This is a genomic window from Komagataeibacter xylinus (genome assembly GCF_009834365.1).
Lineage (GTDB): Bacteria > Pseudomonadota > Alphaproteobacteria > Acetobacterales > Acetobacteraceae > Komagataeibacter > Komagataeibacter xylinus_D.
Window position 1 is genome coordinate 913,767 of sequence record NZ_CP041348.1, and the last position, 57,671, is coordinate 971,437.

The window sequence follows — 57,671 nt, forward strand, 5'->3', positions numbered from 1 at the left end:
ACTCGACCTCGAAACCGAGGTTCTCGCCATGCCACAGCGCCTGCTCGGGGCGATAGGCCATGGAATTGTACTGATCGAAATTCAGGTTGCGCAGGGGCGCGGGCAAAGACTGGGAAGGCGGCTGGTAAGCCTGCTGCGACAACTGATGGGCCAGCGTGCGAACCGTGTTGGAGTCAAAATTGCTGCTCTGGGTCGCCCGCGCTGCGCGTGGCGCGGCAATCCCCACGACTGACAGGGCGGACAGGGCCGTGCCCGCTTTCATGAAATTACGTCGTAACACCTAATTCAACTCCAGTCCGTTCTTCTTTTCAGAAGTGCTGACACAATTATTCTTAATTTTTTACCACTGTGCAAAGGCACTTATGCCACAACCGTGATCAGCAGTGCTGATGGCTTTTTCACGGCGTGGATGAACACATACCTGCCAATGTTTCAAGTGGACCCTGTACGGCCTCGCGCGCGGCCTGCTCGATTTCACGGTACAGACGCAGCACCGCCTCGCCCTCTGCCGAAAGGCCGGCCCCGCCACCACCGCCCGGTCGCGCGCTGACCAGCGGGCGGGCAAAAGTGGTATTCATCGCCTCGACCAGCAGCCACGCCCGCCGGTAGGACATGCCCATGGCCCGCGCTGCTGCCGAGATCGAACCTGTCTCGCCAATCTGTTCAAGCAGGCGGATCTTGCCATGCCCGAGCAGGGGCGTGCCATTCGCGTCGAGCCGCAAGGTCAGGCGCATCTGTGTCATGTTTTCCATACTCCCGGCAGCCGCTATGATAATGGCCTCTTCTACCTGAAATATCCTTGTCTGGAATGGATTTTTCCCATCATGCGCCAACCTGTCCTTCCATCGCGGTCACCTTTGGCTTCATGGACCCCGATGCAGCCGGACCATCTGCCCGCAGTCGTGGCGCTTGCTACCCGTATGCACCCCGGCTGCCCCGAACGGGCGGACGTGCTCGATGAACGCCGCAGGCTGTGCCCTGCGGGCTGCCTGGTGCTGACGGAGGCAGACGGACAGGTTGGCGGCTACATGTTGAGCCACCCGTGGCGCATGGCCTGCCCGCCCGCGCTCGATACCCATCTTGGCCACCTGCCGCACGGTCCTGATTGCTGGTACCTGCATGATATTGCTATCAATCCTGCCTTGCGCGGTCAGGGCCATGCCCATGCGGCGCTGCACCATCTTGGCGCGCAGGCGCGTCTTCATGGCGTGAAATGGCTGGCCCTGATGGCGGCGGAAGGTGCGCGCGCGCTCTGGGCACATCTGGGGTTTACGCCAACACCAGACGTGCCTGCCGCCATTACCGCAAGTTATGGGGCCGATGCCTGCCCCATGCGCCGGGCATTACCGGGTAGCTGACATATTTCAAAATAATAAAAGCTTCACCAGAACCTTTTTACAGGTCCTGCATGACCGCGCGCACACCGCGTTCACGGATGGCATGGCGTGTTTTGACCACGGCGGCATCGAGCGCTATCGCATCCATGTCGCGCCAGCCATCAAAGGCAGGCAGGGCAAGCGCCGCCGCAAGATTGGCCTCATTGACCAGTGCCATGTCATCGGCATCGAGCGTAGGCTCGAGCGGGGTGTAGCTTTCGCCTTTCTCGTCACGGCCGCGCAGCATTTCCAGATAGGCGGCAATGCCAAAGGCGATACGGCCCAGATCATGCCCGCTCTCCAGCGAGCGGCGCACCGTATCGGTCCAGAACACCCGCACCTTCGAGGCCCCGTCGCTGCAGATCCGCAAAAGCGTATCGGCCACCGCCTGGTTGGAAAAGCGGCTGAGCAGACGCCTGCGATAGACATCAAGGTCAAAATCGGCGGGCGCATCGATCTGGGGCATGGCATCATGCATCCAGTAGGCGTTGACCAGGTGCTCGAGGTCGGCATCGGCCACCGCTTCATGCGCGTAGCGGTAGCCCAGCAGCAACCCTGCCGCACCAAGCAGGATGTGCCCGGCATTGAGCATGCGCACCTTCACCTGCTCATAACCCGCCACGTCATCCACAAACTGCACGCCCGCCTTTTCCAGCGCGGGGCGGCCATTGCAGAAATTATCTTCCAGCACCCACTGGCTGAAGTCCTCCGCCAGCACGGGCAGTTCGTCGTCCAGCCCGCTGGCATCGTTCAGCGCCTGGCGCGTGGCCCGGTCCACGCCGGGCGTGATGCGGTCAACCATGGAGCACGGAAAGGTCACGTTGGCATCGATCCAGTCGGCCAGATCGGGGTCAACCGCGCGGGCATAGCCCACAAAGGCTGCCCGCGCGACATGACCATTGCTGCGCAGGTTATCGCATGAAAGCACGGTAAAGGGCGGCAGGCCCGCCTCGCGCCTGCGGCGCAGCCCCTCCACCACGTAACCGAACACGGTGGCCGGCCTGCGCGGATGGGCAAGATCCGCGCTCACGCCCGCCTCATCAAGGCAAAAGCAGCCGGTTTCCTCATCGATATTGTAGCCGCCTTCGGTAATCGTCATGCTGACGATGCGCGTCTCGGGGTCTGCCAGGCGGCCCAGCACCGCCTCGGGGTCGGCCGGGGCGAGCAGGTATTCGCGCAGTGCACCGATGATGGAGATGGTGCGCGCGCCATCCGCCGCCACCTCGGACAGGGAATACAGGCAGTCCTGCTGCTGGAACTGCCGCGCCTTGGCTTCCCCGCGCGGGCCACCATTGAGCCCTACGCCCACGATGCCCCATTGCGACTGACCGGGCAGGCCAAGGCACTGGTTGACGTACCACGCCTCATGCGCACGGAAGAAATTGCCCACGCCAAAATGAACGATCCCTCGCCCGACCGCCTCACGCCTGTATGGCAGCGCCTGCACGCCAGCGGGAAGGGTGTTGAGGGTTGTTTCGTTCAGCATGGTGTTCCTGTGCTCCTTCTAGGGTGAGGGGCGGCCACGACCCTCCGGCATGGGGACGGAGGCAGCCTTGCCCTCGGGCTCGAATCCGGCCTCGGCCACCAGCGGGTGGCCATCAAGCGGGAACGGGCCATCATCCGTGCGCCCGTCCGACCAGATATTCCGCACGGCCAGCCGCATGTCGGCATGCAGCAGCCCTAAAGCGAAACGCATGACAGGGGTCCAGTGTTCCCCGCCCTGCTGTTCCAGCCGGTCAAGCAGGGGGCGCATGTCATCATCGGGCAGGGTACGGCCCCGGCGGGTCTTGGCCAGCATGTCGCACCGCTCGGCCATCTGGCCCAGCACATCGACCAGCATGTCACGCTCATGGGCAAGGACATCGCCGGTATGGGCGGTCTCGCCCTCGGTGCCCGCGCGCGCGATAAAAATGGCATCCGAGCGGATCCGGCGCAAAAGCCCCGGCAGGCGCAGCACCAGCGGGTCGTGCTTCGCCAGTGAGGACGGATGCTCCACCTCCGCCTCCTGCACGCCGTCATTCATGTCCTGCAGCAGGGAGCGGCACATCGTATCGATGGTGGCCAGCGCGTCATGGTCGGGATGGTTCTGCAAGGCACCCGAAAGCAGGTCTGACAGGCGCCGCAGCAGGCTTGCGGCATTGCCCAGCACCTCGCGCCGCGCCTCGCCGCGCAGCACAAAGAACGACACCGCAAACGACACCACCACCCCGGTCATGATCGAGGCGATGCGCTGCAGGGGCCGCGAAAACGGCTCGCCCGTGGCGGGGAACAGCAGCACTACCATGAGGGTAACAATGGCCACCCGCATCTTGGGCCGCAGCGCCACGAGCACGGCAAGCGGCATGAGCATGACCCAGAACACCATGCCCACCGAGAGCGATGTATACTGCTCGAGTGCAATGGCGGACATGCCCGCCGCAGCGCCGATAAGCGTGCCCACGATCTGCTCGCGCCCGGTCGAGAGCGTCTGTGTCAGGCGGCTCTGGGTAATGACGATGACCGAGGTGATGAGCGCCCAGACCGGCTCATCAAGATGGATGAGGGTGGCGACAATGCCGGACAGGATGAGCGAAACATTCATCCGCACGACCTGCCGCCACGTGCCCCGCCCCATGATGGAATAAAGCAGGTTCTTCAGGCGTTCAGGCATGCGGCTCAGTGCCCGCTCCCCTCAGGCAGGGGGAAGGGCACCCAGCGCAGCCCATCGGCATTCTGCACCAGGAACAGCACGGTCTTGCGGTGCTGGGCGCGGGCGGCGTCGATCTGGCGGCGCAGGTCGGCGGGCGTGTTGACAGCCGACTGCTGCACCTCGGTCACCACATCACCGGGGCGCAGGCCGCGCTCGGCGGCGGGGCTGTCATCGGTCACACCGGTCACCAGCACGCCCTTCTGCCCTTCGGCCATGTTGTATTTCTGGCGCGCGATGTCATCGATCTCGCCCACGGTAAAGCCCATGCCCGCAATGGCCAGGCTGCCCTGGGCAGGGTTTTTGCTGGCGGGCCTGCTGTCGGCCTTGTCGGTCTTTTCCTCGGGCAGGGCGCCGATGGTAATGGCCACGTTCATCTGCTGGCCCTTACGCCAGATGCCCAGATGCGCCACACTGCCGCCGGCAAGCTCGGCCACGAGGCGCGGCAGGGCGCGGCCATCAATGTCCTTGCCGTTCAGGCTCTGGATCACGTCGCCGGTCTGCAGATGCGCCACCGCCGCGGGCCCCTTGGGCTCGACGCCCGCGATCAGCGCGCCGTGGGGGCTTTTCAGCCCCAGCCCATCGGCAATTTCCTGCGTCACGTCCTGAATGCGCACGCCAATCCACCCGCGCGTGACCCGGCCATGGTGGCGGAGCTGCTCGATGATGCCCTGCGCTTCCGCCGAGGGGATGGAAAAGCCGATGCCGATCGACCCGCCCGAAGGCGAGAAGATGGCGGTATTGATACCGATCACCTCGCCGCGCAGGTTGAACAGCGGGCCACCGGAATTGCCCTTGTTGATGGGCGCATCGGTCTGGATGAAATCATCATACGGCCCCTGCTCGATATTGCGCCCGCGTGAGGACACGATGCCCGCCGTAACCGTGCCTGACAGGCCAAAGGGGTTGCCAATCGCCAGCACCCAGTCGCCCACGCGGGCGTGGTCGCTATCACCAAACGGCACGGCGGGCAGGGGCTTGGGGCTGTCGACTTTCAGCACGGCAAGATCGGTGCGGTCATCATGGCCGAGCAGGCGGGCCTTGAGCACGGTGTTGTCCTGCAGCGTGATGGTGATCTGGTCTGCATGGCGCACGACGTGGTTGTTGGTCACGATCACGCCGGAAGGGTCGATGATGAAGCCCGAGCCAAGCGCCTGCATCTTGCGTGGCGGCGCGTTGGGGCTGCCCTGGCGGTTCATGAAGTCGTGGAAGAACTTCTCGAACGGCGAACCTTCAGGGAAGTTGGGCACCTGCGGCGCGCTGTCGCCATCATCGCCGTCGTCATCGTCCTCACCGGGGCGGACCATCTCGGTGGTGGACACGTTGACCACGGCGGGCAGCAGCCGGGCCGCGAGGTCGGCAAAGCTGTCGGGCATGTTGCGCCCCTCGCCGGGCAGGCGCAGCGGCGCTGCGGCGGCAGGCGGCGTGGCGGGGGCCGGAACGGGTGTTGACGCCGGGGCGGTATCGACCGCGCGGGCGGCGTGGCCCCCAAGGGCCGTGACCAGCCCCATGGCAAGGCAGGATCGGGAAAAGACTGCGGCGCGAAAGGACATGGGGCTCTTACATCCTGCTGAACGGGATCGATCGGACGGGCACCTATATCACGCCCTTTACGGGGGCGGAAACCACAGCTTCACCCCCGGCATAACGGGGCGCCTGCGGGCATGGGCGCGGCCCTGCGCTGCCTTGCCGCCACGCGCTGGCGCTCCTTCACCCTTGCTACGGCCAGCAGCACATAGAAACCCGCCACGTTCACCACCACCTGCATCATCCACCCGGTGCCAAAACTGGTCAGCACCAGCCGCCCGTACAGGTCGATCAGTGTGCCCGCGGTGAAGATTTCAAGCGAGTGGCGGCCAAACAGCGCCATGAGCTGGCCCGGCCGCGTACTGGCCCACACCGTCGCGCGCGGCGAAGACTGCACGAGGTAGAACAGGGCCAGCACGTCAACCAGCCGCCATGGCGAGAGGATCATCTTGTCAGGCAGCGCCATGACCACGGGCCGCAGGTCGACAAATCCCCAGTCCGTCCACGGAAAGGACTGCACGGCGGAAAACATCAGATAGAGCGCGCACAGGCCTGCAAACAGGCGCGAACGCGGCAGGCTGCCATCATGCCGGCCCGCAACCCGGGCCGCGCACACGCCCAGCACGAACAGGAACTGCCAGGCCAGCGGGTCGAAATACCAGCCATCGGGGTCGAGCCAGTTGGGAAAGTTCAGCCGCGGGTCGTAATTGACCCCCAGCCATACCGCCGCACTCAGCCCCAGCACCACCGGCGTGCCCACCCCGCGCAGCAGGGCGTAGAGCGGGGCGAACCCCAGCAGCAGCACGATATAGAGCGGCAGGATGTTGAGGTTGCCCGGCAGCGCCACGAGCGAGAGCACCCGCCAGACCGAATCCAGCCCGTGCGCCAGTTCCGGCTCCAGAAAATCAACCGGCACCGGCCAGAAATGCCGCCAGATGCGGATGGTCGCGATACACACCACCACCATCACGATCTGGAACACGTAAAGCTGCCAGCACCGCCGCCCGATGCGCCCCAGCACCTCGACCACCGGCTTTTTGGCAAAAGCCCGCCCATAGGCCAGCCATGAGGCATAGCCCGCCAGCAGCACGAACACCTCTGCCGCATCGGCAAAGCCGATATTGCGCATGGTAAAGCGGTTGAGCCAGTTCTGGGGAATATGGTCGATGCACATCATGAGGAGTGCCGCGCCCCGCAGGGCGTCGATACGGTGGTCGCGCCGGTGCGGGGCCTGCGCCCGCTCGCTGGAAATGCCCATGATGCTCCCTGCCTGCCTCAACACGATGCGCCCGGGCCATGCCCCGGTGCCGCCCGATGAGCGTAAAGCAGCAAATCGGATCGCAAACCATTCTCATCATGGCAGGGATGCCCCGCAACACTGTCATGGCGCGCCGGTGGCCCCTGCGCACTGTTTCATGACTCGACCACCCTGCCCCACCCCTTCTATACCCGCACGGGCGAGAAAGCAGGGAGCGCAACCATGACCAGTCCCGACCGGGCAACCATAGAAACCGTGCTGCGACAGGTGTGCACGGACGATAAGGCCGCAAGCGTTGCGGAACTGGGCAGCCTTGATGCCTTCATGATGCGTGACGGCGTGCTCCATGTTGCCCTGGCGACCGACCGGGCGCGGGCCGAGCGCCTGCAACCCCTGTTGCCCGCACTCGAACGCGCCCTTGTTGGTGCGGTTCCCGGCAGCACGGGGGCCAGTGTCATCCTGACCGCGCACCGCCCTGCCCCCGCACCTACCACGCCCGCACCCGCAGCGGGCGGCGGCCACCGTCCGCTCAACCTTGGCGGCGGCAAGGCGGGCAAGGCCCCCACCGGCCCGCTGCCCGCAGGGGTTGGCGTGGTCATTGCCGTGGCCTCGGGCAAAGGGGGGGTGGGCAAGTCCACCACGGCGGTCAACCTTGCCGTGGGGCTGGGGCTGGAAGGGCTGAAGGTGGGGCTGATGGATGCCGACGTGCATGGCCCCTCCCTGCCGCGCATGATGGGCGTGAACGGCCAGCCCGAAGTGCGCGATGGCCGCCTGATCCCGCCGCATAAATGGGGCATTTCCGCCATGTCGATCGGCATGCTGGTGGAAGAGGACAAGGCCATGATCTGGCGCGGGCCGATGGTGATGGGCGCCATAGGCCAGCTGCTGGGCGATGTGGAATGGGGCGCGCTTGACGTGCTGGTGGTGGACATGCCGCCCGGCACGGGTGATGCCCAGCTAACCTTGGCCCAGAAAACCGCCCTGGCCGGGGCCATTATCGTCTCGACCCCGCAGGATATCGCCCTGCTCGATGCCCGGCGCGGTGTGACCATGTTCGAGAAGATGAACGTGCCGGTTCTGGGTGTTGTGGAGAACATGTCCTATTTCTGCTGCCCCAACTGCAACCACCGCACCGAGTTGTTCGGCCATGGCGGGGCGCGGGCGGAAGCCGAAAAGATGGGCGTGCCCTTTCTGGGCGAGATCCCGCTGCTGGCCGATATCCGCGCCAGCGCCGATGAAGGTGCGCCCATCGTGATCGCGGCCCCTGACAGCCCGGCAGGGCAGGCCTATCGCGCGCTGGCCCATACGGTGGGCACGACGCTGCGCCGGGTGCTGGACAGGAAGAAGTCGGGTTCCTGAAAGCCTTGATACCGCCTTTTTTAAAGGCGGTATTTTTTGAAGCTTTTTGAAAAAAGCTTCACCAAAAACTTTGATTGGTTTTTAAAAAACAGAAATTTTCTGGTTCTTTTTTATAAAAAAGAACCGTTTAACTACACAAACTACAGCTTGCGATCCCGCTTGATCCGGTCCCACGCCGCATTGATCTGGGCAATCCGGGCCTCGCCCTGCGCGCGCATGGCCTCACTCGCCCCGCGCGCGGCCAGCACATCGGGGTGGTGCTCGCGCACGAGGCGGCGCCAGACCACGCGCACTTCGTCATTGCTCGCATCGCGTGAAATGCCCAGCACCTCATAGGCATCGATTTCGCTCACGCCGGGGCGGGCACCGCCTTCGCTCGCGCGGTCCCATGCACCGGGGCTGAGGTTGAAGGCCTTGTGCACGCCGCGCAGAAAGGCTTCCTCCTGCATGTTGACCGGCCCGTCAGCACGGGCAATGACGAACAGCGCGGCCAGCGCCTCCTCCAGCATGTCGGTCTTGTTGGCAAACGCGCGGCCCAACTCGGAGGCGAAAGCCCTGTAATCATCGGTGCGCTGGCGGGCGTTATCGAACAGGCGGCCCACTTCCTTCATGTTCTCGGGCGGGAGATGGAAGCGGCGCTTGAAGGCGTCGATCTCGGCGCGGTTCACCGACCCGTCGCATTTGGCCACCTTGGCGGACAGGATGATGATGACCAGCCCGTATAACTGGTCGCGCTTGCCCATGGCCGCAGCCATCTTGGCCGCCATGAAGGTGGCCGCCCCGTTGGGGTCGGCATTGAGCCGCGGGCCCCAGCGATCGGTCCAGCCGCCTGCGGGGGTTTCCAGCAGTGAGCCGTTATCCGCTGCGTGCCCGAGCGCCGTGCCCACGACCGCGCCCATGGGGCCGCCAACCGCGAACCCCGCAACGCCACCAAAAATCTTGCCCCAGATTGCCATGCCCCGACGCTAGCACGGTTTGCCCGGTCAACCCAACTGATCTTGCCCGTCCGCACCCGCCATTTCGGGCAGGGCTGGCATCCATTCGCGCAATGCCTCCACCCGCAGGGCAGACGCCAGAGGCCGGTCTGGCGGGCGGGCGGCATCGACCTGCCCCACAAGGGCGGCAAGTGCCAGACCGCGTGCCTGGGCAATAAGGTGCAGCGCGTGCCAGAACTCCGGCTCCAGCGCCACGCTGGTGCGGTGGCCCGACAGGTTGAGGCTGCGCTTGTGCAGCATCCGGGCAGCCCGCTGGGCGGGCAGCGGCATGGCGGGCGGCTCGCTCATGCAGGCAGCCGCAGCGTGGCCCATCGGGCGGCCTCTGCCACGACGGGATCAGGGTCATTGCACAGGCGGCTCACCACCGGGCGCAGGGCCGCCTGCCCGCTATTGCCAATGGCTACCGCCACATTGCGCACAAAGCGGTTGCGCCCGATGCGCTTGATGGGCGAGCCGGAAAAACGCGCCCGGAAGCCTGCATCATCCAGCCCGGCAAGTTCCACCAGCGCAGGGGCGTGCAGGTCATCACGCGCGGCGAGCTTCATGTGGCTGGTGGCCTGCGCGAATCGGTTCCACGGGCAGACGGCAAGGCAGTCATCGCAGCCATAGATGCGGTTGCCCATGGCGGGGCGCAGCTCAACGGGAATCGGGTCGCGGTTCTCGATGGTGAGATAGGAGATGCATCGCCGTGCATCCATTACGCCGGGTGCGGGAAAGGCATCGGTCGGGCAGGCCTCAAGGCAGCGGGTGCAACTGCCGCACCCGCCGCCCGAGGGGGCGGATTGCGGCAGGTCGAGCGTGGTGTAGACCTCGCCCAGAAACAGCCAGCTCCCGTGCTGCCGCGACACCAGCGAGGTATGCTTGCCCTGCCAGCCCAACCCCGCATTCTGCGCCAGCGGTTTTTCCATGACCGGGGCGGTATCGACAAACACCTTGACCTGCGTCTCGCTGCCTGCCCGCCTGCCCTCGTTCACCACAAACTGCGCCAGATGCTTGAGCATGCCCTTGACCACGTCATGGTAGTCGCGGTTGCGGGCATAGACCGAAATATTGCCCGCATCAGGCACCCGCGTGGTGGCCAGTGCATCGCCCTGTGGCGCGTAGTTCAGCCCCAGCGCGATCACGCTGCGCACCTCGGGCCACAGGGTGGCGGGGTCGCCGCGCTGGGCCATGCGCTCGGCCATCCAGCCCATGCTGCCCGCAAATCCATTCTCCACAAAGGCGGCAAGGCGCGCGCGCGTCGCCTCATCGAGCCGGGCGGGCGCAAACCCCACGGCATCAAAACCCAGCGCGCGCGCGTGATCTGCAATGCGGACCGCAAGGCGGGCCGGATCAGGCGACGCCTGTGCCATCAGGCCACGGGTGGGATGTCGGGAAAGGGCATTTCATCCCCACTCCAGTCATCCATTGCCCATTGCGCCCGCAGGTGGGCGGCATGGGCTTCGAACGTGCCATCGACAATGGCCGCCCGCATGCCGCGCATGAGCCGCTGGTAATAGGCGATGTTGTGCCATGTCAGCAGCATCGGGCCGAGCATCTCGTTGGCGCGGAACAGATGGTGCAGGTAGGCGCGGCTGTGGCGCGAACAGGCCAGGCAGTCGCAATGCGGCGAGATGGGCCGCGAATCGCTGGCATGCCGCGCGTTGCGGATATTGAGCGTGCCGCGCTCGGTGTAGGCGCGCGCCGTGCGCCCCGCCCGCGTGGGCATGACGCAGTCGAACATGTCCACCCCGCGCTCCACGGCACCAAGCAGGTCATCGGGTGTGCCAACGCCCATCAGGTAGCGCGGGCTGCCATCGGGGATGAGCGGCACGGTGGCCTCAAGGGTAGAGAACATCAGTTCCTGCCCCTCGCCCACCGCAAGGCCACCAATGGCGTAGCCCTCGAAGCCGATGCCGGTCAGCGCCTTTACGCTCTCGGCGCGCAGTTCCGGCTCGGTGCCGCCCTGGATGATGCCATACTGCGCGTAACCCGGCCGCTGCACGAACGCCTCGCGGCACCGCTGCGCCCAGCGCATCGACATGCGCATGGACTGGGCAATGACCTCCGGCGCTGCAGGCAGGGCGGGACATTCGTCAAAGCACATGCTGATGGTGGCATCGAGCGCATGCTGGATGTCGGTCGAACGCTCGGGCGTGAGGCGATGCTTGGAGCCATCGATATGCGAGCGGAAGGTTACGCCATCGGGGTCGAGCTTGCGCAGCGGGCCGAGCGACATGACCTGAAACCCACCCGAATCGGTCAGGATCGGCCCCGGCCAGTCCATGAACCGATGCAGTCCGCCAAGCTGGCGCACCCGCTCGGCGCCGGGGCGGAGCATGAGGTGATAGGTATTGCCCAGCACGATGCCTGCCCCCGTCGAGCGCACGCTGTCCATCGTCATGGCCTTGACCGTGCCCACCGTGCCCACGGGCATGAAGGTGGGGGTGGCAACCGTGCCATGCGCGGTATCGAGCCAGCCCGCCCGGGCGTGGCCGCAGCGCGCTTCGGGCCGCCAGTTGAAGGTGGTCATGGCAGGTCTCCCTCGGTGCGGTGCAGCAGGCAGGCATCGCCATAGGAATAGAAGCGGTAGCCGCTGGCAATGGCATGGGCATAGGCCGCCTGCATGCGATGGTAGCCGCCAAAGGCGCAGACCAGCATGAACAGGGTCGAGCGCGGCAGGTGAAAATTGGTCAGCAGCATGTCCACCGCGCGGAAGCGGTAGCCGGGTTTGATGAAGATGGCCGTCTCGCCATGAAAGGGGTGAACGATGCCGTTTTCATCCGTCGCACTTTCAAGCAGGCGCAGCGAGGTGGTGCCCACAGCCACGATCCGGCCGCCTGCCGCGCGCGCGGCATTGATGCGCCGGGCCGCATGCGGCGAGATGGTGCCACGCTCGGCATGCATGCGGTGGGCGGAAATCTGGTCACTGCGCATGGGCAGGAAGGTGCCCGCGCCCACATGCAGGGTCAGTGTCTGGCGGATGACGCCTGCCTTATCGAGGGCGGCCAGCAGCTCCGGCGTAAAGTGCAGCCCCGCCGTGGGGGCGGCCACCGCACCCCGGTGCTGGGCGAATATGGTGCTGTAGTCCTTGCGGTCTTCCTCGGTCGGGCCATCGGGGCGGGCGATATAGGGCGGCAGGGCCAGCTTTCCTGCATCATGCAGGAACTGGTCGAACGCTGCCCCTTCGGCGCTGAAGCGCAGGGTTACATCACCTGCATCGCCCCGGCTGATGACCTCCGCCGTGACAGGACTGCGCCCGAAGGTAAGCGTATCACCCGGCCGCAGGCGGCGGGCATTGCGGGCGAGCACATGCCATGAACCATCGGGCAGGATGCGGTCGAGTGTAATGCCGATCTTCGCCTCGCCGCGCATGGCGGCAAGCTGGGCGGGGATCACCGCCGTGTCATTGGCGACCAGAATGTCGCCCGCCCGCAGGCAGCCCGGCAGGTCGCGCACGTGGCGGTCAATGAAGGGGCCTTGCCCGGGCACATCGAGCAGGCGCGCGCTGTCACGCGGGCGGGCCGGGTGATCGGCAATGCTCGTGGGCGGGAGGGTGAAGTCGAAATCAGAAACCAGATCCGTCATGCGGCACCCTTTACGGAATCCGCACCCCGGTTGCCAGTACGAACTCTCATCGCCCGCGTAAAGAAGCTGCTGGAAAAGCCTGCCCACTGCATGTGCTGCAAATCATGCAAAAGTTTTTGGCGAAGCTTTTTTTCAAAAAGCTTCGAAGAACGCCGCCTTTCTGAAATAAAGGTGGCACCCAGAAACTTTTATTCCTTTTTCCACTAGGCTTCCTGCGCCTGCTGCATGGCGGCGTTGGACAGACGCAGCCGGGAAAGCCACAATGCGGCAGCGATTCCCATACGGGAATGTTCCCCGCCTGCACCCGGCGCGCCGGATGCCGCGCAATTTATGGAGTTAGCCCATGTCCTACGCCGCCCTTGATGCCGTCCGTATTGCCCGCGCCTGCAAGACTGCACTGCATGTGCTCGAAACGGTGGAAGAAAAGGACCGCAGCGAGGCCCACCAGCGCAAGACCATCATGATCCAGCGCATCGAGGCCCTGGCCCGCGCCGCCGCCGAGAGCAAGAACAACGACCAGGTCATTACCCTGACCTCGGAAGAATTCTGGCTGATCAGCCAGAACTGGTAATTCCAGGCGCCATTACCCTCCCCCTATTCGCGCCAACCCCGGCACGAAAAGCAGGAAACCCACATGACGTTTACACTGACCAGCCGCTCCTTCAACGATGGCGACCGCCTGCCTGAAGCGCAGGTGTTTGAAGGCATGGGCTATTGCGGCGGCAACATCTCGCCGCCGCTGGCATGGCAGGACCCGCCTGCGGGCACCAAGAGCTTTGCCATCACCATGTACGACCCCGATGCGCCCACCGGCTCGGGCTGGTGGCACTGGGTTGTCATCAACATCCCTGCCGAGGTCACCTCGCTGCCCGCAGGCGCTGGTTCGGGCGACAACAACCTGCCCGAACATGCCGAGATGACGCGCACCGACTTTGGTGGCAACGTATATGGCGGTGCAGCGCCCCCGCCCGGGCCGGAGCATCGCTACATCTTCACCATCCACGCGCTTGATATCGCGCAGATCGAACTGCCGAGCGATGCCTCGGGCGCCATGGTGGGGTTTGTGATCAACCAGCATAGCCTGGGCTCGGCCAAGCTTACGGCCGTGTATGGCAAGAAGCCGAAATAAGAGAAGTTTTTGGTGAAGCATTTTTCAAAAAGCTTCGAAAAATGCCGCCTTTTTGAAAAAAGGCGGCACTCAAAAACTTTTATCCGTTACTACCCCTGATATGAGGCAATCTCGATCAGGTTGCCATCAGGGTCATGGCAGTAGACCGAGGTCACCGGCCCGAGCGCGCCAAGGCGGGCTACCGGCCCCTCGGTCACGCGCACGCCGCATTTTTCCAGGTGTTCAATCACATCCACGCTGTTGAGCGCGGTGGTGAAGCACAGGTCATTGGTGCCGGGCAGCGCATCTTCCGCCGTGACCCACCCTTCGGCCCCGTGGGGGCGGAGGTTGATCTTCTGGCCGCCGAATTTCAGCGCCGTGCGGTTGTTGCGCCCATATTCCTCGCGCTCCATGCCCAGCACGCGCTGGTACCACGAGGCCGAGACCTCAAGGTCCCGCACACTCACCACAAGGTGGTCAAGACGATCGACGGTAAAACGCATGGCGCTCCCTAACCTTCGGTTGTCCGGCCCGACGGGCAGGCCGGACGCCCCATCGGGTGACGTTCAGCCGGTCAGGCCATCATAAAAATCATTACCCTTGTCGTCGATCACGATAAAGGCCGGAAAATTCTCGACCTCGATCTTCCACACCGCTTCCATGCCCAGCTCGGGGTATTCCAGCACCTCGACCTTGCGGATGCAGTCCTGCGCAAGGCGTGCGGCAGGGCCGCCGACGGAACCGAGATAGAAGCCGCCATATTCCTGGCACGCATTGCGCACGGCCTTGGAGCGGTTGCCCTTGGCCAGCATGACATAGGAGCCGCCCGCCTTCTGCAGCATGGCCACATAGCTGTCCATGCGGCCTGCCGTGGTGGGGCCGAACGCGCCGGTGGGCATGCCCTCGGGCGTCTTGGCCGGGCCGGCGTAATAAACGGGGTGATCCTTGAGGTATTGCGGCAGGCCCTCGCCCTTTTCCAGCCGCTCGCGGAACTTGGCGTGGGCGATGTCACGCGCCACCACCATCGTGCCGGTCAGCGACAGACGCGTGCGCACGGGGTACTGCGAGAGCCTGCGGCGGATCTCGTCCATCGGCTGGTTGAGGTCGATCTGCACCGCCTCGCCCTCGAGGTCGTCATCCGTGGTTTCGGGCAGGAAGCGGGCGGGATCGGTCTCGAGCTGTTCAAGGAACACGCCATCGCCCGTGATCCGCGCCTTGACCTGCCGGTCAGCCGAGCACGACACCCCGATTCCCACCGGCAGCGACGCGCCATGGCGCGGCAGGCGCACCACGCGCACATCGTGGCAGAAATACTTGCCGCCAAACTGCGCGCCAATGCCGAGGCGCTGGGTCAGCTTGTGGATTTCCTCTTCCATCTCAAGGTCACGGAAGGCATGGCCGTGCACGCTGCCCTCGGTGGGCAGGCTGTCGAGCCAGCGGGTGGAGGCAAGCTTGACGGTCTCGAGATTCTGCTCGGCGGACATGCCGCCAATCACCACCGCAAGGTGGTAAGGCGGGCAGGCCGAAGTGCCGAGCGTGCGGATCTTGCCATCCAGCCATTTCAGCAGGTTTTCCTTGTTGGACAGGAGCGCGCGCGTCTCCTGGAACAGGAAGGTCTTGTTGGCCGACCCGCCACCCTTGGCGATGAACATCAGATCCATCTGCTCGGCATGGTAGTCGCCTGGCGTGGCCGAGATATGGAACTGCACCGGCAGGTTGGTGCCGGTGTTCACTTCCTCGAACATGGAAACCGGGGCCATCTGCGAATAGCGCAGCGCCGTGCCGGTATAGGTGTCGTACACCCCGCGCGAGAAGGCTTCCTCCTCATTGCCATCCACCCACACGCGCTGGCCCTTCTTGCCATACACGATGGCGGTGCCGGTATCCTGGCACATGGGCAGCACGCCGCCTGCCGCGATACAGGCGTTCTTGAGCAGGTCCATCGCCACGAAGCGGTCGTTCTCCGATGCCTCGGGGTCTTTCAGGATCTTTGCAAGCTGCGCCAGATGGCCGGGACGCAGCAGGTGCGCCACGTCATTGAAGGCGCGGGCGGCGAGTGCCGTCAGCGCCTCGGGGCGGATATGGACCACCGTGCGGCCCGCGAGGACCGAGGTGGTGATGCCCTCGATCTCAAGCTTCTTCCACGGCGTATCATCATCGTGCAACGGAAAGAGCGGGCCATACATGAATGGCTTGCGCGCGGGTGCGGATACGTTCAACGGACACTCTCCTCTGCCTTTTCCCCCGGATTGGTTCCGGGTGGCGGCGTTATGGAATCAGGGCGCGTCCGGTGCATCCGGCGCACCCGGATGGTTGATGTGGCTCAGCCCGGCCCGCCCGGCCCACGCTTGCGGAAGGCGGCAAGACTTACGACCTGCGAGCCCTCGCCCCTGTCCTTCTCGGCCCCGCCTTCCTCCGCTACGGCCGCGGCAGGCTGTGCTGCGGCAGCGGCGGGCTGTACCGGCACCACGTTTTCGCCCTCGGGGGCGGCGGCCACGGGCGGCTGCTCTGGCACGCTGAAGCGCAGGGCAAGGCGGATATGCGGATCGGCAAAGGCGGAGATGGCCGCCACCGGAATCACCAGCGTGGAGGGAATTCCGCCAAATGACAGCCCGACCGAGACAATCTGGCGGGCGCGGTCCACCTTGAGATCCCAGAACTGGTGCTGGAGCACGATCGTGATCTCGTGGGGGTACTGCGCGCGCAGGCGATCAGGCATTTCAACGCCCGGCCAGTCGGTCCTGTATGTCAGATAGAAATGATGATCGCCGGGCAGGCCGTGGGCTGCGGCGTAATCAAGCGCGCGCAGCATGACATGGCGATATGAATCCTCGATCCAGGAATCATAAGGCATGAGGCTGTCGGGGATGGCGGCATCGAAACCGTTTTCCTCGTCGTGATCATCGGACATTTCGGACTTCTCCGTACATCCGCCCGGGCAATGCTGACCCGGAACGGATTTTTGCAGACATGCGGGTTCGGACCACGCCGTGCCACAGCACCAAGCTGTGCGTCAAACTTCATGGCATGGCAAGCCACGGGCGCGCGGCATCCCTTCACGAAGCGGATACCGCACCATCAACCTAACATGAGCAGAAGAAAAGGTGGGAGGGCTTCTGTTGCCCGGTGCCCTCCCGAACCGCGCTTATCGCTTATGCAGCGACAGCGAGCACCTCTGAGTTATCGTTGGCACTTGTAATTTAGCCCGATAACGGTGGTACAATGCCGGGCAAAAGGCGGGTCTTTACCATGCGTGTCGAGCCTGTTTCGTCCCCATATCCCCCACCTGGAGGGAAACTGGTGGAGACGCCGGGTACCGCCCCCGGGTCCACAACACTTATTCCACGCGCCGTTTATCGCCATAGCCAAGGGGCAAGCCCCTCCTGCACTTTGCAACATAGGCATTCGCCCTGCATCTGGCAAGGGTTACGTGAACGGGGGTGCGGTGCAGCAGCCACAATTTTATCCACCCGCGAGAGGTGGAATTTTCATGCCTGTCCGCAAGGAGGCCGCTCATGGCGGTTACAGGCCCTGTTGCAGCGTGGATATCATTGCCCCTACGCGCCTGCATGCGCCATGATGCCGCCGTAAAAGCGGGCCAGAGCCATACTGCCCGGACAGGCCATGCAGGCTGTTGGCCCGACGTGCCGCTTTATATGGTCTGGCCCATATGGTATGGCCCGCGTCCTTGTGGTGATGCATATGAACGAGGCGGTAGGACACATGTTTTCCAGCGAGCAGAAATCGGCCATCGAGACAGCCCGCGCCGGATGGGCCCAGACCCGTCGCCTGGTCGTGCCCGCGGTGGAAGACGTGCTGTATTCCCCCATTCCCGTGCTCGAGACCGGCTTCGTGCGCGCGGTGGACTATATGGGCGGTGATAGCGGCATCGTGCAGGGGGCGCGCGTCTCCTACGGCAAGGGCACGCGCAGCACGTCTGATGACCGGGGCCTGATCCGCTACCTCATGCGCCACCGCCACACCAGCCCGTTCGAGCTGGCCGTAATCAAGCTGCATGTGCGCGCGCCCATTTTCGTAACCCGGCAGTGGTTCCGCCACCGCACCGCCAGCATCAATGAATACTCGGCGCGCTACTCCGTGCTGGAGAAGGAATTCTACTTCCCCCGCCCCGAGGATATCGCCGCCCAGTCCACCAACAACAAGCAGGGCCGCGCCGATGCCCTGCCGCCCGAGCAGGCCCGGCAGGTGCTCGACATCCTGCGCGATGACGCCTCGCGCTGCTACGACCACTATCTCGACCTGCTTAACGAGGACGAAAACGGCGAGAAGCGCGACCCCTCACGCCCCGCCATCGCCCGCGAGCTTGCGCGCATGAACCTGCCGGTCAACATCATGACGCAGTTCTACTGGCAGATTAACCTGTGGAACCTGCTGCACTTCCTGCGGCTGCGCGCCGACAGCCACGCCCAGTACGAAATCCGCGCCTATGCCGATGCCATCCTGCAGATCGTGGAAAAATGGGCGCCGTTCACCTTCGAGGCGTTTACCGACTACATGCGCGATGCCGTTCTGCTGTCCGGCCCGGCGCTGCGCGTGCTGCGCGCGGCCATGAATGGCCAGGACGTTGATCCTGCAAGCCATGGGCTGAGCAAGCGCGAGGCGCGCGAACTTGCCGGAATGTTCCCCGAAATTGCGTCCCGGCTGGTCTGCCAGGGCTGACCGGCGCGTTCAACAAAGCGTGATCCCGTGCCACCGCTCCGTTGCGGTGGCGTTGAGGGGATGTGGATTTTACGTCACACCCAACGCGGCAATTCTGCCAGCATCACCCTTCCCGAGGCCCGTCCGGGCCGGGTTCGGCCCCATGTGCATCCTGCAGGGCAGCCACAATCTTCCCTCATCATCGGGCTAGCGGATTGCACAACAGCCATCCCATGCTAGAGAGTGACGCAAGAAAGGGGCGATATCGCCCGGTTCAGGATTCTTGCAAACACATTGGGCCACCCCGCCATGCCTGCATGACGGTGAAGCAAAGACAGAGGGAAGCGGAAACGAGTATGCGCGCAGAGACAGGATCGAATTCTTGGTCGTCCCGCCCGTTCCCGTCCCCGCGTCGTCCGGCGCTGCGCGTCGTGGGGGTGATGCTGGGCCTGCTGGGGCTTGCCTCATGCGCGGCCCCCCCGCCCACCGACCCGGACGCTTTGGCTGAATACAAGGAAGCCAACGACCGCTACGAAAAGCTGAACCGCAAGGCCTTCGGCCTGACCATGTGGGCCAACAAATACACCCTGCGCCCGGTGGCCAAGGCCTATATCTGGGCCGTGCCGCGCCCGCTGCGCAATGCGTTTGGCGGCCTGTACCAGACCATGAACGAGCCGGTGGTGTTCTTCAACGACGTGGGCGCAGGCAAGCCCCGCCGCGCGGGTGACGCCTTCGTGCGCTGGTGCATCAACATGACCGCAGGCATTGGCGGGCTGATCGATGTGGCGAACTACGCAGGCTACAAGCATCATGACAACGATGCCGGCCTGACCCTGGCCACATGGGGCGTGGCCTCCGGGCCATACCTGTTCCTGCCGGTGCTGGGGCCGTCCTCCTTCCGTGATGGCATCGGCTACGGCATCGACGTGGGCCTCTCGCCCTGGAACTACGTGCCACGTGGCTACGGGCTGCTGACCTTCAACTGGGCCTATAACATCATGGGCACCATCAACGGCATGGCCACCAATGTCGATGCGCTTGATCAGGTAATGAAGGATTCGCTCGATCCCTACGCCACCATCCGCAGCGCCTACCAGCAGCAGCGCAAGGCGATGGCCGAAGCCATAAAGAACGACCATCGGGCCACCGTGCCTGACTGGTACCACACGAAATAACCAAAAAGGGACACAGCGATGCAGAGATTCATCCCCCGTCGCCACGCACTGGCCCTGCTGGCAGCACTCGCCACCATGCCTGTTGCTTCAGCATGGGCGGTTGATGCCGGCGCGCAGGCCCGTTCCTTCGTCACCATGTTTGGCAGCAAGCTCGTTGGCGTGGTCAACAGCGACATCTCGCTGGAAAAGAAGAAGCAGGACATCCTGCCCCTGCTCGAACAGTATGTGGATGTTGATGCCATCGGTCGCTACTGCCTTGGCCGCTACTGGCGCACCGCCACCCCGGACCAGCAGGCCCGCTACATCAAGCTGTTCCATCAGGTGCTGGTCAACGCCATTACCGACAAGATTGGCGACTATCGCGGCGTGACCTTCGTGGTGGGCTCAAGCGCGCCCTCGGGCGATGACACGGCTGTCTCCACCGTCATCAACCGCCCCGGCCAGCCGGGCGCTGATACGCAGTGGATCATCAGCACCGCCAGCGGCAGCCCCAAGGTGGTGGACGTGGTGGGCGAAGGCGCAAGCCTGCGCCTGACCCAGCGGCAGGATTACGGCTCCTTCATCGCGCGTAATGGCGGCAATGTGGATGCCCTGCTGCGCGCGCTCGACAAGCAGATCGCCAACCACCACTAAAAACCTCTTCTCCATGCGCAGGCGCACAAAGACCATGAAAAAGCCGGTTTCATACCGGCTTTTTTAATGATGGTGGCCAGGGCGCATGCGCCGTTTGATACCCGGACGCCTGATATGCCATAAGGAGCGGCCACATGGCGCGATGCAAGAAGCTTTCTTTCTACGTCTTACGGGGTTCCCGCGCTGATGTTTTTGCGATAACGCAGAAAATATGCTCAAACCCCTCTCCGTAGGTTAACCTCAGGCCCATATTGTCTTCAGCTTCATGACATCCAAAGAGTCCTCACTGCTTCCGGAATACAGTGTCGTTGTTCCCTGTTATAATGAAGGGGAAAATCTGCGCGTGTTCCACGAACGTCTCTTCAATGTCATGCAGATGACAGGAAAGACGTGGGAAGTCGTCTACGTCAATGATGGCTCGCGCGATGATACGGCTGAAGTCATCACGGCCCTGGCGGATGGGGAGGCGAATGTCGCCTATCTCAACCTGTCGCGCAATTTTGGCAAGGAAATCTGCCTGACCGCGGGCCTCGATCACGCACAGGGCACGGAGGCGGTCATCATCATCGATGCCGACCTGCAGGACCCACCCGAAGTGATTACCGACCTGATCGCCGCCTATAAGGACGTGGATACGGTCTATGCCCAGCGCCGCTCCAGAAAGACGGATAGCTGGCTGAAACGGTTGACGGCCTTTGCTTTCTACCGGGTCATGGTCGGCCTGAGCAACCGCATCACCATTCCGCCCGATACGGGTGATTTCCGCCTGATCAGCCGCCGCGCGCTTGATGCCCTGCTTTCGCTGCGCGAGCGGCACCGCTTCATGAAAGGCCTGTTCGCCTGGGTTGGCTTTCCCAGCCGGGCCGTGCTGTACGACCGCGATGCGCGCCATAGCGGCTATAGCAGCTTCAATTACTGGAAATTGTGGAACTTCGCGCTTGAAGGCATTACCTCCTTCACCACCATTCCCCTCAAGCTGGCAACCTATATCGGTCTTCTCACATCAACCGTAGCACTTTTTTACGGTACGTTCCTCCTGATCAGGACCCTGATTTTTGGCAATAACGTGTCGGGCTACCCCAGCCTCATGACAGCAATACTGTTCCTGGGTGGCATACAGCTCATGGCTATGGGTATCATAGGTGAATATCTTGGTCGCGTATTCAATGAGACGAAGCAAAGACCGTTGTATATTGTAGAATGTTACGTAAAAAAAGGAATAAATCCATGAAAAAAGGATTAGAAGTTAATAAAATTATCCTTTTTTCATTCGTCATATCTGCTTTATCGCTTTTTATTTTTGACCTCGAGACCATTCCGTTTGGCGGTCTGACATATAGCACATGCAAATGGGACTGTTACTGGTACAGGGACATCATTCTGCATGGCTACACGCCCCAGACCTATCTTTCGCTTGCCCATATAGGGAAAGCCGCGTGGCCTTTCTTCCCGCTTTTTCCGGCACTGACTGCTGGCGTCAAAGCCCTGACTGGCCTGACAGCCGAAGGGGCGGCCCTCCTTGTCAATCAAACGCTGTTTTTCTTTATGGTGGCGCTTTCAGCGCTGTATTATAGAAAATTCATATGCAATCAAAAAACTTATGTATTTATAATAGCACTCTGCCTCTCTCCATTTTCATTATGGAGCAAGATTCAATACACAGAATGCATATATGGTATTATTACAGTTTTAACCTTTTATTTTGCGCGAGATCGGAAATATATACCATTAATCATCTGCTCTTTCCTTGCGGCACTTACTCGGCCGACAGGTGTCCTGCTGGTCAGTACATGTAGCGCCTACCTTATGCTTGATGCGTTGAAGACCCGGAATCTGAATGCTTTCCTGAACGGCGCATGGCCGATCGCGGTAGGAAGCCTGGGCCTATCGCTCTACATGCTTTATCTTTATTACCTGACCGGGGATGCGCTGGCATTTTCCCACATGCAGAGTAGCTGGGGGCGTCATTTCATGTTCCCCGGTGGCTGGATCATTGAAGCCATCACCCACGGCCACCGGATCAATGGGGTGATCTCGGCCATTATAGATATGTTTTTCCTGTATTACGGCTTCAAGAACCGCATGTATCTGGAAACATCGCTGCTGGCCCTCACCTTTTTTGTTGCCCTGAGCTCGGGTGTTGAATCCCTGCACAGATACATCATGGGCAATCCCTTATTTGTCATGATCTTTTGCCGCATGTTTGATCATAAAGAGAAAAAATTCACGAACAGTGCCCTAGTGTGTCTGTTTATCCTGAACCTGATCATTTCAGGCATGTGGTTCCATGATTCAAACTACTTTTATTAAAGAGGAGGGCTGGACAGAATGTCGAACAAATCGGTTATTTTCTTTTTCATATGCATTATGTCGTTTGATATGTTTGTTCTGTTCAAGGCCATGCATCCGACAGCAAGCCAGAATTACATCAATTATTTCATAAAAAATAATATATCGACCAAAGAATACAATACGAATGAACTATACGATTACAATGCACTGAAAGAAGCCAGTCCGGGCATGGAGGACTGGCGGTTCAGGCCCATATGCGAGGATATCAATCACCACTGCAACCTGCCGCGAAAGCACTGAGCCCACAAAGACTCTGCTGCCACGCTGTTGCCGCCCATCAGGCCCCGCTCATCAAGATAACAGGCCCGGACCCATGCACGGACAATCACGCCTTCTCGCCCTGCTTGCTGCGTTCATGCCTTGGGGACCAGTTCATGCCGGGAGCCCCCAGCCTCCCGCCAGCACCGTCACCCATACGCAGGCTAGCGTGGAATGGCAGGGCAATGGCCTGCTGCTTGAGGTTACAGCCTTGCGGGATGACATTGTCCGCATCCGTATCGCTCCGAATAGCGGCCATCTGCCGGAAGATGCCTCCTGGGCCGTTCTCCCGACCGCGCGGCAGGCACATGTTTGTGCCACCCCGACTGATGATGCGCATGCCGTAGGCTTTGCGACCAGATCCCTTAAAATCAGCATCAATCGCCTCACCAGCGCACTGAGCATAACGGATGACAAGGGCACCCCGCTCCTGACCGACAGGGGCGCGCCCGCGCTCCTGCCCTCTGACCGCCACGGCTTTACCCTGATCAAGACCCTGCCCGATGATGGTCACTTCTTTGGACTGGGCGACAAATTCGGCCCGCTGGACCGGCTGGGCAAAAGCTATGCCATGTGGAATACCGACAGTTACGGCTACCGGGAGGGACAGGACCCGCTTTACAAGGATATCCCCTTCTTCATCGGTTATACCCATCATGCCTATTATGGCGTTTTTGTTGATAACACCTGGCGGACATTCTTTGATTTCGGCCATGAAGACCCCTCTGCATTGCAGATCAAAGCAGAAGATGGCCCGATCGATTATTATGTCATGGCCGGGCCTGATGCCAAATCCGTTGAGCAGCAATATGCCTGGCTGACCGGGCCGCCCGCCATGCAGCCCGAATGGATGCTTGGCTTCCAGCAATCACGCTGGGGATATCCGACCGAGACCGCCCTGCGCGATATTGGAGCCCACCTGCGCGCCGACCATGTTCCCACCGATGCGGTCTGGATGGATATCGATTATCAGGATCGCTTCCGCCCCTTTACCGTCGATCCGGCCACATTTGCGCATTTTCACCAGATGATCGCCGATTTTGCCAAAACCGGCATCCATACGGTCGCCATTACGGACCTGCATATTGCCGATGCCCCGCATCAGGGCTACGCGCCCTATGACAGCGGCATGGCACAGGACCGTTTTGTCAAGGATGCCAGCGGCAGGCCCTATATCGCCCCCGTATGGCCCGGCCCCTCGCTGTTCCCTGATTTCACGCAGGCTGCGACCCGCGCCTGGTGGGGACAGCTATACCGCCACTTCGCCCTTGAAGACGGCATTGCCGGGTTCTGGAACGATATGGATGAACCCGCCGTTTTTGATACGCCCACCAAGACCATGCCGCTCAATACCGTGCACCGCATAGACGAACCGGGCTTTGTCCCCCGCACGGCGTCGCACCGCGAGATCCATAATATCTATGGCATGCAGAACCACCGTGCCACGTATGAAGGGCTGCTGGCACTCAAACCTGACGCGCGCCCTGTTGTCATGACCCGTGCCTCCTATGCCGGGGGCCAGCGCTATGGGGTGACCTGGACAGGGGATAACGCCTCCACCTGGAATCACCTGGCGCTAAGCGTGCCGATGCTCGAAAGCCTCGGTCTGGGCGGCTTTACCTTCTCTGGCGCTGATATTGGCGGGTTTGCAGGCGTGACCTCACCCGACCTGCTGACCCGCTGGTACGAAATCGCCATGTTCACCCCCATCGCCCGCTCGCATGCCGACAAGGATAGCGGCCCGCAGGAACCGTGGGCCGATGGCAGGATGCATGAAGACATCCGCCGCCACTTTATCGAGACCCGTTACCGCCTGCTGCCCTACAACTATACGCTGGCGGAAGAAGCATCGCGCACCGGTATCCCGATGATGCGCCCCCTCTTCATGGAATTTCCGGACACGCTCATCCACAAGGCCCCGATGGACCTTGCCAGTGGCAATGAGTTCATGTGGGGGGCGGCCCTGCTCGTGGCCCCCTCGCCCGCGCCGGAATCGCCCGCGCCCTACCGGGTCACGCTGCCGCCGGGCCAATGGTATGATTACTGGACCGGCCAACCGGTCACCACGGCTCAGGCGCTGGTTCTCAAGGGCGCGGCGGGCTCGATTGCCAGGGCAGAAGAGGGGGATACCAATACGGCACATGAGCTGAAAGTCGCACCCCGGCTGGATCAACTGCCGGTTTACGTGCGGGGCGGCAGCATCATTCCCCAGCAGCCGCTTGTACAAAGCACCATGCAAACACCGGGCGGCCCGCTCACGCTGCATGTCTATCCGGGCGGGAACTGCCAGGGCAGCGTGTATGCCGATGATGGACAATCCTTTGATTTTCGCAAGCAGGCCTACAACCGGGTCCGCTTTCGCTGCCAGATTGACCAAAAAGGCGGCCTGAGCCTGACGGTCGGCCCGACGGAAGGCACCTTCCAGCCATGGTGGCATGCCTATGCCGTTGTCATTCATGGCAGGAACGCACCCCACGCGCAGGCCACCTTCAATGGCACGACGCTACCCGTCAGCGTGGCTGATACACCCATAGGGCACGGGCTGATGGTGACCATTCCCGCTACGGAAGGTAGCCTGCAGGTAAACCAACCCATTCCTGAAAAATAAAAAGTTTTGGGGCGCCGCCTTTTTTCAAAAAGGCGGCATTCTTTGAAGCTTTTTGAAAAAAGCTTCACCAGAAATTTTTATACTGGTTCACCTGTCTTTCAGGATGGCGACATGGACCACGCCATCGTGCGTGACCCAGCCCCTGTACATCCCGTCGGTATTGAAGGGCATGGCGATATTGCCTTTATCATCCACCAAAATCGCGCCGCCATCGCCGCCAAGCGCCGGGATCTCGTGGTTGATCACCTCATCCGCCGCCTGCGCCAGCGGCTCGTGCATCATCGTCACCCGCATGCAGATCTCGTGGGCGGCGACCGTGCGGATGTAATATTCACCCCAGCCGGTGCCTGACATGGCGCAGCCTGCATTGGCGTATGTTCCAGCGCCAATGATGGGCGAATCGCCTACACGGCCCCACATCTTGTCCGTAAGCCCCCCCGTTGAGGTAGCGGCCGCCAGATGCCCGTTGCGGTCAAGGGCCACGGCGCCCACCGTTCCATGATGGGTGTCGGCTTCCTTTGCCTGCTTCTGCCGGTCTTTCTCCAGCGCCTCCTGCAACTGCGCCCAGCGCCGGTCGGTGCGGAAATAGGCGGGGTCAACCAGGGCCACGCCCTGCGTTCTGGCAAAGGCCTCCGCGCCATCGCCAATCAGGAACACATGGGGCGAATGCGCCATCACGGCGGCTGCCAGCGTTATGGGGTTGCGCACATGCGTCACCCCCGCAATGGCGCCAGCCTGCAGGGTCGCGCCATCCATGATCGCGGCATCCATCTCGTTATGCCCGTCATGCGTGAAAACCGCGCCCCTGCCTGCGTTGAATTCCGGGTCATCTTCAAGCACCTGCACGGCGGCTTCCACCGCCTCGACCGCGGGCCTGCCGGTTTTCAGCTTTTTGTAACCGGTGCGCAATGCGCGCTTAAGCGCGGCCCTGACCGCTTTTTCACGCGCAGGGGTCATATCCTTGCGGATCACGCCCGCCCCACCATGAATGACCAGCACCGGTTCGGCCGCATGGGCCTGCACCGCCACGGAACACAGCAGGCAGACCAGCGCCGCAGAAAGTATTTTCACCTGTCAAACTCCCCGGAGAACCAAGGCGCTGAGTTTACAGGAATAATACGGACAGGAAACGATTTCTTCCGCGCGCAGCCAGAAGCATATTTTAAGGGACGTTTTTGAGGCTTCGTGAAAAAAGCCGCTTTCCGGCAGCCTTTAGAGCACGCTGCGAATAGATTGAATCATAGGATTCCAAAAGGGCGTCTGATGTGATTCAAGATGAAGACTGGTGAAGGAGGCCAGCCTTCATGCCAAAAGCTTACTCGCAGGATTTACGAGACCGCGTGATTGATGCGGTGGAGAAAGACGGCATGAGTTGCCGGGCAGCGGCGCGGCGTTTCGGCGTGAGTGATTCTTCAGCGATCAAATGGGTGCAGCGCGCAAGACGCATCGGAGATCGGTGCTGCGCCGGCACGGGCGGGCATCGTCCCTCGAAAACCAGACCTGAACGGGCCTGGCTGCTGGCCATCATTGATGCCGAACCTGATATCACCCTTGCGGCGCTGTCGATCCGACTGCGCGAGGAGCGTGGCGTTCAGGCCGACACAGGCATGCTCTCGCGCTTTTTCCAATCCGAAGGGATCAGCTTCAAAAAAAAGCGTGCTGCCCTGCGAGCAGGATCGGCCTGACGTCGCGCGCAAGCGTAAATTCTGGAAGCGCTATCAGGCCGATATAGATCCCACGCATCTGGTCTTTATCGACGAAACCTGGGCCAAGACCAACATGACGCGCACGCACGGCCGTTGCCGCAAAGGTGAGAGACTGAGAGCCAGAGTCCCTCATGGCCACTGGAAGACACTGACCTTTCTGGCTGCCTTGCGTCATGACCGGATCACCGCACCCTGCGTTCTCGACGGACCGATCAACGGGCGCAGTTTTTTGGCCTATGTCGAGCAGTTTCTGGTTCCAACACTCAAGCCGGGCGATATCGTCGTGCTCGACAATCTCGGCAGTCACAAGGGCGATGCGGTTCGCAAGGCCATTCGGGCTGTCGGGGCGAGGATGATCTTCCTGCCGCCCTACAGTCCCGATCTCAATCCGATCGAACAGGCCTTCGCCAAACTCAAGACTTTGCTGCGAAAAGCCGCAGAGAGATCCGTTGAGACAACATGGAAACGCATCGGCGAACTCATCAAATGCTTCTCTCCACGGGAATGCGCCAATTATCTCAAGAACTCAGGATACGCATCAATCTAATCACAGAATGCTCTAATGCAGGCTGGCCCATGAAGGCGCGCCACGCAGGCTGTGATAGAGCAGGATATCCGGCCCGCAGTACTCCGGCTGGTCCGGGCACACGCTCATGCCCGCCCCGCCAAAAACCTGCCGGGCCACGATGTCATGTTCGCGCACATAGGCAATGACCCGGCTCACCCCTGCATCATGCGCAAAGGCCAGCGCCGTGGTCGTTGCCTCACGTGATAGCGCCGTATCACGCACATCGGCAACCATGATGAACTGCAGTTCATGGCAGTCAGGCGCGGTGGTGGAAGGCTGCACGCCTGCCAGCCCGATGAAGCGGCCCTGCTGGCGCACGGTAAACATGCCCACGCCCTCGCGACCCCAGGTCATGAGGTCGGTCAGCATGTCCTGCTCGCTCAGCACGCGGTTGCACACGCCGCCAGCAAGCCGCCCGGTCACGCCAGCGCTGGCCTTGAGCCGCACCACGTCCACAAGGTCGGTCCATGAGACCGGATCAAGCTGCAGGTGGCCTGTCTGTATGTGATATCGACATCCCATTACTGCCTCCCCCAGGGCCGGTGCGTAAAACCCGGCCTTTATTGAAGGCAGATAATGGGGCCGATGGCAAATGGAATCAGCGCTCGATGGGGCGGTACTTGATGCGGCTCGGCTCGGTCGCATCCGGGCCAAGGCGGCGGCGCTTGTCTTCCTCATAGGCCTGGAAGTTACCCTCGAACCATTCCACGTGGCTGTCGCCCTCAAAGGCGAGGATGTGGGTGGCCAGACGGTCAAGGAACCAGCGGTCATGGCTGATGATGACCGCACAGCCCGCGAATTCGGCCAGGGCATCCTCCAGCGCGCGCAGCGTATCGACATCAAGGTCGTTGGTCGGCTCATCGAGCAGGATCACGTTGCTTTCCTGCCGCAGCATCTTGGCAAGGTGCACACGGTTGCGCTCACCACCCGAGAGCACGCCCACCTTCTTCTGCTGGTCCGCGCCCTTGAAGTTGAAGGCGCCGACATAAGCGCGCGACGGCACGGCGCGCTTGCCAAGGTAGATCACGTCGGTCCCGCCGGAGATTTCCTCCCACACGGTCTTGTCGTCATCGAGGCTGAAGCGCGACTGGTCCACATAGCCGAGCTTGACCGTGTCACCAATGGTCAGCTTGCCGCTATCAGGCGTTTCCTGCCCCATGATCATCTTGAACAGGGTGGATTTACCCGCGCCATTCGGCCCGATCACGCCCACGATGCCGCCCGGCGGCAGCTTGAAGTTCAGGTCATCGATCAGCAGGCGGTTGCCAAAGCCCTTGCGCAGGTCCTCGGCCTCGATCACCGTGCTGCCAAGGCGGGGCCCGGGCGGAATGACGATATCGGCAACGCCATTCGCCTTCTCGTTGTTCTGGGCCAGCATTTCCTCATAACGCGCGATACGCGACTTGCTCTTGGCCTGACGGGCCTTGGGCGAGGAGCCGATCCATTCCTGCTCGGCGGCAAGGGCGCGCTGGCGTGCGCTCTCTTCCTTTTCCTCCTGCGCCAGGCGCTTGCGCTTCTGGGTCAGCCAGGAGGAATAGTTGCCCTCGAACGGATAGCCACGGCCACGCTCGAGTTCCAAAATCCAGTTGGTGACGTTATCGAGGAAGTAACGGTCATGGGTAATGACCATCACGGTGCCTTCGTAGTCACGCAGCGTCTTTTCCAGCCACGATACGCTCTCGGCATCAAGGTGGTTGGTCGGCTCATCGAGCAGCAGCAGGTCGGGCTTTTCAAGCAGCAGGCGGCACAGCGCCACGCGGCGGCGCTCACCACCGGAAAGCTTTTCCACGGGGCTGTCAGCGGGCGGGCAGCGCAGGGCCTCGAGTGCAATCTCGAGCTTGCGGTCGAGTTCCCAGCCATCGCCGGCGTCGATCACTTCCTGCAGTTCGGCCTGTTCGGCCAGCAGGGTGTTCATTTCATCATCGGACATGGGCTCGGCGAACTTCATCGAGATCTCGTTGAAGCGGTCCACGGCCTTTTTCAGCTCGCCAAAGCCCAGCGCCACGTTCTCGCCAACCGTCAGGCTCTCGTCGAGCTTGGGTTCCTGCTCGAGATAGCCCACGCGCGCGCCCTCGGCCGCCCATGCCTCGCCGCCGAATTCCTTTTCCACGCCGGCCATGATCTTGAGCAGCGTCGATTTACCGGCACCGTTGACGCCAAGCACGCCAATCTTGACGCCGGGCAGGAAGGACAGGGTGATGCCCTTGAAGACCTCACGCCCACCCGGATACGCCTTGGTCAGGTCCTTCATCACATAGACATATTGCGTGGCGGCCATGACGGTCGGCTCCTGATAAACTGATGAGAAAATGGTCAAGTCACCGCACGGCGTGAGCTGCATCGGGGCATGCCCGCCGTGCCGCATGCTGAAAAGCCTGCGCCCGGCAGGACTTGAACCCGCAACCAAGCCGTTATGAGCGGCCCGCTCTAACCAATTGAGCTACGGGCGCGCAGGCAGCCCCTGATCTCGCGCATGTCGCGGGATTTGGCAAGATCAACGTGCCTTTTTGTGCGTAATTTTTTCCGCGGCACGGGCAACATTGCCATAAAAAAAACAGGTTCATGATCTGGCTCATGGTTGGCCGCCCTGCCACGGAACATGACTTGCACAGGAAACGCGGGCAGATATACCGTCATGCCCCGTTAATTCATGCCGCTCCGCTCCGGGGTGGCTCTTAACACACATACAGGCAGCAGGAGGCCTGAACAGCAATGGACGTATCAAAGATTTCCCCCGGCAAGGACGTACCCAACGACATCAACGTCGTGATCGAAATTCCGCAGGGTTCAGGCGTCAAATACGAGATCGACAAGGATAGCGGCGCGCTGGTGGTGGACCGCATCCTGTTCACGCCCATGGTCTATCCGGCGGCCTATGGCTTCATTCCCAACACGCTGGCCGCCGATGGCGACCCGACCGACGCGCTGGTGCTGATGCCCGCCGCCGTGGTGCCGGGCGTTGTGGTACGTGCGCGCCCCATCGGCGTGCTGCGCATGGAAGACGAGAGCGGCCAGGACGAGAAGATCATCTGCGTGCCGCACGACAAGGTGCACCCGTACTATTCCAACGTGGAAAAGCTCGAGGATCTGCCCGAGATCGTGCTCAAGGAGATCGAGCACTTCTTCACCCGCTACAAGGACCTGGAAAAGGGCAAGTGGGTCAAGGTTGCAGGCTGGGCCGACAAGAAGGTTGCGGGCGAAGTGATCCTTGAATCCGTCAAGGCCGTCGCTGGCAAGTAAGACGACCGATAAAAGTTTTTGGTGAAGCTTTTTTCAAAAAGCTTCGAAAAACGCCGCCTTTTTGAAAAAAGGCGGCCCCCAAAAACTTTTATCCCCTTAATATTCAGGCGGCATTGGTCAGCCTGCTGCCACCATGGGTCAGTTCCCCGATCAGCCGGTGGTAGCCCGCCATGTAGTCCTGCATGGCCAGCGTTTTTACGGCATGGGCGCGGACATTGGCCCGCAGCCTTGCCGCAAACCTTTCATCTTCCAGCAGTTCCACCACGCCCTGCGCAATACGCCGTGGCGCGAGGAAGGGCACAAGCCGCGCGGTGCGGCCATCTTGCAGGAATTCCTCCACCGGCGCGGTCTGGCTGCCCACGATCGCGCAGCCACAGGCCATGGCCTCACGCAATGACCATGACGCCACAAACGGGTATGTCAGATAGACATGCGCGTCCGATCGCTGCAGCAGGCGGCGGAAATCATCATATTTCACCCTTCCCGCAAAATGCACGCGCCGCATGTCCAGCACGCTGCCGAGTTCGGCCAGCATATGCTGCCGCCATGTCTGCCCGCCCGGAGCGGGGGCGCCGTAGCTGACCCCATCGCCACCCACCAGCACCACCCGCGCATCGGGTCGCGCCCGCAAAATATGGGGCAGCGCGCGCATGAACATATGAAACCCCCGATACGGTTCAAGGTCACGCGCAACATAGGTGACCAGTTTCTCGCCGGGCTGCACCACCACATTGCCCAACGTGAAGGGGCGCAGGCGGGCCTGCGGGTCCGGGGCGCATTCTTGCAGGTCCACCCCTTCGGGCAGCAGGGTCAGGCGCGGGCGCGCCCAGTCAGGATAGGTTGCGTGCTGGAAGCGCGTGGGCGTATGCCCCCATCCCGGCAGGGCCAGGGCAAGCAGGTTGAGCGTATTGCGGGCACGGATGAGCGGCGCCACATCGCTGGCGGGCGCGAATTCAGGGTCAAAGCCCACATCCAGCCCGGTGGGATGATAGAAGAACTCGTAATAACCCAGCAGCGGCACGCCGGGATACACATCGGGCAGGTCCAGCATCTCGCCCCAGCCATGGTGGCCGATAATGATGTCGGGTACATAGCCCAGATCCCGCAGGGTGCGTGCCGCCTGCGCCACTGCCGCCGCGCGCTGCATGGCCCGGGCGAGTTCCGCCACCGGCCCCGGCGCGGCCAGTTCCGGCGCGGGCGGCAGGCGGTAGGCCACCCGGCGCACGCCCGCCATGTGGGATGTTCCTGATTCGCTGATGAAAATGATCTCGTTGCCGCCCTGCCCCCGCAGGTCGCGCAGCAGGTGCAGGAACTGGGCGGGAAAATTCTGGTGCACGAAGAGGTATTTCATGCAGCCCTCCCGCCGCCTGCGCTCATGAACCGGCCAGCACGCCGGGCCTGCGGGGTGCCGCACCCCTGCGGCGGGGCGACCGGGCGGGCGCTGCCGCGCCGCCGGGCTTGCGGTGCCACCACGGCACGGGCCGGTCCGGGCTGGCCTGCGTCTGCGCCTTCTGCTTCATCTTTTCAGGCGGTGTATTGTCACCCACGGCCTCTACCGCGTCGGGTGGCTCGCGCCGTCGCTGCGGCGGCACACGCCTGCCCCGCCTGACCCGCCCCACAGGCAACGCGGGGGCTACGGGCGGGGCCAGCGCATCAAGCACCTGATCTTCCATGCAGGCATCGCCCTGCGCCGGGGCAGGCGGTCGAACCGGAGTCCGGGGCTGCATCACCACGCGAAAGGCCTCGAGCGGGGCCTGCGTCGTAGCCATGACCGGCGCATCCGCCACCGGCCCAATGCGGCTGCCATCGATAAAGCTGGCCTCCACCTGGCATTCATAGGCCTGGGCCGCCGCCCCCTTCAGCCGCACGCGCAGGCCGAGCAGAGGCAGCGCCATGCCCCGGCTGCCGCAATATTCGCCGCCGCCCGCCCACGGCGAGAACCAGTCCTGCCCCAGTATGGCCTGATATTCGAGATCGGTCGGAGCCACGCCGGGGGCGGGCTGGATGGCAAACCCCTCCAGCCAGTGCCCGCTCCCGCTTTCGCCCATCCACGCGCCAAGCTCTGCCTTTACATCGCCCCGGTGCTGGATATGGGCCATCATGCCCCCTGCTGGCGGCGCAGTTGCGGCCTGCGCCACCCGTGCCGGTTGGGCTGCAGCAGGCGGGGCCGAAGCCGTGCCGCCGAGGCGGACAATCTTCAGGACAGGCAGTTCACCGGGCGCGTCGTGATCGCGATAGGTGGTGACCAGCACCCCGCCCCCGCCTGCTGGCACCATGACCAGCGCCGCCCCTCCGCTCGCCCCGATCCAGCCCTGCGCGTCAAAGGTGCTGACCCGCACCCCGTCGGTGCCCGGCGGAGCGCTGACGCGCATGCCCGTCAGTTTCCCGAAGCGCGCTGGAGCCGTGAGGGCAGCATGAAACAGGCAGTACAGCCCTGCATCCAGCCGCATGAGCCGTGCCGTGGCCTGCACGGTATCGGGTTTTGCCACGGGTGCGGGTTCGCTTGCAGTCTGCATCATGGCCGCTCCACCCGGACGGGGGACGGCACGGGCGCACGGACAGGGGCGGGATAGGTCAAGGCGGGCCTCTTGCAACGGGTCAGGAACACGCCGGGCGTGCAACGTCATGCCCGGCCTGTGCATAAGACAGCAAAAACGTATTCAATTGGTGAACGGGCAGCCCCAGCGGCACGCAGGCTCCCCGCCCCGTGGCGCGGATGCGCTGCGCAATGGTACCGATATCAAACGCCACGGCCCGCAGCCCCGCCCGCCATAGCAAGGTGAGCGTGAAGCACCATGTCTCGGGCCACAGCGCGGGCATAAGGCCCACATCACCCGCGCAGCCGCGCACCAGCGCCAGGCCATCTGCTTCATCATAATGGCCGGTTATGAACACGCGGCCCGTTTCCAGCAGGGCGGCGTCATCCGCCGTGTGGCCCACCACCACGAATTCCAGCGGCAGGTCGCGCGCGCGCGCATCCGTGGCCGCCGCGAGCACGATGGCATAACCTTTTTCCAGCCCGATCCCGCCCACGATCACCACCCGGCAGCGCTCATTGCGTGGTGGCAGGCCAGTAGCGGCGGGTGTGGCATCCCGCGCGGCAAATTGCGGCAGGGACAGCGCAGGGCCATCATCTTCCAGCGCCTGCATATGCGGCGTGACATGGGGAAAATACCGGCCCAGCCGCAGGGCAACCTCCGCCGAGGGCACGATCACCCGCCGCGCACCGGCGAGTTCACGGGCCGTGTCATGACGCAGGCGCGTCACATCGCGCTCGCCCACCACGGAGCCGAGCACGCCCACGCAGGCCGCACATCCCGCCGCATCGGGCTCGCCGCAATACCGCCCCGCAGGCCCCACCAAGGTGACGCGCGGGCACAGCCCGGCATAGTCATGCACGTAATATTCATAGGGCAGCGCCAGCACCTGGCACAAAGCCCGCGCGCGCGCATCGTGGCCCAGTTGGTGATGGATCTCGATCTGGCCTACGCCCAGCGCGCGCAGCAGGGCCACAAGGGCTGCTTCCTGCGCGGGCCAGGCAAAATGCAGATCGGGCCAGTCGGCGTCGGGCCTGCCATCGCGCAGCACGAACCCTTCGGGCGTGGGGTCGAGCACGACTGGCAACCGCCCCGCCGCCAGCCAGAGCCGTGCCCGCGCCCGCACCACGCGCGCCACGCCGCCGCCTTCACCATGGCTGACCAGCAGAACCGCCCCTGCCAGCCCTGCCGCAACCGTACCCCGGCACCACACCAGAACCGACAGCCGGTGCCGTGCCGCCCGCAGCGGATCGGCTGCAATATGGGCTGCCACCAGCGCATCATAACCGGGAAAGAGCCGGTTCAGAATCCAGATATTGCGCCGCAGCAGGTCAGCCCGCGCACTGGCAAACGATACGCCCCCCACATGCCCCACAAATGCGCCCACCGCCGCCTGGTGCCGCCACCCACCCAGACGCGCGCGCATGCAGAAATCATTTTCCTCCCCATAGCCCCGGCCAAACAGTTCGGGGCGGAAAGGGCCGGTCTGGCGCAGGCAGTCATGGCGGATGAACATGCAGAAGCCATGCGCGGTGGGAATCTCCACATCCTGCCCGCCATTGGCCCGCCTTGCCGCTGCCATCAGGCGCCGCACCGCCGCAAGGCCGCCCACCAGCGGGGCGGGACGGGCGGGGTCAGGCCATGTGAGAATGGTGGCATCGTTGGAAAGGGGCGAGACGGTGCCCGTATCGGCGCGGGCATAGGCTACATGCCGCATTTCCTCCAGCCAGCCCGGTGCCACCAGTGTGTCGCTGTTGAGCAGCACCACGTCACAGCCCGCCGCATCCGCCAGCGCGGTGCAGACCGCCGCCGGGTAGCCCTGGTTGCGGGCATGCCGGCGCAGCACGATACGCCCCTGCCCTGCCAGCGCATCCAGCGCACGGGCCAGATCAGGGTCCGGGGTGGCGTCATCCACCACCATGACCTCGGTGGTGGCATGTGCCGGCGCGACAAGGCTGGCCAGCACGCTGTCGAGACAGGCCAGCGTGGCTGCCCGGTCGGCATAGACCGGAATGACCACCCGGCAGCGCGGGGCGCACGGCGGCACGCGCACCGGTGCCGTGCCACGGCCGCGCATGGCGGGAAAGACAGGCCGCGCTGCGGGCAGCCCGATGGGCAGGGGCGAGCCGATCAGATCCTGCCCATCGGGCCGCACGACCCGCACGCTGCCGGCTGAAGCCATGGCCGGCCACGGTACATGAAACGTCCAGACCGGCAGGCCGGGGCCTGCCGCGCTGTCCTGTCGGCCCACCTTGCCGCGCCTGAGCGTGAGGGCGCGCCTGCCCCGTGCATCAATCAGGTGCAGCACCGGGCGGCGATCGGGGCAGGCAGGCATCAAGGCCCAGCCTGCCAGCCCGTGATCATCGGGCCACATGGCACCAAGCGTGGCGCATAAGGTCGCGCGGTCAGGGCGACCGCCGAGCAGCACGGTGCCCGCATGGCGCACCACGATCTCGCGCCCATGCCGCCAGTGCGGGGGGAGTGGCGTGCTGCCGCCCGGTTGCGCCGGGCAGGGCTGGCCATCAAGCCGGATTTCAGGCAGGGCACGAACAGGCAGCGCGCCCCAGTGCAGCACGCCATCGGGGTCAAGCGCGCACCAGCCGGGCTGCCCCGTGTGCTGGCATATCAGCACCGCCGCGCGGTGCAGGTCGGGTTCGAAACCATAACGGCCAAAAAAGCGGTCAAGCGCCGCCGCCGCGCGGCTCCACGCCCCGGCACCGCACAGGGCCAGCACCAGCAGTTTCAGCCCCGTGCGGAATTCCTGCCCGGCCATGAGCTGCTCGACCGCCTGCGCGGCCTGCATCGCCTGCCCTGCGCCCAGCAGCACCGCCGCCTGGGCAAAACGGACCGTCCGGTCGCCTGAGGCCATGCGGGCCGCACGCGCCATCCACGCTACGGCCTGCGCATGCTGGCCTGCCGCCGCCTGCCGCCAGGCCTGCCGCATGGCAGCACTCACTTCCACCTCCGGCACGCCATCAGGACCAGCGCGAGGCTGTCGCCTGGTCATCCGCCCGCCAGTTGCGCGCATTCCGCCCGTGCCGCATCCAGCCCCTGTGCACTGGCCTGTTCCAGCCAGTGGCGAGCCTGTGCGGCGTCAGCAGGTCCGGCCAACCCCCGCGCCAGATAACGCCCCGCCATAAGCTGCGCCAGCGGATGGCCCGCCGCAGCGCCCCGCAGGAACCAGTGCAAAGCCTGCGCCCGATCGGGCGGGATGTCATGCCCGCCGCCGTACAACGCGCCCAGCGAGAACATGGCCTCCGCCCGGCCAGCAGCGGCGGCTTTGTGATACAGGGCCAGTGCCCCCGCATGGTCGCGAGGGCCACCACGCCCCTCCAGCCGGAGCAGGGCTGCGGCAAGGCAGGCCGCGGGCAGGCCATGCGTGGCCGCCTGCTCCAGCCAGTGCCGCGCCCGCGTCAGATCAGCCGCCACGCCATCACCCTCAAGCAGCATGCGGCCATACCAGTAGGCGGCATTGACCACGCCCACGCGGGCGGCGCGTTCCATCCACAATGCGGCTGCCGGGCGGTCCATGGGCCGCCCCACGCCTTCATGCAGGCTGACCGCGAGGTTGAAGGCGGCAACCGGGTCACCCGCCTGTGCCGCCGGTTCAAAATCAACCAGAGCAGGCGGCGTGGCGGCCTGTTCCGCCCCGCCTGCCAGCAGGGTTGCGGCAAGGTCGCTCATGGCAGTCAAATCACCCAGTTCCGCCGCGCGTTCCAGCCATTGGCGGGCCAGGTCCGGGTCAGCGGCCACGCCGCGCCCCTGCTGGTACAGCACGGCAAGCATGCGGCAGGCCAGTGCATGACCGTGATCTGCGGCCACGCGGTACCACGCAACCGCTTCATGATCGGCGGGAATGGCCGCCTCGCCGCGCGCATGCAGGTCGCCCAGCAGGGCGGCGGCCTCACGGTCGCCCCCAAGGGCCGCGCGGCGCAGCCATGTCTCGGCCATCAGCATGTTGCGCGGGCCATCCGCCCGGTCATGCAGCAGCAGCGCGCCATAGCGGGCCTGTGCGGGGCGCACGCCCTGTTCGGCCGCCCGCCCGTACCACAATGCGGCCTGACCCATGTCACGCGGCATGCCCCAGCCCCGCTCATGCAGCAGGCCCAGCATGTACTGCGCGGTGGGCAGGCAACTTTCCGCCGCGCGGTTCAGGGCGGCGACCGCATCGGGGTCGGTGCCCGGTGCCTGAGTTGCCAGATGGGCTGCCGCCAGCCCCAGATCACCCTGCGGGCACCCCGCCTGTGCTGCGCGCGCGCACCAAAGGCGCGCCGCCTCTCCGTCGCGCACGCTCTCTGGCCCGCAGGCCAGCAGGTAGCCATAGAGCGCCTGCGCATCGGGCAGGCCGAGGCTGGCCGCACGCTGCGCCCAACCGGTTGCAGCCACCGGGTCGGGCCAGCGTTCGATACCTGCGGGCAGGCTGTCAGGCAGCAGGCCGTCGGCCCCCTTTCCATCAGGTGGGTCAACCAGCAGCATGAGCGCCATGGCAAAACAGGCTTCGGCATGATCAGCGGTCGCGGCACGGTGCATCCAGCGCACGCCCTCAGTCGGGCTGCGGGGCACGCCCTGGCCTTCCAGATAGGCGCGGCCCACCTGGTACTGCGCGGCCACCATGCCCTCCTGCGCCAGCCTGCCCAGCAGGGCAAAACCCTGCGGGGCGCGACCTTCGTGCTCCAGCCAGCTTATGGCGCGCTGCAGCCGCCCCTGCGCGGAGAACCCCTCCCGCCAGCGGGAAAGCAGCTTGTACATCCCGCCCCCGCTCAGGGTTCGCGCATGCCGTCGGTCACGGCAGGCAGCAGGCGGTTGAGCAGGTACTGCATCATGGTGCGCCGCCCGATATGGATATCAGCCTCGACCGGCATGCCGGGCTGCGGGTGGAAGAAGGGCGGCACGCCATGCAGGGTATAGCGGTCGATGGACAGGCGCACGCGGTAGAAGGCGTTCATCGGGTCGCCATCTTCCTCGCCCGTCTGCGCGCTGCCGCCGCCTGCGTGGCCTGAGGCATCGGTAAACGCATCAGGACTGATAACACGCACCGTGGCATCGCCCCCGCCATACTGCGTGTAGGGAAAGGCCGAGAATTTGAGCAGCGCGTGATCGCCCGCGCGCACATAGCCCGCATCCACCCCGCGCAGCGTGGCCTCGACATCAAGCGCGGCGGCGGCGGGCACCAGTGTCATGAGCGGGCTGGCGGCCTGTATGACCGAACCTGCGGAAAGATGCGCGATGCTCAGCACCACCGCATCGCGGTCGGCACGCATGATGACAAGGTCATGGTGCAGCATGGCCTTGCTGTAGCTGCCCTCGGCATCGGCCAGGCGGTGCTGGGCCAGGGCAAGATCCTGATACACGGTGGCGTGCCAGTTGCTGACATAGCCATCGCGCTGCGCCATCATGGCATCGAGGTGGGCGCGCGTGCTGTCCGCCTCGTGCCGGGCGGCAACCTGTGAGCGCACCACCTCCATCAGGCTGTCCTGCGCCGCAAGCGTGGAAAGCCTGCTGCCCACCTGCTCATGCTGCAGGCGCATGCGCATGTCCTGCACGTCACGCGCCACGCGGGCACGGGCGGCATACATCGCGGCACTGGCCTCATAGCCCTGCAACTCGCTTTTCAGCCCCGCAATCTGTCGGTCGTAATTGGCTATCTGGGCGGTATATTCGGCTTGCCGCCGCAAAAAGGCCGCGGCCTCCTGCACGGAAGCGGGTTCGTTCACATCTGCCGTGTAGGGCTTGCCTGCGGCCTCGGCTGTGCGGCGGGCGACCTCGGCGCGATAGGCCATGACCTGGCGGCGCAGGTTGGTCACGTCGGCATCGGTCATGGTGGGGTCGAGGCGGGCCAGCACCTGCCCCTTGCGCACGGTGTCGCCCTCATGCACGTCGATCGAGCGGATGAGCGCGGTCTCGAAGGGCTGGATGACCATCGTCTCGTCAAACGGGGTGAGCCTGCCATTGACACTCACCACCCGGTCAAGCGGCAGGAAGGTCATGACCAGCAGCCCCGCCCCCGCAAGGGCTGCAATCAGCCAGACCACGTAACGCGCGGCATCCGATGGCGGCAGGCCCACCAGCGCTGCACTAGGCGAATAAAAGGACAACAGCGCGGGCGGCAGGTCGGTCGGCACATCCGCCGTGGGCGGCGGCAGCACGGACAGGATCGCCCCCTCCGCAGGGCCACCCTGCGCATCGGGCGGGGGGATCAGCACCTGCCCGCTCATGCCGCATCACCCTGCATGTGGGCAAGCGGCGGGCCGCCGGTCTCGGCCAGGTGGTTCTGCTGCATCCACAATGTGCGGTAAATGGCGCAGCGCCCCAGCAATTCGGCATGCGGGCCGATATCGACCACCTGCCCGTGATCGAGCACGCAGATCTGGTGGCATTCCACCAGAGAGGCCAGCCGGTGCGACACGATCACCATGGTGCGCCCGCGCGCGAGGTGGCGCAGATTGGCGTTGACCACCGCCTCGCTCTCGGGATCGAGGGCGGAGGTCGCTTCATCAAGGATCATGAGCCTGGGGTCGGAAATCACCGCGCGCGCAATGGCAAGGCGCTGGCGCTGGCCGCCGGAAATGTTGGTCGAGCCCTCCTCGATCCAGGTATCGAAGCCTGCGGGCATACGCTCGATGAATTCCTCGGCCCCCGCAAGGCGGGCGGCGCGCACCACGTCCTCCAGCGTCAGGCCCGGCCGGCCCGCGATGATGTTGTCGCGGATGGTGCCGCGGAACAGGAAATTGTCCTGCAACACCACGCCACATGAGCGGCGCAGATAGGTCAGGTTGATTTCGCGCAGGTCGATGCCATCAAGGCGCAGGTGACCGGTATAGCTGCGGCTCACCCCCTGTAGCAGCCGCGTGATGGTGGACTTGCCCGAGCCACTGCGCCCCACCAGCCCCAGCATGGTGCCTGCGGGCACGCTGAAGGTGATGTCATCGAGCGCGGGAGCCGAGGCCCCGGGATAGGTGAAGCACACATTGGAAAACGACAGCGCCCCGTGCAGCGGCGGGCGCAGGCCGGTGGTGAGCGCGCGGGTCTCGGTCGGGCGGTTGAGCACGGAGCCGGTCTCGGCCAGGGCTGCGCGTACCTCGTTGAGGTCATCAATCAGCCGGGCCATGTTCACCAGCGGCGAGGCCACGCGGCCACCCAGCATCATGAACGCCATGAGCGCGCCCGCCTCCATGCCCGAACTGGTGGAGGTAATGGCCATATACGCCCCGATGAGAATGATGCCGCGATTGATGAACAGGTCCAGCGGCATGACTGCCGTGCCCACCCAGTTGCCCATGCGCCCGGCATCGAGCGAGGCGGTGACGACATCGGCCGTTTTTTCATCCCACACCGCGCGGCGCACCGGCTCCAGCGCCATGGTCTTGACGGTGCGGATGCCGGCCACCGTTTCATACAGTGCGGCGCTGCGGGCCATTTCGGCGCGGATCTGCCGGTTGATCAGCCGCCCCACGGTAGGCATGGCCAGCACGATGATGACGCCAATCAGCGCGGCACCCACAACGGTCATCCACGCCAGCGCGCTACTGAGCCAGAACAGGAAGGGCAGCACCACCAGCAGGGTGAACAGGTCAAGGAAAGTGCCCAGCAGCTTGCCGGTCATGAACTGGCGCACCTTGTAGATGGCGCTGACGCGGCCGATGATGTTGCCCGCCTGCTCGCGCTCGAAAAACTCCAGCGGCAGGGCCAGCAGCCGGTCGAACACCGCAAGCGAGATGCGCGTGTCCAGCCGCGTGGTCAGCACCAGCGTGATTTCGCGCCGCGCGTGGGTGAGCAGGATTTCATACACCGCCATGACCACGACCAGCCCGGTGAGCGAGACAAGAGTAGCCATGGAATGGAAGTTCACCACCCGGTCGATCACCTGCATGACAATGAGCGGCGGGAAGATGGCCAGCACGCTGATCACCACGGAGGACAGCACCACATCGCGCAGCAGCCTGCGCTCGCCCAGCACGAGGCCGCGCAGCCACGCAAAATCGATCGGCGGCTCGGGGCGCGTGCTGTCATGCTGGCCGCGCACCAGCAGCACATCGCCCGTCCAGACCGCCTCAAGCCGCAGGGCATCGACCGCCACCGGGGGGGCCTCGGGGCTGGCGAAGGGATCGGCCAGCCAGACCACGCCACCAGCTTCATCCGCGCCGACCATCAGCCCCGCCGAGCCATCGGCAAACATGAGCACGACCGGCGGCACGTCGCGCAGGCGCACGAGGTCGCGCCATTGCAGGCGCATGCCCCTTGCGGTGCCGCCATTTTCCTCCACCCAGCGCGCAAGGGCGGGAATGGAGGGAGCGGGATCATCCGGTTCACCGGTAAAGTCACGCACATCAAGGTCGATGCCATGAAAGCGCGCCGCGCGCAGCACCGCCTGCAGGCGGATCAGTTCCGGCGCGCGCCGTGGCGGTGTCTGCCCCCCGGCGGGGCCGCCTGCTTGATCTGGATGGGCCACGGCACCCCTTTGCGTTGCATGTGCTGTCCATTAACCGGGCCAAGGTTAAAGGCAGAAAGCAAAGGGTTCCTTAAGAGGCCGCGCGAAAAGCCGGGCCGGGACGCACGCGTGGCCTGATTTAAAGACGGTTGTGGAACACCACAGTAGCCAGACGCCCTTACATATCCATGGTCACGACCGCGCCGCGTGAACAGGTCTTATTGTAATCCGTTATGATGTAACGGCCAATTTTATAGGTATTGAACGCTGCGTGTTCCTTCATGCCATCAAAGGAGCATTGATGGATGGATTTCTCGATCAGTTTCCATGCCGGGGTTGATCTGTACTGATCCTTGTATTTCCACAACCGCCATGACAGGAAATCAACCGTGTCGGAAAGACCATTCTTTTCGAGAATGTCATACATGAAAATCGGGGAAACCAGATATCGGTCCATGAAAGGCTGCGACATGATCGAACCGCGCAGCGAGGGATAATACCGGTAACTCCGTTTGGCGAGGCGCGCGAGCGGTTCATGGCCAATCGTGCCCCACAGCCAGTACCGGCCCGCAATATCAGGGTTGGGCCGCGCAGCATGGCTGGTCAGGTCCGATATGTCGTTAATAATCTGGAGGGACATGTCCTCGCGCAGAGTGGTCTGGGCACGGATGGCGTTGGTGTAAGCCGCTGCCTGAAAAATGCCCTGCGCGAGCAGGAAGCCCACACAGACAAAACAGATCCTGTCCCGCACCGACTGGAATTTCCTGTCCGCGAGGAAAAAGAACGAGGCCCCCCCCAGAATGGCGCCAAACCCGATAAAGGTGCGTGGCGCAGGCACCGGATGCCGGAGCAGGAGCTGCAGGCCAAAAAAACAGGACAGGATGCCCGCATACAAGACCACAGTGAGCGCAATGCCGGTAAACCGCAGGGACCTGCCCGCTCCGGTGCCCTTCCTGCCCATCATGTTCATGGCAAATGAAACGACGACAAACACCACGAGAAGGGATTCATAAAATCCGCCCCAGAAATATTCCTTAAACTGGCCAAGCAGCATGACCACATTGCCATAAAGCTCGGCTGGAGACCTTACGAGCAATGAGTGAAACTGGGCATATTCATTGGTGTGAATGAACAGCAATACTTCTATTTTATAGGCGAAATAGGCAGCTATCAGCGTAATAAATCTGTAATAAATGTTACGAATCGCCTCAGAAATGCGGTCATTCCTGATAATTAGAACGGATTCAATCAACGAAAAACATATGAATATATCAAGCGATGCCTGATATGTATTCATCAGCAGAAACAGGCATCCTGCATCTTTCAATATTCTTTTATATCCAGGTTCCTGCCTGTTTTTATTGATGAATGGCAGCAAGGCCAGACATATGGAAACGGACATGAAAAAACTGTCGTACCGGTATGACAGGTTCTCGAGATAAAACGGCTGGCATATCAAAAATGCAGATGACAGGACGCAGGGCAGTATCGCCATATCATGGCTTTTGCCCAGTCTGCCCAGCGTCAGGGCCACGAGCGCAAGCCCGAGTATCTGCGGCCAGGGGGCGCTATCAAGCGGCCGGAACGGCCCGAGCAGGTGCATCAGCCCGTAGGCCAGCGGGCGACCATCGGACAGCCATGAGCCGGGGTTGTAAAAGGTATGAATCAGGTCATCCTGATAATATATATTTGCGCTGATAAGGGGAAATGAAAACGCCATAAAAATAACAAATAAAATAGAAGTTATTTTTATGAATTTTTGATTTTCAAAATCCATGAAATAAATTTCCCCAATATAAATAATGCTTTTTAATATTTACTCATCACAATAGTAACGAAAGGCGCGCCGGCCTGCGCCGCATGCCCGATTGCTGTCCTGATATCAGTTTTTCAGGCAAAAACGCGCCTGCGCCAGCACATCGCCCGCCACGCTGCCACGCCATGCCACATCCTGCCCCGGTGGGGGCAGCACGGCCACATGGGTGAACCATTTCAGGTCGCCCGTGGCACGCTTGCGAAAGATATCGCCAAGCAGCCCTGCAAAACCGTTACGTGGCAGGCAGCACTGGCACCCTGCTCCATGCATGAAAGGGGAGGTTCCGGCCTGGGCCAGCACAACCCCGGCCCAGCCCTGCGCCGGGCCGGGCTGCCTGCCCTCACCCACCACCAGCAGCGTATCGGCGCGAGGGGCGAGCGGCCTGTCGGGTGGCACGAATTCCAGCACGATGCGCCCATCTGTCATGAGGGTCTTCTCTCCTTGCGCATCCACTGCGGACCAGCGGGGTTTTTATATTTGGAGCAATGATGCTGGACACCGGCGGAAAGTTCAGGGAATAAAAAGCACCAGACCGATCCATATGCAAGCCCGGCCCAGACAGACCGCGCTGAAAAACCACGACAAAAACTGACTGTCGCCCAGCATTTACCAGGATTTCAGGATAACCATGACCACTCGCCCCCACCTTCTCGATGCCCTCCGCGACCAGGTCCTGCTGTGTGACGGCGGGATGGGTTCGCGCGTACAGCTTCTGGACCTCGAGGTCGAGCGTGATTACTGGGGGCAGGAAAACTGCACCGAGATCCTGAACCTCTCGCGCCCTGAACTGGTGCGTGAAATCCACCGTGGCTACTTCGAGGCCGGGGCAGACATGGTGGAAACCAACAGCTTTGGCGGCTCGCCCATCACCCTGGCCGAATTCGGGCTGGCTGACCGCGCGCGCGAGATCAACCGCACTGCGGGCCATCTGGCACGTGAAGCCGCCGAGACCTTTGCCGATGGCCGCCACCGCTATGTGGTTGGCTCCATCGGGCCGGGCACCAAGCTACCCTCGCTGGGCAATATCGATTATGACACGCTCGAAGCGGGCCTGACCGAGCAGTGCCGGGGCCTGATCGAGGGTGGGGTGGACTGCTTCCTCATCGAGACATGCCAGGACACGCTGCAGATCAAGGCTGCCGTCAATGCCGCCAAGATCGCGCGCGCCGAGATGGGTGTTGATACCCCCATCTTCGTGCAGGTTACGGTCGAGACCACGGGCACGCTGCTTGTCGGTCCCGACATTGCGGCTGCGGCTACGGTCATCAACGCGCTTGACGTGCCGCTGATGGGCCTGAACTGCGCCACCGGCCCGCAGGAAATGGCCGAGCACGTGCGCTGGCTGAGCGAGAACTGGCCCGGCCTGATCTCGGTCCAGCCCAATGCGGGCCTGCCCGAGCTGGTCAATGGCACCACCCACTACCCGCTCACCCCTGCCGAGATGGCAAGCTGGGTGGACCGCTTCATTACCGAGGACGGGCTGAACCTGATCGGCGGCTGCTGCGGCACCTCCACGCCGCACACGCAGGCACTTGACCAGATGCTGCGTAAGCGCGCCGAGGGCACGGGCCGCATCCGCCCTGCCCCCGTGCCGCGCAAGCCGGTGTGGATTCCGTCTGTCGCCAGCCTGTACTCACAGGTGCCGCTGCGACAGGAGAACAGCTATTTCTCGATCGGCGAGCGCTGCAACGCCAACGGCTCCAAAAAATGGCGGCAGTTGCAGGAAGCCGGCGACTGGGATGGCTGCGTGGCACTGGGCCGCGAACAGGTGGCCGAAGGCTCGAACGCGCTCGACATCTGCACCGCCTTCGTCGGCCGTGACGAAATGAAGGAAATGAACGCGGTCATCACCCGCTTCACCTCCTCGGTCAACGCGCCGCTGGTCATTGATTCCACCGAGACGCCGGTGATCGAGGCTGCGCTGAAGCTGCATGGCGGCAAGCCCATCATCAACTCCATCAACTTCGAGGATGGGGAAGAGATTGCCAACGAGCGCATGCTGCTGGCACGCAAATTCGGCGCCTCCGTCATTGCGCTGACCATTGATGAAGTGGGCATGGCCAAGACAGCGGAAGACAAGCTGCGCATTGCCACCCGTCTGGTCGAATTCGCCTGTGAAAAACACGGCCTGCCGCAATCTGACCTGATGATCGATCCGCTGACATTCACCATCGGCACCGGCACGGAAGATGACCGCAAGCTGGGTGAATGGACGCTGGAGGGCATCCGCCTCATCCGCGAGCGCTTCCCCGATATCCAGATCGTGCTGGGGCTGTCGAACATCTCGTTTGGCCTCAACCCCGCCGCGCGCGCGGTGCTGAACTCGGTGTTCCTTGACCACGCGGTGCGCGCGGGCATGACGGCGGCGATCGTGCATGTCTCGAAAATCCGCCCGCTGCACCTCATTGCCGCCGAGGAAGTGAAGGTGGCCGAAGACCTGATCTTCGACCGCCGCGCCGAGGGCTACGACCCGCTGCAGCGCATGCTGGGAATCTTCGCCGACCGAAAGGCCGCCGATGCGGTGAAAAAGGCCCGCGCCGAGACCGCGCCCGAGCGGCTCAAGGACCGCATTGTCGATGGCGACCGCAAGGGGCTGGAAGACGATCTGGCGGAGGCCATGCAGGACATGCCCCCGCTCGACATCATCAACACCGTGCTGCTCGATGGCATGAAGGTGGTGGGCGAACTGTTTGGCGCGGGCAAGATGCAGCTGCCCTTCGTGCTGCAGTCCGCCGAGACGATGAAGGCCGCCGTCGCCTGGCTCGAACCCCACATGGAGCGCACCGAGGGCCAGGCCCGTGGCACCATGGTGCTGGCCACGGTCAAGGGCGACGTGCATGACATCGGCAAGAATCTGGTCGATATCATCCTGACCAATAACGGCTACCGGGTCATCAACCTCGGCATCAAGGTGCCGGTGGCCGACATGATCGCGGCGGCCCGCGAGCACAAGGCTGATGCCATCGGCATGTCGGGCCTGCTGGTCAAGTCCACCGTCATCATGCGCGAAAACCTTGAGGAAATGAACCGGCAGGGCGTGGACGTGCCGGTCATGCTCGGCGGTGCCGCACTCACCCGCAACTATGTGGAAGAGGACTGCACCGCAGCCTATGGCGAGGGCGGCCGCGTGGCCTATGCGCGTGATGCTTTTGATGGCCTCTCATTGATGGACAAGGTGGCACAGGGCGAGTTCGACACCTACCTTGCCGCCATCCAGTCACGCCGCGCGGGCAAGGCCACGCGCGCCAGCCGCACGCAGGATATCGAAGCCGCCGAGACCCGCGGCTTCGGCCCGGTGGATGTGGCCGCCGCCCGCGCCCGGCGCGAGAAGCTGACAGCCGATGAACCCGTGCTGACCCCGCCGTTCTGGGGCCCGCGCGTGCTTGAAGCCACGCCGGAGGCGGTGCTGCCGTTCCTCAATGAGCGTTCGCTGTACCAGTTCCAGTGGGGCTTCCGTAAGCAGGGCCGCTCGCTTGATGACTTCATGGTCTGGGCGCGCAAGGAACTGCGCCCGGTGCTGCGCCACATGCTGAGCCTGTGCGCCGAGCAGGACATTCTTCACCCCAAGGCCAGCTACGGCTACTGGAAGGCAGCGGGCGAGGGCAACGACCTCGTGCTGTTCGGTGAAGACGGCACCACCGAGGCCGCCCGCTTCACGCTGCCCCGTCAGCCGCGCGCGGATGGCGCCTGCATTGCCGACTTCGTGCGCGATATCGATGATGCACAGCGCGACGTGATCGGCCTGCAGGTGGTGACCGTGGGGCAGGATGCCTCCGACCGCGCGCGGGAATGGTTCGAGGCCGATCGCTACAAGGACTACCTCTACCTGCATGGCCTGTCGGTCGAGATGGCGGAAGCCATGGCGGAATACACCCACAAGCGCATCCGCGCCGAGATGGGCTTCGCTGCCGAGGACGACCGCGACATGGCAAAACTGCTCCAGCAGGGCTATCGCGGCTCGCGCTATTCGTTTGGCTACCCCGCCTGCCCCCGGCTTGAAGAGCAGGAGCCTATCCTGAAACTGCTCGATGCGGAAAAGATCGGGGTTTCGCTCACCGATGGCTTCCAGCTCCACCCCGAGCAGTCCACCTCGGCGCTGGTCATTTTCAACCCGCACGCGAAGTATTTCTCGATCTGACAAAAGCGCCGTCCCGCAGCCCTGCGGGACTTGTTGACCGGTGCGGGAAATGATGCCCATCATTGCATTATGTTTCGCCCCCGCCACACGCCATCCAATCCCGCTGAAGCACCGGGCGCCGAGCACGCGCTCGGTCGCCTGCTGGCACGGCTGCACAGGGCCGCGCCACAGGCCAGCCAGGGCAACCGCGCCACACGCCACAGCGGGTGCGCCTTTACCTGTGCCGCCGAGCAGTGCGTGATGGACCTCATGACCGACGACCACGCGGGCCTGGTGGAACACAGCGCCGATGTGCTGACCCACCTGCTGCAGGTCTGGGTGGCGCAGGGCATCGACCCCGAGGATGTCTGGACCGAGATCGACCGCCGCACCCGCATGGGCAATCTGCTGCTCGCACTCAACACCGCCGAGCGCACCTCCGCCCCCACCCGCGCGCGCAAACGGCCATGGAAAATCCGCACCACCAAGCTGCCCTGAGCGGCCTGCGCCGCCACAACGGCACGAAATCGCAACGAACCATTTTTTGGCCTAGCCGCTGCGGCATGCGGATGGCATAAGCTGGCCGCTGGCGGAACAGCAGGGAATGTCGCGATAAGATGGACCGGGTCCATGCCTGTTACGTGCCCGCGGGGCCTGCCCCGGCCCGGCACGCATGAACTGGATTGACATCACGGCCCTCGCCATCGTCGGGCTGTCGGGGGTGGTTGGCATTGCGCGCGGCTTCTCGCGTGAGGTGCTCGGCCTTGCCGCCTGGGTCATGGCCACCATCCTGGCCGTGGCATGGTACGGCGCGCTGATGCCCTACGCCACGCAATGGATCAGCAACCACACGCTGGCCTCGTTTGCATCGTTTGCGGTGCTGTTCCTGGCCCTTCTTGTCATTTTTACCACCACTGCCCATCTATCGGGTCGGGCAGTGCAGGGGTCCATCCTGTCAGGACTGGACCGCGTGCTTGGCCTGCTGTTTGGCCTGGCGCGGGGGTATGTATGCCTTGTGCTGATCTATGCGGGCCTTACCGCCCTCGTGCCCGAAGGTGAATGGCCTGAGGTGATGCGCACCAGCCAGATCATGCCCCTTATCGGCAACAGCGTGACCTATCTTCACGCTCATGCGCCCGATAACTTTCCCGCGCATCTTGCGCAACCCGCCGGGACGCGGCATGACGCGCCCATCTGAACCTTATCGTCGGTCCCCGCCGCCCCCGTCCGTCAAGGAAAGATCGCCCACCATGTCCCGCACCAGCCAGCACACCACATCCGGTAACCCGCCCACCCAGCACGAGCGCGATGACATCGCCGCCCAGTGGCGCCATGATGATGACAAGCCGCATGAGGAATGCGGCGTCTTTGGCGTATGGAACACCAAGGATGCCTCAGCCCTGACCGCCCTTGGCCTGCATGCGCTCCAGCATCGCGGGCAGGAAGCCAGCGGCATCGTGTCCTATGATGGCGAGCGCTTCCACACCCACAAGGGGCTGGGGCTGGTGGGCGATGTGTTTGGCGATGCCCGCGTCATGGCCACCCTGCCCGGCCGGTGCGCGGTGGGCCACAACCGCTACGCCACCACGGGGGCTACGCTGATCCGCAACGTGCAGCCGCTTTTTGCCGATTTCGAGTTCGGCGGCCTGGCCGTGGCCCATAACGGCAACCTGACCAATGCCGAGACCCTGCGCAAGGCGCTGGTGCGGCGGGGCTGCATCTTCCAGTCCACCACCGATAGCGAGGTGTTCATCCACCTCATCGCCATCTCGCTCTATTCCAACGTGGTTGACCGGCTGATCGATGCGCTCAAGCAGGTGCTTGGCGCGTATTCGCTGATCGTGCTGTCGCGTGATGAACTGATTGGCGTGCGTGACCCGCTGGGCGTGCGCCCGCTCATTCTGGGCCGCATCCGCGAGGAAGACGGCACCGAAGGCGCATGGGTGCTGGCCAGCGAGACCTGCGCGCTCGACATCGTGGGTGCGGAGTTCGTGCGCGATGTGGAACCGGGCGAGATCGTCATCATCAATGACGAGGGCATCCGCTCGGTGCGGCCGTTCAACAACACGCAGTCGCGCTTCTGCGTATTCGAATACATCTATTTCGCCCGCCCCGATTCGGTCATGGATGGCCGCGCGGTGTATGACACCCGCAAGCAGATCGGCGTGGAACTGGCGCGTGAAAGTGCTGTCGAGGCCGACGTGATCGTGCCGGTGCCCGATTCCGGCGTGCCCTCGGCCATGGGCTTTGCCGCCGAGAGCGGCATTCCCTTCGAACTCGGCATCATCCGCAACCATTACGTGGGCCGCACCTTCATCGAGCCAACCGACCAGATCCGCAACCTCGGCGTCAAGATGAAGCATTCCACCAACCGCCCGGTGCTTGATGGCAAGCGCGTGGTGCTGGTCGATGACTCCATCGTACGCGGCACCACCTCACGCAAGATCGTGGACATGGTGCGCGCAGCCGGAGCCAAGGAGGTGCACATGCGCATCTCCTCGCCGCCCACCACGCATTCGTGCTTCTATGGCATCGACACGCCCGAGCGCAGCCAGCTGCTTGCCGCCCAGCACAATGTTGAGGAAATGGCCAAGCTGATCGGCGTGGACAGCCTCGCCTTCATCTCGTTTGACGGGCTGTACCGCGCGCTGGGCTACAAGGACCGCAAGAGTGCGGCCAACCGCTACTGCGATGCCTGCTTTACCGGCGACTACCCGATCGAACTGGTGGATTACGAGGCCGAACACCACCCCGAACCTGCATGACGACCAACCCCGCCACCATGACCGATGCCCCGGTGGCGCTCGTGACCGGGGCCAGCCGGGGCATCGGGCAGGCCGTGGCCATTGCGCTGGCACAGGCGGGCATGCGCTGCATCCTGACCGCGCGCACGCAGGGCGGGCTGGAACAGGCGGATGACAAGATCCACCAGCACACGGGCCACAACGCCACCCTGCTGCCGCTTGACCTGACCGATGGCGAAAAGCTCGACACGCTTGGCCCTTCCATCGCGGCCAGCTTCGGGCGGCTTGACTGCCTGGTGCACTGCGCGGGCACGCTGGGCATGCTCTCGCCACTGGCGCACCTGCAGCCCCGTGACTGGGAGCGCGCGCTGCAGACTGGCCCGCTCACCACATGGCGGCTGATCCGCACGCTTGCCCCCCTGCTCGAGCGTGCGCCTGCAGGCCGCGCCGTGTTCCTGACCGACCGACATGCCCGCCAGCCCGCGCCCTTCTGGGGGCTGGTGGCGGCAACACGCGCGGCACAGGAGGCCATTGTGCATACATGGGTGCGTGAACTGCCCGCAGGCAGCCCGCTGCGCATCAACCTGTTTGAACCCGGCCCCGTCGCCACCCGCCTGCGCAGGCTGGCCATGCCCGCGCTCGACATGGCCAGCCTGCCCGGACCCCACGACATTGCGCCCCATATCGTAAGGCTGTGCCAGCGCGGCCCCCAGCCGCAAGGCGAGTATATAACGGTCAACCTGCAGGAGCCCGTGGCATGAGCACCAAGGCAACGCCGGGCGCTGCCGCCCTGCAAAAGGCAGGCATCGCCTTCGAGGTGGTGGAATATGAATACGACCCCACCGCAGGCCAGACAGGCAACCACGCCGCCGCCGCCATAGGCGAGAACCCGGAGCACGTGTTCAAGACGCTGATGGTGCTCGTTGATGGCAAACCCGCCTGCGTGGTGGTGCCGGTAGCGGCCAGCCTGAGCATGAAAAAGGTGGCGGCGGCCTTTGGCGGCAAATCGGCTGAAATGATGCCGCCCGCCAACGCCGAGCGCAGCACGGGCTTCCGCGTAGGCGGCATCAGCCCGTTTGGCCAGCGCAAGCGCGTGCGCACCGCCCTTGCGCGTGAGGCGCTGGCGCAGCCCTATGTCATCATCAACGGCGGCAAGCGCGGCTATCTGGTGCGCCTTTCGGCAGCCGATGCCATTGCCGTAACCAACGCTCTGACCGCCGACCTGCTGGCGTAACAAGCAAAAGTTTTTGGTGAAGCTTTTTTCAAAAAGCTTCAAGGAAACGCCGTTTTTTTGAAAAAAGGCGACACCCAGAGACTTTTATCTTTTCATCATTTGGTTGCAGGCCGCCAGATCAGGCGGCTGGCGCTGCACAGCACGCCAATCATGGCCACGATCGCACCAAAACCCAGGCAACTGCGTTCCGCGTCATGCGCCAGCAGCCCAAAGGCCATGGCCACGCACATGGCCCCGGTGGCCTGCCCGCACTGGCGTGCAATCTGCACCATGCCCGAGGCCCCGCCCGAGCGCCCTGGGGGCGCGGTCACCATCATCACCCGGTTATTGGGCGGCTGGAAAATACCAAACCCCATGCCGGCCAGCGTGATGCGCCAGGCAATGTTGAACCAGCCCGGATCAGGCGGCAGCAGATACAGCGCAAGAAACCCCATCGATGTCATGAACAGCCCCACCGAGGACAGGATGGCCGCAGGCACCCTGTCGCTCAGGCGGCTGATGAGCGGCGAGACCGCCATGATGCCCACCGGCCAGGGTGTCATGAGCAGGCCCACCGTGGCAGGGGGGTAATGAAGCATCGACTGCAGCGTGAACGGAAACGAGATCATGAACAGGTTGGAGGCGACAAAAGCCACGAACCCCACCAGCGTGCCGATGCGGAAAGCGGGAATGCGCAGCATGTCGATGGGGAACATGGGGTGCGTCTGCCCGCGCTGGCGGCGTACCAGCAGCACGCCCGCCGCAATGCCGGCCAGCAGCAGGGCCCCCACCTGAGCCGCCCCTGCGTGATGGGCCACGGAATCACCGGCCATGATCAGCGCACCAAAGGCCACCACGTTCAGCACCGCGCTCATGCCATCGAACGAGCCGGGACTGAGCGGCGTGCGCGGCAGCGACACCAGTGCCAGCACAAGGGCTGTCAGTCCGAGCGGAATGTTGATGAGGAACAGCCACGGCCACGTGGCAAATGACAGGATGATCGACGCCACGGTCGGGCCGCCGCCCACGCCAAGAGCCACCATCACCCCGTTAAGCGCAATGCCGCGCCCGATGATGGCATGCGGATAGATGAAGCGGATCAGCGCGATGCTGACACTCATGATGCACGCACCGCCCACACCCTGCACCGCGCGCGCCAGCGAGAGCATGAGCAATGAGTGCGACATGGCGCAGAACAGCGAGGCCACGGTCAGCAGCGCCAGCCCGATCTGGCACAGCCTTGCAAAGCCGATGCGCGTGCCCAGCGCCGCCATGGGCAGCAGCGAGACCACGCTGGCAAGCTGGTAGGCATTGACGATCCAGACCGATGAGGCGGGCGAGACATGAATATCGGCCGCAATGGTGGGTAGCGCCACGTTGGCGATGGCGTAATCCAGCAGGGCCAGCAGCACCGCAAGGGCGATGGCAGTCACGGCACGCACGCGGGCTGCGCCGTGCAGGCCTTCGCCTTCGGTCAGGACAGGTTTTGGTTGGGGGGGCATGGCAGGGGCTTTTCGGGCGGAAGGAAAAAATGTTCTGTTATGTAAACGATATCGGGGACGGCCCTGCCTATCAATCCTTCGGGGACACAAGGCAGCCTGAAAAAGCCACTCACCCTAACACCATGCAAATCATAAAGAAGTTTTTGGTGAAGCTTTTTTCAAAAAGCTTCGAAAGGTGCCCCCTTTTCCGAAAAAAGGTGGCACCCAAAAACTTTTATTATTTGCCAATCTTTTCCTGCGCCGCGAGCGCACGCTGGCCAATATCGTGGCGGTAGATGCCATCGGGCCAGTCAATCAGCGCAACGGCCTCATAGGCACGACTGCGGGCCTGGGCCAGCGTGTCGCCCGTGGCGCACACGGCCAGCACGCGACCGCCAGCAGCCACGATCTCGCCCGCGTCATCGCGCTTCGTACCCGCCTGGAACACATGCACGCCCGGCAAGGCTTCCGCCGCCGCGAGGTTACGGATCACGCCCCCCGTCACCGGCCTGCCGGGGTAGCCCTTCGCCGCCATGATGACGCTGATGGAGGACTGGCCGGAAAAACGGATATCCGCGCCCGCAAGGTCACCCTTCGCCACGGCGGCAAGAGCGGTGAGCAGGTCGCTTTCCAGCCGGATCAGCAGGGCCTCGGCTTCCGGGTCGCCAAAGCGGACGTTGTATTCAATCAGCTGCGGGCCATCATTCGTGAGCATCAGCCCGGCAAAGATGATGCCGGTGAACGGCGTGCCGCGCCGGGCCATCTCGCGCAGCATGGGGCGCACCAGCACATCAAGGGCTGCTTCCTGCTCCGCGCGGCCAAAGCCGGTGGGCGGCGAAACCGCGCCCATGCCGCCGGTATTGGGGCCGGTGTCATTATCGCCAATGCGCTTGTGGTCCTGTGCCGCGCCGATCAGCACTGCCGTCTCGCCCGCGCAGAAGGCGAACAGCGAGACCTCGTCGCCCACAAGACAATCCTCGATCACCACGCTGTGGCCCGCCTGGCCCAGCGTGCCATCGGTCATCATGTCGGTAATGGCCTGTTCGGCCTCGGCAGTGCTCTGGGCCACGACCACGCCCTTGCCCGCTGCCAGCCCGTCCGCCTTGACCACCACGGGGGCACCGTGGCGGCGCACATAGTCCAGCGCGGGTGCGGCCGCATCAAAACGTTCCCACCGCGCGGTGGGAATGCCTGCCGCGTCACACACTTCCTTGGTGAAGGTCTTGCTGCCCTCAAGGGCGGCTGCGGCCTGGGTGGGGCCTGCGCATGCGATACCTGCCTTGTGGCAGGCATCGGCCAGGCCCGCCACCAGCGGGGCTTCGGGGCCGGGCACCACAAGGTCGATGCGCTCGCGCCGCGCCAGGGCAATCAGGCCGGCAACGTCATCGGCCTTGATGGCGCAGTTCGTGCCCAGCGCTGCGGTGCCGGGGTTGCCCGGCGCAATGAACAGGGCCTCAAGTCGCGGCGAGCGCGCAATGGCAGCGGCCATGGCATGTTCCCGTCCGCCTGATCCAACCAGCAGCACCCGCATCACTTGTTTCTCCCGTTTTTCATCTCTGCCCTTTCGGGGTGGCCGTCTCTATCATACCTTGTGCGGATGGTTGAACAGTTTCCCGACTCCGGCCGCGCCATGGGCGGCAATACGCCTGAATTTTCGGTGGCCGAGATTTCAGGCGCCATCCGCCGCGTGCTCGAGGGCACGTTCGGTCGCATCCGCGTGCGCGGCGAAATTACCGAATTCAAGCGCTACCCTTCGGGCCACCTGTATTTTTCGCTCAAGGATGAAGGGGGCAAGCTCTCCTCGGTGGTGTGGCGCGGCACGGTATCGCGGCTGGGGCTGAAGCCGGAAAACGGGGTGGAAGTCATCGCCACAGGCAAGATTTCATCCTATGGCGAGCGCTCGTCATACCAGATGGTGATCGACCGGCTGGAATATGCGGGCGAAGGCGCACTGCTGGCCCGGATTGAACGCCTGCGCCTGCGTCTGGCGCAGGAGGGACTGTTTGATGCCGAGCGCAAGCGTTCCCTGCCCTTCCTGCCGCGCCTGATCGGGGTCGTGACATCGGCGCAGGGTGCCGTGCTGCATGATATCCGCACCACCATTGCCCGGCGCTTTCCCCTGCCGGTTCTGGTCTGGCCGGTGCCGGTGCAGGGCGAGGGCGCGGCTGAACGCATTGCCCATGCCATTGCGGGTTTTGATGCGATTGGCCCCCAAAGCGGCGTGCCCCGCCCCGACGTGCTGATCGTGGCGCGTGGCGGCGGCTCGCTGGAAGACCTGATGGCCTTCAATGATGAAGATGTGCTGCGCGCCGTGGCCGCGTGCCGCATTCCGGTCATTTCCGCCGTGGGGCACGAGACCGATACCACGCTGATCGACTTCGTGTCCGACCGCCGCGCCCCCACGCCTACGGCCGCCGCCGAGATGGCCGTGCCGGTACGTGCCGAGCTTGAGGCCGGCCTGGCCCAGCGTGCCGCCCGGCTGCGCAGCGGGCTGGAACGTGGCCTGCAGCTTGCCCGCGCCCGGCTGGACCGGGCCGCGGCGAGCCTGCCCGACCTGCCTGCCGTGGTGGAAAACGCCCGCCGCAGGCTTGATGACCGCGCCTACCGCCTTGACCTTGCCCTGCCTGCCCGCCTGAGCCGCCTGCGTGACCGCGTGCAGGCAGCCTCCGACCGGCTACCCGCCCCGCAGATGATCCTGGCCCTGCGCCGCGCAGCACTCGACCGCGTGGGCACCGCAAGCCAGCAGGCCATGGCCAGCATGCTGCACCGCCGCGCGGCCACCCTTGGCCGCCTGCGCGTGCCGCCCGCCGTGCTGGTGTCGCATCTGCGGGCCAGCAAAAGCGTGCTGGCGGGGGCCGCAGGCCAGCTTGAATCCCTCTCGCCGCAGGCGGTGCTGGAGCGGGGCTACGTGCTGGTGACCGACCGCGCGGGCCGACCACTGGCACAGGCGGCGCAGGCCCGCGCCGTGCCCGAGGTGATCATGACCTTTGCCGATGGCAAGGTCGCGGCCCGCCCCCTTGAAGCACCCCCCGGCCTGCAGGGGCGGCTGGATCTGTAATGCATATACGGGCACCTCACATGATCTTACGCTCACGATTCTGCGCAACACTGGCAGCCCTGCTCCTTGGCGCGTGCACGCATCACGCACCCGCCCCCCATGTGGCGGCCCGGCCTGCGGCTACGCCCGGCCGTATCCCGCCACAGGACTTTGCCCCCGGCCTGACGGGCGAGGAAGGCGCACCGCCTGCGGGCACCATCCTGACCAACGACCCTTCCGCCCCTGCCGATACGCCGCTCTGTGGCCACGCTGCGCGGGAGGCCAATGCCATCGGGGCTACAATCCACCCCGAGGTCACGCCCACCGCCAGCAGTTGCGCGGCCAATGCCTGCTTCGATGCCCAGACCGGCACCTACATCGCAGCCGATGGCAGCCGCCGGGTCTGCCGTTAAGGACTTGTTTGAACAACAAACCATTGATAAGAAATAATAAAATTTTCCGGATGCCCGTTTTTTTTCAAAAAGATGGCATTCTTTCGAAGTTTTTTGAAAAAACTTCACCAGAAACTTTCATCATTTCAGGGTATTATCGGGCCTGACTGTTCAGGCAGCCACACAGTACCAGCCCATAGAAGCACGCTGCATGGGTCATATACTCAGGATGGGCAGGCCCACGCCATATTCCCATTGACTTGGCCGGAAGGGATGGTCGAGTTTCAAGGGCATCATGACCCTGCCCCCCTCGTCCGGTCCCATAGGTGAGCAACAGGCGACGGTCCACATGTTCCCCCTCAAGCGCATGCTCTCCATGCGCGAGGCGGCGGAATATGTCGGTATCACGCCCCGCAGGCTCCGCAGCCTGAGGCTGGTGGGGGCAGGCCCGCATGCCGCCATGCGTCATGGCCGCAAGGCAATGTTCCGCATCGAAGACCTTGATGAATACGTTGATGGCCTGTACCGCCGAGCCAATATCTCCCACACCGAGCAGGCCCGCCAGCGCACCGAATGGCGCGGCAGGCTGGCCGCCCTGCCAGATGACGCACGCGCCAGGCTGGCCGATTCCTTCATGCAGATCGTCACGCGCGATGAATTGCTGGAGAAAGGAGCCAACCGGGGCTTCAGGGTGCTGTTCCTTGGCGGGCTGTGCCTCATTTTCCTGTCGCATACGCCCCTGATCTGGCGGCTATAGGGGCATCGATCCGCCATTTCGTGCCAAAGGCGCTTTTTTTGCCTGTGCGGGGATGTTCTTTCGCCATACGATCC

General features: G+C 63.7%; 48 protein-coding genes, 1 tRNA gene and 1 other RNA gene (1 of these 50 only partly in view). 21 read left to right on the forward strand and 29 right to left on the reverse strand.

Annotation, left to right across the window (positions count from 1 at the left end; genetic code table 11):
• On the reverse strand, positions 1–262 hold the 5' end (the start) of the coding sequence (locus tag FMA36_RS04355; RefSeq protein ID WP_159263598.1) for an OpgD/OpgG family glucan biosynthesis protein. The gene continues 1,244 nt to the left of window position 1, outside the view; the window shows 262 of its 1,506 coding nt (coding positions 1–262); it begins with the start codon at positions 260–262; the stop codon falls past the left edge of the window.
• Positions 263–398: 136 nt separating this feature from the next.
• Positions 399–743: a winged helix-turn-helix domain-containing protein gene (locus FMA36_RS04360; protein WP_159261098.1), complete on the reverse strand. Its 345-nt coding sequence runs from the start codon at positions 741–743 to the stop codon at positions 399–401.
• A gap of 132 nt (positions 744–875) precedes the next feature.
• On the opposite strand from FMA36_RS04360, the gene FMA36_RS04365 reads away from it, so the two are divergent.
• Entirely contained in the window at positions 876–1,358 is a 483-nt protein-coding gene (locus tag FMA36_RS04365; protein ID WP_240906473.1) for a GNAT family N-acetyltransferase, read from the forward strand.
• A 37-nt stretch (positions 1,359–1,395) separates the two neighbouring features.
• Here the strand turns inward: FMA36_RS04365 and FMA36_RS04370 are convergent, their stop codons facing one another.
• The 4 genes from FMA36_RS04370 to FMA36_RS04385 all read right to left on the reverse strand — a co-directional run bounded on the left by FMA36_RS04370 (position 1,396) and on the right by FMA36_RS04385 (position 6,847).
• Complete coding sequence (locus tag FMA36_RS04370) at positions 1,396–2,862, reverse strand: mannitol dehydrogenase family protein (protein ID WP_159261102.1); 1,467 nt, start codon at positions 2,860–2,862, stop codon at positions 1,396–1,398.
• Positions 2,863–2,880: 18 nt separating this feature from the next.
• Positions 2,881–4,026: an FUSC family protein gene (locus FMA36_RS04375; RefSeq protein WP_159261104.1), complete on the reverse strand. Its 1,146-nt coding sequence runs from the start codon at positions 4,024–4,026 to the stop codon at positions 2,881–2,883.
• 5 nt (positions 4,027–4,031) lie between these two features.
• Positions 4,032–5,615, reverse strand: coding sequence for a DegQ family serine endoprotease (locus FMA36_RS04380; RefSeq protein WP_159261106.1), 1,584 nt, complete (start codon positions 5,613–5,615; stop codon positions 4,032–4,034).
• Between the two features lie 80 nt (positions 5,616–5,695).
• Complete coding sequence (locus FMA36_RS04385; RefSeq protein WP_159261108.1) at positions 5,696–6,847, reverse strand: OpgC family protein; 1,152 nt, start codon at positions 6,845–6,847, stop codon at positions 5,696–5,698.
• Between the two features lie 222 nt (positions 6,848–7,069).
• Here FMA36_RS04385 and FMA36_RS04390 point away from each other — a divergent pair, with 222 nt between their 5' ends.
• Complete coding sequence (locus FMA36_RS04390; RefSeq protein ID WP_159261110.1) at positions 7,070–8,206, forward strand: Mrp/NBP35 family ATP-binding protein; 1,137 nt, start codon at positions 7,070–7,072, stop codon at positions 8,204–8,206.
• A gap of 140 nt (positions 8,207–8,346) precedes the next feature.
• On the opposite strand, the gene FMA36_RS04395 is transcribed toward FMA36_RS04390, so the two are convergent.
• Genes FMA36_RS04395 through queA form a run of 5 tightly spaced genes read right to left on the reverse strand, consistent with a single transcriptional unit; the run spans position 8,347 to position 12,768 of the window.
• On the reverse strand, positions 8,347–9,162 hold the full coding sequence (locus FMA36_RS04395; protein ID WP_159261112.1) for a TerB family tellurite resistance protein: 816 nt from the start codon (positions 9,160–9,162) through the stop codon (positions 8,347–8,349).
• Between the two features lie 27 nt (positions 9,163–9,189).
• Positions 9,190–9,489, reverse strand: a complete 300-nt coding sequence (locus FMA36_RS04400) for a ribbon-helix-helix domain-containing protein (RefSeq protein WP_240906474.1) — start codon at positions 9,487–9,489, stop codon at positions 9,190–9,192.
• A complete protein-coding gene (queG, locus tag FMA36_RS04405; protein ID WP_159261114.1) occupies positions 9,486–10,553 on the reverse strand; it encodes a tRNA epoxyqueuosine(34) reductase QueG in 1,068 nt (355 codons plus the stop codon). Before queG ends, FMA36_RS04400 begins: the two co-directional genes overlap by 4 nt.
• Positions 10,553–11,713 (reverse strand): tRNA guanosine(34) transglycosylase Tgt, encoded by a 1,161-nt coding sequence (gene tgt, locus FMA36_RS04410; RefSeq protein ID WP_159261116.1) that lies wholly within the window; start codon positions 11,711–11,713, stop codon positions 10,553–10,555. Before tgt ends, queG begins: the two co-directional genes overlap by 1 nt.
• Positions 11,710–12,768 (reverse strand): tRNA preQ1(34) S-adenosylmethionine ribosyltransferase-isomerase QueA, encoded by a 1,059-nt coding sequence (queA, locus tag FMA36_RS04415; RefSeq protein WP_159261118.1) that lies wholly within the window; start codon positions 12,766–12,768, stop codon positions 11,710–11,712. The genes tgt and queA overlap by 4 nt, the downstream gene beginning before the upstream one ends.
• Before the next feature lie 343 nt (positions 12,769–13,111).
• On the opposite strand from queA, the gene FMA36_RS04420 reads away from it, so the two are divergent.
• On the forward strand, positions 13,112–13,339 hold the full coding sequence (locus FMA36_RS04420; protein WP_061272309.1) for a hypothetical protein: 228 nt from the start codon (positions 13,112–13,114) through the stop codon (positions 13,337–13,339).
• 63 nt (positions 13,340–13,402) lie between these two features.
• Positions 13,403–13,897, forward strand: coding sequence for a kinase inhibitor (locus FMA36_RS04425; protein WP_159261121.1), 495 nt, complete (start codon positions 13,403–13,405; stop codon positions 13,895–13,897).
• An 89-nt stretch (positions 13,898–13,986) separates the two neighbouring features.
• Here FMA36_RS04425 and FMA36_RS04430 read toward each other — a convergent pair whose 3' ends face one another.
• The 4 genes from FMA36_RS04430 to ssrA all read right to left on the reverse strand — a co-directional run bounded on the left by FMA36_RS04430 (position 13,987) and on the right by ssrA (position 17,303).
• Positions 13,987–14,379 carry a VOC family protein gene (locus FMA36_RS04430; RefSeq protein ID WP_061272305.1) on the reverse strand — a complete coding sequence of 131 codons (393 nt, stop codon included), beginning with the start codon at positions 14,377–14,379 and terminating at the stop codon, positions 13,987–13,989.
• 63 nt (positions 14,380–14,442) lie between these two features.
• The gene (locus FMA36_RS04435) at positions 14,443–16,062 is read right to left on the reverse strand and encodes a fumarate hydratase (RefSeq protein ID WP_206065263.1); all 1,620 of its coding nucleotides are present in this window, start codon (positions 16,060–16,062) and stop codon (positions 14,443–14,445) included.
• 137 nt (positions 16,063–16,199) lie between these two features.
• Positions 16,200–16,787 (reverse strand): SspB family protein, encoded by a 588-nt coding sequence (locus FMA36_RS04440; RefSeq protein WP_159261125.1) that lies wholly within the window; start codon positions 16,785–16,787, stop codon positions 16,200–16,202.
• Between the two features lie 194 nt (positions 16,788–16,981).
• Positions 16,982–17,303, reverse strand: a transfer-messenger RNA (tmRNA) gene (gene ssrA / locus FMA36_RS04445).
• Positions 17,304–17,599: 296 nt separating this feature from the next.
• Between ssrA and thyX the strand changes: the two genes are divergently transcribed.
• From thyX to FMA36_RS04475, 6 genes are all read left to right on the forward strand, one after another.
• Positions 17,600–18,556 (forward strand): FAD-dependent thymidylate synthase, encoded by a 957-nt coding sequence (thyX, locus tag FMA36_RS04450; protein ID WP_159263602.1) that lies wholly within the window; start codon positions 17,600–17,602, stop codon positions 18,554–18,556.
• 416 nt (positions 18,557–18,972) lie between these two features.
• Complete coding sequence (locus FMA36_RS04455; protein ID WP_159263604.1) at positions 18,973–19,710, forward strand: MlaA family lipoprotein; 738 nt, start codon at positions 18,973–18,975, stop codon at positions 19,708–19,710.
• A gap of 18 nt (positions 19,711–19,728) precedes the next feature.
• Positions 19,729–20,343, forward strand: coding sequence for an MlaC/ttg2D family ABC transporter substrate-binding protein (locus tag FMA36_RS04460; RefSeq protein WP_130732092.1), 615 nt, complete (start codon positions 19,729–19,731; stop codon positions 20,341–20,343).
• A 265-nt stretch (positions 20,344–20,608) separates the two neighbouring features.
• Positions 20,609–21,574 (forward strand): glycosyltransferase family 2 protein, encoded by a 966-nt coding sequence (locus tag FMA36_RS04465; RefSeq protein ID WP_159261127.1) that lies wholly within the window; start codon positions 20,609–20,611, stop codon positions 21,572–21,574.
• On the forward strand, positions 21,571–22,653 hold the full coding sequence (locus FMA36_RS04470; protein ID WP_159261129.1) for a hypothetical protein: 1,083 nt from the start codon (positions 21,571–21,573) through the stop codon (positions 22,651–22,653). The genes FMA36_RS04465 and FMA36_RS04470 overlap by 4 nt, the downstream gene beginning before the upstream one ends.
• Positions 22,654–23,008: 355 nt before the next feature.
• On the forward strand, positions 23,009–25,561 hold the full coding sequence (locus FMA36_RS04475; protein ID WP_159261131.1) for a glycoside hydrolase family 31 protein: 2,553 nt from the start codon (positions 23,009–23,011) through the stop codon (positions 25,559–25,561).
• An 87-nt stretch (positions 25,562–25,648) separates the two neighbouring features.
• On the opposite strand, the gene FMA36_RS04480 is transcribed toward FMA36_RS04475, so the two are convergent.
• Positions 25,649–26,632, reverse strand: coding sequence for an isoaspartyl peptidase/L-asparaginase family protein (locus FMA36_RS04480; RefSeq protein WP_159261132.1), 984 nt, complete (start codon positions 26,630–26,632; stop codon positions 25,649–25,651).
• A gap of 233 nt (positions 26,633–26,865) precedes the next feature.
• On the opposite strand from FMA36_RS04480, the gene FMA36_RS04485 reads away from it, so the two are divergent.
• Positions 26,866–27,814, forward strand: a protein-coding gene (locus FMA36_RS04485; protein ID WP_159260215.1) for an IS630 family transposase whose coding sequence is annotated in 2 segments (ribosomal slippage) — positions 26,866–27,228 and positions 27,230–27,814 — 948 coding nt in all. Because the reading frame shifts where the segments join, the coding sequence is not laid out codon by codon here.
• A gap of 12 nt (positions 27,815–27,826) precedes the next feature.
• Here FMA36_RS04485 and FMA36_RS04490 read toward each other — a convergent pair.
• The 3 genes from FMA36_RS04490 to FMA36_RS04500 all read right to left on the reverse strand — a co-directional run bounded on the left by FMA36_RS04490 (position 27,827) and on the right by FMA36_RS04500 (position 30,285).
• Entirely contained in the window at positions 27,827–28,357 is a 531-nt protein-coding gene (locus FMA36_RS04490; RefSeq protein WP_159261134.1) for a GNAT family N-acetyltransferase, read from the reverse strand.
• A 76-nt stretch (positions 28,358–28,433) separates the two neighbouring features.
• On the reverse strand, positions 28,434–30,113 hold the full coding sequence (gene ettA / locus FMA36_RS04495) for an energy-dependent translational throttle protein EttA (RefSeq protein WP_159261136.1): 1,680 nt from the start codon (positions 30,111–30,113) through the stop codon (positions 28,434–28,436).
• A 98-nt stretch (positions 30,114–30,211) separates the two neighbouring features.
• Positions 30,212–30,285 (reverse strand) — tRNA-Ile (locus FMA36_RS04500).
• A gap of 262 nt (positions 30,286–30,547) precedes the next feature.
• On the opposite strand from FMA36_RS04500, the gene ppa reads away from it, so the two are divergent.
• Complete coding sequence (gene ppa / locus FMA36_RS04505; RefSeq protein ID WP_061272287.1) at positions 30,548–31,075, forward strand: inorganic diphosphatase; 528 nt, start codon at positions 30,548–30,550, stop codon at positions 31,073–31,075.
• Between the two features lie 103 nt (positions 31,076–31,178).
• Here ppa and FMA36_RS04510 read toward each other — a convergent pair whose 3' ends face one another.
• From FMA36_RS04510 to FMA36_RS04545, 8 genes are all read right to left on the reverse strand, one after another.
• The gene (locus FMA36_RS04510; RefSeq protein ID WP_159261138.1) at positions 31,179–32,426 is read right to left on the reverse strand and encodes a glycosyltransferase; all 1,248 of its coding nucleotides are present in this window, start codon (positions 32,424–32,426) and stop codon (positions 31,179–31,181) included.
• Positions 32,427–32,448: 22 nt separating this feature from the next.
• Positions 32,449–33,594: a hypothetical protein gene (locus tag FMA36_RS04515; protein ID WP_240906475.1), complete on the reverse strand. Its 1,146-nt coding sequence runs from the start codon at positions 33,592–33,594 to the stop codon at positions 32,449–32,451.
• A 79-nt stretch (positions 33,595–33,673) separates the two neighbouring features.
• Positions 33,674–36,619 carry a glycosyltransferase gene (locus tag FMA36_RS04520; RefSeq protein ID WP_346766525.1) on the reverse strand — a complete coding sequence of 982 codons (2,946 nt, stop codon included), beginning with the start codon at positions 36,617–36,619 and terminating at the stop codon, positions 33,674–33,676.
• Entirely contained in the window at positions 36,616–38,361 is a 1,746-nt protein-coding gene (locus tag FMA36_RS04525) for a tetratricopeptide repeat protein (RefSeq protein WP_159261140.1), read from the reverse strand. Before FMA36_RS04525 ends, FMA36_RS04520 begins: the two co-directional genes overlap by 4 nt.
• A gap of 11 nt (positions 38,362–38,372) precedes the next feature.
• The gene (locus FMA36_RS04530; protein ID WP_159261141.1) at positions 38,373–39,827 is read right to left on the reverse strand and encodes an HlyD family type I secretion periplasmic adaptor subunit; all 1,455 of its coding nucleotides are present in this window, start codon (positions 39,825–39,827) and stop codon (positions 38,373–38,375) included.
• Positions 39,824–42,061, reverse strand: a complete 2,238-nt coding sequence (locus tag FMA36_RS04535; protein WP_159261144.1) for a peptidase domain-containing ABC transporter — start codon at positions 42,059–42,061, stop codon at positions 39,824–39,826. The genes FMA36_RS04530 and FMA36_RS04535 overlap by 4 nt, the downstream gene beginning before the upstream one ends.
• A gap of 157 nt (positions 42,062–42,218) precedes the next feature.
• Positions 42,219–43,817: a glucosyltransferase domain-containing protein gene (locus tag FMA36_RS04540; RefSeq protein ID WP_159261145.1), complete on the reverse strand. Its 1,599-nt coding sequence runs from the start codon at positions 43,815–43,817 to the stop codon at positions 42,219–42,221.
• 105 nt (positions 43,818–43,922) lie between these two features.
• The gene (locus FMA36_RS04545; RefSeq protein WP_159261146.1) at positions 43,923–44,282 is read right to left on the reverse strand and encodes a hypothetical protein; all 360 of its coding nucleotides are present in this window, start codon (positions 44,280–44,282) and stop codon (positions 43,923–43,925) included.
• A gap of 202 nt (positions 44,283–44,484) precedes the next feature.
• Here FMA36_RS04545 and metH point away from each other — a divergent pair, with 202 nt between their 5' ends.
• From metH to ybaK, 6 genes are all read left to right on the forward strand, one after another.
• A complete protein-coding gene (gene metH, locus FMA36_RS04550) occupies positions 44,485–47,994 on the forward strand; it encodes a methionine synthase (RefSeq protein ID WP_159261148.1) in 3,510 nt (1,169 codons plus the stop codon).
• A 69-nt stretch (positions 47,995–48,063) separates the two neighbouring features.
• Positions 48,064–48,471: a phosphoribosyl-ATP pyrophosphatase gene (locus FMA36_RS04555; RefSeq protein WP_159261150.1), complete on the forward strand. Its 408-nt coding sequence runs from the start codon at positions 48,064–48,066 to the stop codon at positions 48,469–48,471.
• A gap of 175 nt (positions 48,472–48,646) precedes the next feature.
• Positions 48,647–49,171 (forward strand): CvpA family protein, encoded by a 525-nt coding sequence (locus tag FMA36_RS04560; protein ID WP_159261152.1) that lies wholly within the window; start codon positions 48,647–48,649, stop codon positions 49,169–49,171.
• Between the two features lie 52 nt (positions 49,172–49,223).
• Positions 49,224–50,738 carry an amidophosphoribosyltransferase gene (gene purF, locus FMA36_RS04565; protein WP_159261153.1) on the forward strand — a complete coding sequence of 505 codons (1,515 nt, stop codon included), beginning with the start codon at positions 49,224–49,226 and terminating at the stop codon, positions 50,736–50,738.
• Positions 50,735–51,478: an SDR family NAD(P)-dependent oxidoreductase gene (locus FMA36_RS04570; RefSeq protein ID WP_159261156.1), complete on the forward strand. Its 744-nt coding sequence runs from the start codon at positions 50,735–50,737 to the stop codon at positions 51,476–51,478. The genes purF and FMA36_RS04570 overlap by 4 nt, the downstream gene beginning before the upstream one ends.
• Positions 51,475–51,951 (forward strand): Cys-tRNA(Pro) deacylase, encoded by a 477-nt coding sequence (gene ybaK / locus FMA36_RS04575; protein ID WP_159261158.1) that lies wholly within the window; start codon positions 51,475–51,477, stop codon positions 51,949–51,951. The genes FMA36_RS04570 and ybaK overlap by 4 nt, the downstream gene beginning before the upstream one ends.
• Before the next feature lie 95 nt (positions 51,952–52,046).
• Here the strand turns inward: ybaK and FMA36_RS04580 are convergent, their stop codons facing one another.
• A complete protein-coding gene (locus FMA36_RS04580) occupies positions 52,047–53,432 on the reverse strand; it encodes an MFS transporter (RefSeq protein ID WP_159261160.1) in 1,386 nt (461 codons plus the stop codon).
• Between the two features lie 217 nt (positions 53,433–53,649).
• Positions 53,650–54,942: a phosphoribosylamine--glycine ligase gene (purD, locus tag FMA36_RS04585; protein ID WP_159261162.1), complete on the reverse strand. Its 1,293-nt coding sequence runs from the start codon at positions 54,940–54,942 to the stop codon at positions 53,650–53,652.
• Between the two features lie 66 nt (positions 54,943–55,008).
• Between purD and xseA the strand changes: the two genes are divergently transcribed.
• The 3 genes from xseA (at position 55,009) to FMA36_RS04600 (ending at position 57,597) form a co-directional block, all read left to right on the forward strand.
• A complete protein-coding gene (xseA, locus tag FMA36_RS04590) occupies positions 55,009–56,469 on the forward strand; it encodes an exodeoxyribonuclease VII large subunit (RefSeq protein WP_159261164.1) in 1,461 nt (486 codons plus the stop codon).
• Positions 56,470–56,489: 20 nt separating this feature from the next.
• Complete coding sequence (locus tag FMA36_RS04595; protein WP_159261166.1) at positions 56,490–56,861, forward strand: BA14K family protein; 372 nt, start codon at positions 56,490–56,492, stop codon at positions 56,859–56,861.
• Between the two features lie 328 nt (positions 56,862–57,189).
• Positions 57,190–57,597: a helix-turn-helix domain-containing protein gene (locus tag FMA36_RS04600; RefSeq protein WP_159263610.1), complete on the forward strand. Its 408-nt coding sequence runs from the start codon at positions 57,190–57,192 to the stop codon at positions 57,595–57,597.
• Positions 57,598–57,671: the final 74 nt, after the last annotated feature.

Bases quoted from the DNA above. Each gene is read 5' to 3' on its own strand.
- FMA36_RS04360 (WP_159261098.1), bottom strand. From the start codon at position 743: ATGACACAGATGCGCCTGACCTTGCGGCTCGACGCGAATGGCACGCCC.
- FMA36_RS04365 (WP_240906473.1), top strand. From the start codon at position 876: ATGCAGCCGGACCATCTGCCCGCAGTCGTGGCGCTTGCTACCCGTATG.
- FMA36_RS04370 (WP_159261102.1), bottom strand. From the start codon at position 2,862: ATGCTGAACGAAACAACCCTCAACACCCTTCCCGCTGGCGTGCAGGCG.
- FMA36_RS04375 (WP_159261104.1), bottom strand. From the start codon at position 4,026: ATGCCTGAACGCCTGAAGAACCTGCTTTATTCCATCATGGGGCGGGGC.
- FMA36_RS04380 (WP_159261106.1), bottom strand. From the start codon at position 5,615: ATGTCCTTTCGCGCCGCAGTCTTTTCCCGATCCTGCCTTGCCATGGGG.
- FMA36_RS04385 (WP_159261108.1), bottom strand. From the start codon at position 6,847: ATGGGCATTTCCAGCGAGCGGGCGCAGGCCCCGCACCGGCGCGACCAC.
- FMA36_RS04390 (WP_159261110.1), top strand. From the start codon at position 7,070: ATGACCAGTCCCGACCGGGCAACCATAGAAACCGTGCTGCGACAGGTG.
- FMA36_RS04395 (WP_159261112.1), bottom strand. From the start codon at position 9,162: ATGGCAATCTGGGGCAAGATTTTTGGTGGCGTTGCGGGGTTCGCGGTT.
- FMA36_RS04400 (WP_240906474.1), bottom strand. From the start codon at position 9,489: ATGAGCGAGCCGCCCGCCATGCCGCTGCCCGCCCAGCGGGCTGCCCGG.
- queG (WP_159261114.1), bottom strand. From the start codon at position 10,553: ATGGCACAGGCGTCGCCTGATCCGGCCCGCCTTGCGGTCCGCATTGCA.
- tgt (WP_159261116.1), bottom strand. From the start codon at position 11,713: ATGACCACCTTCAACTGGCGGCCCGAAGCGCGCTGCGGCCACGCCCGG.
- queA (WP_159261118.1), bottom strand. From the start codon at position 12,768: ATGACGGATCTGGTTTCTGATTTCGACTTCACCCTCCCGCCCACGAGC.
- FMA36_RS04420 (WP_061272309.1), top strand. From the start codon at position 13,112: ATGTCCTACGCCGCCCTTGATGCCGTCCGTATTGCCCGCGCCTGCAAG.
- FMA36_RS04425 (WP_159261121.1), top strand. From the start codon at position 13,403: ATGACGTTTACACTGACCAGCCGCTCCTTCAACGATGGCGACCGCCTG.
- FMA36_RS04430 (WP_061272305.1), bottom strand. From the start codon at position 14,379: ATGCGTTTTACCGTCGATCGTCTTGACCACCTTGTGGTGAGTGTGCGG.
- FMA36_RS04435 (WP_206065263.1), bottom strand. From the start codon at position 16,062: ATGTATGGCCCGCTCTTTCCGTTGCACGATGATGATACGCCGTGGAAG.
- FMA36_RS04440 (WP_159261125.1), bottom strand. From the start codon at position 16,787: ATGTCCGATGATCACGACGAGGAAAACGGTTTCGATGCCGCCATCCCC.
- thyX (WP_159263602.1), top strand. From the start codon at position 17,600: ATGTTTTCCAGCGAGCAGAAATCGGCCATCGAGACAGCCCGCGCCGGA.
- FMA36_RS04460 (WP_130732092.1), top strand. From the start codon at position 19,729: ATGCAGAGATTCATCCCCCGTCGCCACGCACTGGCCCTGCTGGCAGCA.
- FMA36_RS04465 (WP_159261127.1), top strand. From the start codon at position 20,609: ATGACATCCAAAGAGTCCTCACTGCTTCCGGAATACAGTGTCGTTGTT.
- FMA36_RS04470 (WP_159261129.1), top strand. From the start codon at position 21,571: ATGAAAAAAGGATTAGAAGTTAATAAAATTATCCTTTTTTCATTCGTC.
- FMA36_RS04475 (WP_159261131.1), top strand. From the start codon at position 23,009: ATGCACGGACAATCACGCCTTCTCGCCCTGCTTGCTGCGTTCATGCCT.
- FMA36_RS04490 (WP_159261134.1), bottom strand. From the start codon at position 28,357: ATGGGATGTCGATATCACATACAGACAGGCCACCTGCAGCTTGATCCG.
- ettA (WP_159261136.1), bottom strand. From the start codon at position 30,113: ATGGCCGCCACGCAATATGTCTATGTGATGAAGGACCTGACCAAGGCG.
- ppa (WP_061272287.1), top strand. From the start codon at position 30,548: ATGGACGTATCAAAGATTTCCCCCGGCAAGGACGTACCCAACGACATC.
- FMA36_RS04510 (WP_159261138.1), bottom strand. From the start codon at position 32,426: ATGAAATACCTCTTCGTGCACCAGAATTTTCCCGCCCAGTTCCTGCAC.
- FMA36_RS04515 (WP_240906475.1), bottom strand. From the start codon at position 33,594: ATGATGCAGACTGCAAGCGAACCCGCACCCGTGGCAAAACCCGATACC.
- FMA36_RS04520 (WP_346766525.1), bottom strand. From the start codon at position 36,619: ATGACCAGGCGACAGCCTCGCGCTGGTCCTGATGGCGTGCCGGAGGTG.
- FMA36_RS04525 (WP_159261140.1), bottom strand. From the start codon at position 38,361: ATGTACAAGCTGCTTTCCCGCTGGCGGGAGGGGTTCTCCGCGCAGGGG.
- FMA36_RS04530 (WP_159261141.1), bottom strand. From the start codon at position 39,827: ATGAGCGGGCAGGTGCTGATCCCCCCGCCCGATGCGCAGGGTGGCCCT.
- FMA36_RS04540 (WP_159261145.1), bottom strand. From the start codon at position 43,817: ATGGATTTTGAAAATCAAAAATTCATAAAAATAACTTCTATTTTATTT.
- FMA36_RS04545 (WP_159261146.1), bottom strand. From the start codon at position 44,282: ATGACAGATGGGCGCATCGTGCTGGAATTCGTGCCACCCGACAGGCCG.
- metH (WP_159261148.1), top strand. From the start codon at position 44,485: ATGACCACTCGCCCCCACCTTCTCGATGCCCTCCGCGACCAGGTCCTG.
- FMA36_RS04555 (WP_159261150.1), top strand. From the start codon at position 48,064: ATGTTTCGCCCCCGCCACACGCCATCCAATCCCGCTGAAGCACCGGGC.
- FMA36_RS04560 (WP_159261152.1), top strand. From the start codon at position 48,647: ATGAACTGGATTGACATCACGGCCCTCGCCATCGTCGGGCTGTCGGGG.
- purF (WP_159261153.1), top strand. From the start codon at position 49,224: ATGTCCCGCACCAGCCAGCACACCACATCCGGTAACCCGCCCACCCAG.
- FMA36_RS04570 (WP_159261156.1), top strand. From the start codon at position 50,735: ATGACGACCAACCCCGCCACCATGACCGATGCCCCGGTGGCGCTCGTG.
- ybaK (WP_159261158.1), top strand. From the start codon at position 51,475: ATGAGCACCAAGGCAACGCCGGGCGCTGCCGCCCTGCAAAAGGCAGGC.
- FMA36_RS04580 (WP_159261160.1), bottom strand. From the start codon at position 53,432: ATGCCCCCCCAACCAAAACCTGTCCTGACCGAAGGCGAAGGCCTGCAC.
- purD (WP_159261162.1), bottom strand. From the start codon at position 54,942: ATGCGGGTGCTGCTGGTTGGATCAGGCGGACGGGAACATGCCATGGCC.
- xseA (WP_159261164.1), top strand. From the start codon at position 55,009: ATGGTTGAACAGTTTCCCGACTCCGGCCGCGCCATGGGCGGCAATACG.
- FMA36_RS04595 (WP_159261166.1), top strand. From the start codon at position 56,490: ATGATCTTACGCTCACGATTCTGCGCAACACTGGCAGCCCTGCTCCTT.
- FMA36_RS04600 (WP_159263610.1), top strand. From the start codon at position 57,190: ATGTTCCCCCTCAAGCGCATGCTCTCCATGCGCGAGGCGGCGGAATAT.